Raw genomic sequence first — 51,134 nt, 5'->3', positions numbered from 1 at the left:
GCGCCCGGTGCGTCGGTCGAAGAGCCGGGCGCGCGCAAGGCCGTGCCTGCGCGCGCCAGCCGCCCCGACGGTACGCCTGATGGCGAGGTGGTCGCGGCGGCCCCTGCGCGCCAGGCCGTTCCGCGCGCGCGCGCCAGTGCATGTGCGAGCGGTGGTTCCGCCGCTGGCGCCCTGCAACGCGGCTGGTGTCTGCTCGATCTCAAGCGACCGGCCGCGGCGGCGCAGGCATTCGAGGCCGCCCGACGGAGCGGCAACGCGCAGGTCGCCGCCGACGCGGCCGCCGGCCTGGCCTACGCCAAGCTGCGGCAGGGCCTTACGGCCGAGGCCAGCGCCGCTGCCAGCAGCGCGCATCTCCCGCCAGCACAGCGCGGCGCCTTTTCGGCCCTGCTCCTGTCGGAGCGCTTCTATGCGCAATACGATGCCAAGGACTACAACGGCGCGCTGGTCACGCTTTCGGCCCGCGCGCGCTATGCTCCCGAGACGACCGATCTGATGCTGATGCGGGGATGGTCCTATTTCAACCTGGGGCGCTACGAGGATGCCAGCCAGGTTTTCGAGGCCCTCTACAAGGTCAACCGGTCGTCGGAAGCTCTGTCGGGGCTGACGGCGATCCGCGACGCCACGCAACGCAACCGCTATTAGGCAAGATTCTCGCGCAGGACGATCTCGATGTTCGGCCGCGCCGTTCCCTCGAGTGCCGGGCGGCCGGTCCGGATACTGGCGAAGATCGAGGCGCAGTCCATCAACCCGGCCTGCGGCTCCTGGTTGATCACGACATCCATCACGCCGTCGACCAGCAGGGGCCGCGTCTCCAGCGTTCGGCCGTGAACGACGAAGACGAGGTCGCCTTGGCGGCGGGCTTCCTTCAGTGCCCCCGCAGTGACCTGTGGGCCTTCGCCGATATTGTCGATCCCGGCGCGGTCAGATGCCCTCTGGTTCGCAGACCAGGATCGCGCCCCGATTATCGAGCCGGCGGCCCTTCGCCCGCGGATGCAGATGGTCGGGACGGCTGCGCGCGAGCAATCCTGCGATAGACGGGATTGGCGACAAGCATCCGCCGGCCCAGCGCGGCGAGGAAATCGACGTCATCGGCCTGCAGCGACAGGCGGTTATGCAGCGCGAGGATGCGATTGGCCGTCTCCGGGTCGTCGATATCCGCCAGGGACAGTCGGATCAGGTCGATGCCGAGTTCGTCGCAGCCGCGTTTCGGAGCGGTGGCGCAGCGCCAGCCGATCAGGCGTTGTCGCCAGGTCCTGATCTCGTATCGCAGCAGGTCGAGGCTCGCCCGGCTCGCGCCGTCGATCATGGCGTCGATCGAGGCGGTCAGCAGGGCGGGCGCTCGGGGCCCCTCGGCCGTGAGCGACATCGTGCCGCCGATCCGCATCGACGCGTCGACAACGAGCACCACGACCCGTCGGATCCGGCTTGCCGTTTCGGCGCGCAGAGGGGCCGGAGCCGGCTCGCGCATCGTTCGCATCAGATGTCGCACGGCCAGATTGTCGACGAGCCCGCCGTCGAGCAGCTTGAGATAGCGCAACTCGGGCCTGGTGTTGTAGCGCGCTCGCGAGGCCGCCTGGTGGAGTTCCGTCGCCGAAGCTGGCGTGCGAGCGCGCCGCGCCCGTGTCGCGAACGGGCAGGCGGCGGCGAAATTTTGCAGGACGACGGGTGCGAAGATCAGTGGCACGGCCGCAGAGGCTGCAACGGCGTGAGACAGGGGAAACGGCCGGTAGTCGCTGCAGATCGCGCGAAAGCCGCCGCGATCGAAGGGGAATGCCGCACGGTTGTAGAGATCCGTCGCGTGCAGCAGCAGGCGCGGGCCGCCGGCTCGCTCGACATCGCCGAGCGTGGCGTCGTGGTAGAGGTGATCGTCGAGCCAGGATGCGAGGCCGGAAAGTTCGTTGACCCCGCCGCGGTAGCCGCGCAGCAGGTTGACCGGTGTGATCGTCGAGCGCAGTGCCGCTTCCGCATCCCGGTCGAGATAATCCTGCCTGAAGGCCGCCGCGGCCGCGGGACCGTGCAGCGCGAGATAGGCAGCCAGGATGCCGCCGCCGGAAACCCCCGCCACCACCGCGATCTCGTCGGCGAGCGAGCGCCCGCCGCCGCCCGGAGCGGGCCGCTCCGCAAGCGCCGAGAGGACGCCATAGCCGAAGGCGGCCGAGCGCGCGCCACCGCCCGAAAAGGCAACGATCAAGGCGGTCGACCCCGGCTGCGCGATCGGCTGAGCCGGGCGCTCATAGGCAGCCGCAGCGCTCGTCATAGGCAGATTGGAAGGGGTATTTCCGGGGTCCAGGCAACCGGTGAGACCGCCGGTCAGCGCGATCGCGAGGGCAGCAAGCGCCCGTCTCCCGGGCATTCCGCCTGCGGTTCCGGGCGGCCCGGATGGCGGGTGATGAAACACGCGGGCGCGACCTCCGCCGCGCTGCCGCCGCCTCTGGCGACACGCGGGCGCCGCGGGATATCGTCGGCTCCGATTGTCCCAGCATTGCGCCGCGCCGCTCGATCAGATGGCGTCGCTCGCGATCGGTCGATGATCGCCGGCGTGGAATTCGCTCACCGCGGCGGCCGGCGGTCAGCTTCCGCCGTGGCGATCCGCTTCCGGAAGAAGCCATGCGTCGCCGCGGATCTCGACGCTGACAGCCGCCCCGACCGCCGGAAGACGGATGCTTTCGACCTGTGCGGTCAGAAGCAGCTCGGTTTCGCCGGCGGCGAGCCGCAGCTGGGCGAAGCATCGCGACCCGCCGAAGGAGACGGATTGGACGATGGCGTTGGGACCCTCGCTCCGGGGAGGGCCGAGGACGATCTGCTCCGGCCGCAGCAGGACCGTGCCGCATCCGCGCCGCCCGCTTGTGGGCGCGGGCAATCTGCCGAGCGGACTGGCGACGAACCCGTCGCCGATCTCGGCTTCGATCAACGTGCCTTCCCCCAGGAACAGCGCCGTTCTGGAATCGTGGGGTCGCCAGTAGAGTTCGTCGGGCCTGCCGGACTGCACCAGCCGGCCGTCGCGCATCACCGCCAGCTGATCGGCGAAGGAGAGAGCCTCGGCCTGGTCGTGGGTGACGAGGATGGAGGTGATGCCGGCGCGGGACAGCACCCGGCCCACCGCCTGCCGGACGGTCTCGCGCAGCCCGGTATCGAGGGCCGAGAAGGGCTCGTCCAGAAGCATCAGGGCCGGCTTGCGCGCCAGCGCCCGCGCCAGGGCGACGCGCTGCTGCTGGCCGCCCGAGAGCTCATCCGGGCGGCGGGTGAGCATGGCCGGGTCGAGCTCGACCATCTCCATCAGCTCGCGCAGGCGGTCGGCGCGATCCGGCGCGTTGCGGGGCAGCCCGAAGCCGAGATTGCCGGCCACGTCGAGATGAGGGAACAGCGCCCCGTCCTGCGCGACGTAGCCGACCCGCCGCCGATGCGCGGGGGCGATCGCCGGGCCATCCGCCAGGACCTGCCCGTCGAGCGTCACCCTGCCGGCATCCGGCGCCTCGAAGCCGGCGATGATGCGCAACAGCGTCGTCTTGCCCGAGCCTGAGGGGCCGACCACGGCAACGCGGCTTCCCGCCTCCACGGAGAGCGAGACGTGATCGAGCGCGACCGTTGCGCCATAGCGCTTCGAGACATCCGAGACGACGAGCTGGGTCATGCGCCGAGGGACTTGCGGGTCTGGGCGTGCAGCAGCGCGGTCATCGGCAGCGACAGGAAGATCATCAGCACCGCATAAGGCGCCGCCTTCGCATAGTCGAGTTCGCCGGTCAGGGCCCAGAATTCGGTGGCGAGCGTGCGGGTGCCGTTGGGCGCGAGCAGCAGCGTCGCGGTCAACTCCGTGGACACGCCCATCGCGACCAGCGCCATGGCAGCGGCGACGCCGGGCGCCGCCAGCGGAAGAGTGACGGCCAGAAGACTGCCGGCGGGGCTGCGTCCCAGCGCCGCTGCGGCCCGCTCGAGCTCGACCGGAACCTGCGCGATCCCGGCCCGCAGCCCGACCAGCGCACGGGGCAGGAACATCAGGACATAGGCCAGAATGACCGTGGCCGTCGTCTGGTAGAGCGGCAGGGCGATGCGGACCGTGACGGTAACGAGAGCAAGCGCCACCACCACGCCCGGAAGCGCCCCGAGATAGCTGTGGCAACCCTCCAGCACCCGGCTGGCCCTGCCGGGCGACCGCACGGAGAGCCACGCCATCGGCAGGGCGGCCGCCGCAGCGGCGAGCGCGCCGAGCGCCGCATAGCCCAGCGTTTCCGTGACGGCCTGCGCCAGGGCCGGTTGCCGCCAGGCAGCCCCTCCGGCGGCGAGCAGCCAGCGGGACAGGGTCAGCACCGGAACGCCGAGGCTCAACATGGCGAAGCCGAGCGGGAGCGCCAGGGACGGGAGCCGCCAGGCCCCGAGCCGATGGCGCGGCGCCGGACGCGGGGCGCCCGAGCCGAGCCGGGCATAGCGCGCAGTGCCGCGCAGCAGCCATTCCAGGACGATCAGTCCGAGGCAGCTCAACACCAGCACGCCCGCCAGCATGTTCGCCGCAGGGCCGTTATAGCTCGATTGGAACTGGTCGATGATCGCGGTGGTGAAGGTGTCGAAGCGGATCAGGGCAAAGAGCCCGTATTCGGCGAGCAGGTGCAGCCCGACCAGGAGGCTGCCCCCGCAGATCGCGAGCCGAAGCTGCGGCAGGACCACCTGCAGGACCACGCGCTGCGGCGAATGCCCCAGCGAGGCGGCGGCATGCTCGAGCGCGGGGTCGAGCCGGCGCATCTGGGCCGCCACCGGCAAATAGAGGAACGGCAGATAGGCGAGGACGGAGATCAGTGCGGCAGCCGGCAGCCCGTGGAAGCCGGGGAACAGGCTCACCCAGGCATAGGACTGCACGAAGGCCGGCACTGCCAGCGGCGCGACCGTGAGCCAGGCGAAGGTCTTGGCGCCGGGCAGATCGCTGCGCTCCGTCAGCCATGCCAGCGCGACCGCCAGAAGTATCGTCGGTGGTAGCGTGCACAGTTCGAGCAGCAGGGTATTGACCAGCAACTCGCCGACGCGCGGCCGCCAGATCAGTGCGAATGCGGTTTGCCAACCCGTATCGATCGCGATCCAGAGAATGAAGCCAAGCGGCAGCAGCGCGCCGAACGCCACCGCCCCGGCGAGCAGCAGCATCGCGCGGCCGGCGAGATGGCGCTGCCGCCTGAGCGGCAGGGTCGGCAGGGCCGAGGCGTCGATGGACAGCGAAACGGTCATGGAATGATGCGCGTGCGGGGTGCTCTCGCACGCGCGATGTCCTCGTGCAACGCGATTAGAGCAGGCCGGCCGCGGTCATCAGCTCGGTGACCTTCCGGCTGTCGAGCTGCGACGGCTCGACCTGCGGCGCGTCGAGCTTTGCGATCGGCTCGAGCTTTGGATTGGAAGCCTCGCCGTTGCCGATGGCGTATTCATAGGAGTCGCCCTCGCGCAGCACGGCCTGTCCATGCTTGCCGGCCATCCATTTGACGAAGGCCTCGGCTTCCTTCTTGTGCTTGCTGGAGGCGAGGACGCCGGCTCCCGAGGTGCTCAGGAACGCACCCGGGTCCTGATGGCGGAAATAGTGCAGTCCGATATTGGTGCTGTTCTCGCCGGTCTTCGCCTGGTCGCCGAAGTAGTAATAGTGGTAGATCAGCGCGCCCTCGACCTCGCCGGCATTAACCGCCTTCATCGCGGTGCTGTTGCCCCGATAGGCACTGGAATTCGTCTTCATCGCCTTGAGCCAATCCGCCGTGACCTTCTCGCCCTTGAGGACGAGCAGCGCCCCCACGATCGCCTGGAAATCGGCGCCTGACGGAGAAGCCGCCCAGCGCCCCTTCCATTTGGCGTCCGCCAGGTCGAGCATCGACTTCGGCAGGTCGGCCTCCTTCAGCTTGCGCTTGTCGTAGACGAAGACGGTGCTGCGTGCCGCGACGCCGACCCAGCGCCCGCTCTGGGGGCGGAAGCGGGCGGGAACCTGGTCGAGGACGTCCTTCTGCAGTTCGGCGAACAGCCCGGCCTTCTCGACCAGCGTCATCGCCGGCGAGTTTTCCGTGACGAAGACGTCGGCGGGGGAGGCTGCACCCTCCTGGACGATCTGGTTCGCGAGCTCGGTGTCCGATCCCTTGCGCAGCGTCACCTTGATGCCGGTTTCCTTGGTGAAGCCGTCGGCCCATGCCTGCGTCAGGCTCGCATGCTGGGCGTTGTACACCGTGATGCCGTCCTGCGCCCGGGCGAGGACAGGTAGGATGCAGGCGAGGGCCAGGCCGAGGGCAGCGGAGCGGACGTGCGAAGAAACGAATGAGGTCACGGGATAACCTTGCAGGCGGTTGAAGGGAGTTCCAGCGCCGCCGGTTCAACGCCCGAAATACATCGGCGTCAACTGTCGCAGTATTAGTTTAGATTGATTATAAACTTGCAAGACTGGAGATTCGCCGCGTCTAGACGCTGCCGGCAGCCCTTCCGGGCGCTCTTGCGCTCGCGGCGGCGACGCTATGCCGCGCGGGGTGTCAGAGGCTCGCTGCGGCGCGTGCGGCCTGGTCGTACTGGCCGGACAGGGAGCGCATCGCGGCGGCGATCTCGGACAATTGTCCGGGATCGATGCCGGTCGCGCGGACGGATCTCACCAGCAATTGCTCGCGGATCTGTGCATAGCGCCGGCAGGCCTCCTCGCCGGCGGGCGTCACCGCCACGGTCTTTTCCTTGCCCTTGCGGCCGCCCTTGAGCAGCTTCAGCCGCTCGAGCTTCTTCATCGAATAGTTCACCAGATGGGTGTCCTCGATGTTGAGGACCAGGCAGACATCGGCGAGCCGCTTCGGCTTGCCCCGATGGTTGACGTTGTGCAGCACGAGGACGTCGAGCGGTGACAGGTCGGCGACGCCGGCGGCGGCCATGCAGCGGATCATCCAGCGCTGGAAGGCGTGGACCGTCATGTTCATGGCGAACTCGAACTCGGACAGCGCGGGCAACGCGCCGGATGCGAGATGGCCGGATGAGACGATGGGGCCGAGCGTATCGGGCGGCGGTGACTGGGACATGTCCGGTGCTCGGGTCATTCCCGGGCGGCGCTTGTGCGCCCGCCCGGGAATAGCGATGGGAATCTGGTCGGCTGGCGGCCGACCGTCATGAGCGGCAATGCCGCGCGGGCTTGTCCGCCTTACATCTTCTTGTAGGCGTCGACGATCGCCTTGCCTTCGGCGCCGGCCTTCTTCAGCCAGTCCTCGGTCAGGGTCTCGCCGGCCTTCTTGAAGCCCGCTGCGAGCGCCGGCGAGGGCGCCTGGACCTTCATCCCCTTGGCCTTGAGCTGGTCGATGTACCAGCCGGCCTTCTCCTGCCACATCTTCCAGCCGCGCTCCTCGGCCGTGGCCGCAGCCTTCAGGATGGCGTCCTGCGTCGCCTTGTCGAGGGCGTTGAACGCAGCCTTGTTGACGAAGGTGGCGTCCTTCGGGATCCAGGCCTGGACGTCGTAGAAGTGGTCGAGCGACTCCCAGACCTTGGAATCGTAGCCGGTGCCGCCGGACGACATGAACGAGTTGACGACGCCGGTCGCCAGCGCCTGCGGCAGTTCAGCCGCCTGGATCGTGACCGACTGCATGCCCAGCAGTTCGCCGAGACGGGCGGTGCCGACATTGTAGGAGCGCCACTTAAGCCCCTTCATGTCCTCGATCGTGTTGAGGTCCTTCTTCGTATAGACGCCCTGCGGCGCCCAGGGGACCATGAACAGCAGCTTGATGCCTTGTGCGTCGAGCTTCTTCTCGATCGCGGGCTTGGAGGCGACGTACAGCTTCTTGGCGTCGGCGAAGCTGGTCGCCAGGAACGGCACGACGTCGATGCCGAAGATCGGGTCCTCGTTCTCATGGATCGAGAGCAGCACCTCGCCCATCTGGGCCTGGCCCGAGGCGACGGCGCGCTTGATCTCGGGCGCCTTGAACAGCGAGGCGTTGGGATGGACCGTGATGGCGAGCTTGCCGCCGGTCGCGGCCTCGACGTCCTTGGCGAAGAGGACGAGGTTCTCGCTGTGCGGGTTGTCGGCCGGGTAGGCGGCCGGCAGGTTCCACTTGGTTTGCGCCGCGGCCGGCGCGGCCATCGCGAGCGCGCTGGCGCCGAAGGCGAAGGCCGCTGCGGCCAGGGTTCTGCGGTTGATCATGATGACATTCCCTCTCTGTTTTGTGCCGCTCAGTGATCCGGGAAAGCGAGCTTGGGCAGATACAGCACGATTTCCGGGAAGGTGGTGATGATGATGACCGCGATGTTCAGCAGAATGAAGAACGGAAACGCGGCCTTCGCAACGGTCCAGGTGTCCTTCCCGCTCATGTTCTGGAGCACGAACAGGTTGAACCCGACCGGCGGCGTGATCTGGGCCATCTCGACGTGGATGACGAGGTAGACGCCGAACCAGATCAGATCGAAGCCGGCTTCCTTCACCATCGGCAGAACGATCACCGCGGTGAGCACGATCATCGAGATGCCGTCGATGAGGCAGCCCAGGATGATGTACATGCAGGTCAGCGCCAGCACGAGCATGTGCGGAGAGAGATCCTGGCCCTTGACCCACTGCGCCAGCGCCGCCGGGATGCCGGTATAGGCCATCGCCGCGGTGCAGAAGGCTGCTCCGGCGAGGATCAGCATGATCATGCAGGTGAGGCGGGTCGCGCTCATCACGCTTTCGGAGAAGGTCTGCCAGGTCAGCGTGCCGCTCCACCAGGCCAGGAAGAGCGCGCCTGTCACGCCCCATGCCGCGCATTCCGTCGCCGTCGCGAAGCCGAGGATCAGCGAGAAGAAGACCGCCGCGATCAGCAGCAGTACCGGCATCAGCTTGGCCGACTCGCGCAGCTTTTGCCGGAAGGGCAGGGAGGGATCGCGAGGCGGAGACTTGTCCGGGTTCAGCAGCGACCAGATGATGACGTAGCCCATGTAGAGCGCCATCACGAGCACGCCGGGCAGGAAGCCGCCGAGGAAGACCTGCAGCACCGACACGTTCGCCGAGACCGCATAGACGACCATCGGGATCGAGGGCGGGATCAGGAGGCCGAGCGTTCCGGAACCGGCCAGGGTGCCGAGGCTCAGGCGCTCGTCGTAGCCCCGCTTCTTTAACTCAGGCAGCGAGATCTTGCCGATCGTCGCGACGGTCGCGGCCGAGGAACCGGAGACGGCGGCGAAGATGCCGCAGCCGATGATGTTGGTGTGGATCAGGCGGCCGGGCAGCCATTGCAGCCAGGGCGAGAGGCCCTGGAACATCTGGGCCGACAGCCTGGTCCTGAACAGGATTTCGCCCATCCAGATGAAGAGCGGCAGCGCCGCCAGCGTCCACGACGCCGAAGCGCTCCAGATGCTGGTGGCCAGGACCTGGCCGATTGGAACATCGGTCACGAGGACCATGGCCAGCAGGCCGACGAGGCCGAGGCCGACGGCGATCCAGACACCGCTCGCCAGGATCACCACCAGGAAGCTCAGCAGGGCGAACGCCAGAACGGGAAGGCTCATGGTCAGACGCCTCCGCCCTGCGCGACGCGCTCGATCAGTTCTTCCGTCGTCTGCGGCGGCTCCGGCTCGTAGGTCGGCCTGCCGCCGCGCGCCACCGTGACCCATTCCTCGACGATGGCGACAAGCAGGATCACGAGGCCGACGACCATGCCCATCTGCGGGATCCACAACGGGATCGAGATAACCCCGGTGGACATGTCGAAGAACCGCCAGGAATCATAAGCGAGCTTGCCGGCCTGCCAGGCGAAATAGGCGATGAAGCCGGCCGCTATCGTCAGGGACAGCAGTTCCGCGATGCGGCGCGGGCGGCCGTGGAGACGTTCGAGCAGAAGCCCGACGCGGATCATCTCGCCCTTCCTGAAGGTGTGGGCGAGGCCGAGAAAGGCCATGGCGACCAGGGACCATGCCGTGAAATCGTCGCCGGAGGGCACGTTGAGATTGATCTCGCGGCCGACGGAGAGCAGCATCATCAGTACGAAGATGCCGATCAGAAACAGGCCTGCGACGTAGCCGGCCGCCAGGTAGAGCAGGTCGAGCGTCCGGCGCATCATCGCCTCGCCACTGCGCACGCGCCGGGGCACGCGCCCCCGATTGTCAGGACCGTTGGCATCGTCGCATCCTCCGCCTTCCGCTGGTGGGGCCCCTCAGCCTTCTTCCAGCCATAATCGCGATCGTAGCCGGCGAAACCGGCTTGTCAACACAACATCGACGATTTATCGATGAAATGTCGGCGTCGCAATCGCCGGATGAAATGGGGAAGGAGTTTTCGATGGCTGCTTGCTGGGACTTCTGGATCGACCGCGGCGGCACCTTCACCGACGTGATCGGCCGCGATCCGTCAGGCAATCTCCATGCCAGGAAGCTCCTTTCCGAGAATCCCGGCGCCTATCGCGATGCGGCGGTCCAGGGGATCCGCGACCATATCGGGCTGCGGACGGGGGAGCCGATCCCGGCGGGCGCCATCGGCGAGGTGCGCATGGGCACGACGGTCGCCACCAATGCGCTGCTCGAACGCAAGGGGGACCGCACCCTGCTGGTCACGACCAAGGGCTTCCGTGATGCGCTGCGCATCGGTTACCAGGCGCGACCGGACATCTTCGCCAAGCAGATCGTGCTACCCGAGGCGTTGTACGAAGCGGTCGAGGAGATCGAGGAGCGCGTGCTGGCCGACGGTACCGTCGAGCGCGCGCCCGACGAGGCGACGGTCCGGAACGCGCTCCAGGCGCAGTACGATGCCGGGTTCCGCGCCGTCGCGATCGTCTTCATGCACGGTTATCGCTATCCCGCCCATGAGCAGGTCACGGCCCGCATCGCTCGCGAGATCGGCTTCCCGCAGGTCTCGGTCAGCCACGAGGTTTCTCCGCTGATCAAGCTGGTCGGGCGCGGCGACACCGCCGTGGTCGATGCCTATCTCTCGCCCATCCTCAGCCGCTATGTGCAGCAGGTTTCCGAGGAGCTCGACGTCACCCGGACCGGCGCGCGGCTGATGTTCATGATGTCGTCGGGCGGTCTCACTGCCGCCGAACTGTTCCAGGGCAAGGATGCGATCCTGTCGGGTCCTGCCGGCGGCGTGGTCGGCCTTGCCGAGACCGGCCGCTCGGCCGGCTTCGACAAGGTGATCGGCTTCGACATGGGCGGCACCTCGACCGACGTTGCCCATTTCGACGGCGAGTACGAGCGCGCCTTCGAGACGGAGGTTGCGGGCGTGCGCATGCGTGCGCCGATGATGCTGATCCACACGGTCGCGGCCGGCGGCGGCTCGATCCTCCACTATGACGGCGCGCGCTTCCGGGTCGGCCCCGACTCCGCCGGCGCCAATCCCGGTCCGGCCGCCTATCGCCGCGGCGGGCCGCTCGCGGTGACCGATGCCAACGTCATGGTCGGCAAGCTGATCCCGTCCTATTTCCCCGCGATCTTCGGGCCGAAGCAGGACGAGCCGCTCGACGTCGAGATCGTCCGCAACAAATTCGCGGTGCTGGCGGCCGAAGTCGGCGACGGGCGCGCGCCCGAGGAGGTCGCCGACGGCTTCGTCCAGATCGCCGTCGCCAACATGGCCGAGGCGATCAAGAAGATCTCGGTGCAGCGCGGCTACGACATCACGCGCTATGCGCTGAACTCCTTCGGCGGGGCCGGAGGCCAGCACGCCTGCCTGGTCGCGGACGCGCTCGGCATCAAGACCGTGCTGCTGCATCCGTTCTCCGGGCTGCTCTCGGCCTATGGCATGGGGCTCGCCGAGATCCGCTCGACCCGGACCGCGGCGCTGGATGTCGCCCTCGACGGGGAGGCCAAGGCGGCGATCGAGGCGCTGGCCGGGAAGCTTGCAGCCGAGACGAAAGCCGAGGTTGCGGGCCAGGGCGTGGCCGAGGGCGATATCGCCATCCATGTGCGCGCCCATATCCGCTACGCCGGGACCGATACGGCCATCGCCGTGCCGGCCGGTGCGCGCGCGGCCATGCAGGAGGCCTTCCAGACCGCGCACAAGGCGCGCTTCGGCTTCATGGACGAGACCAAGGCTCTGGTCGTCGAGGCGGTGGAGGTCGAGGCGGTCGGCGGTGGCGCGAAGTTCGAGGAAGCCGCTGCGGCCGAGCAGGCGGGCGAGCCGGTGGCCGCGGAGCGCACGCGCTTCTTCTCGAAGGGCCAATGGCATGACGCCGCGATCGTCCGCCGCGAGGCGATGCAGCCCGGCCAGAGCGTCGCGGGACCTGCCATCATCATCGAGCCGAACCAGACCGTCGTCGTCGAGGAGGGCTGGAGCGCGAAGCTGACCGCGCGTGACCATCTCGTCCTCGTCCGCGTCAAGGCACTGGTCCAGCAGGCGGCGATCGGCACCAAGGCCGATCCCGTCATGCTCGAGATCTTCAACAACCTGTTCATGTCGATCGCCGAGCAGATGGGCGTGACGCTGCAGAACACCGCCTACTCTGTGAACATCAAGGAGCGGCTCGACTTCTCCTGCGCCGTCTTCGACCAGACCGGCGCGCTCGTCGCCAATGCCCCGCATATGCCGGTGCATCTGGGCTCGATGGATCGCTCGGTCGAGACCGTGATCGCCAACAACCCGGTGATCCGGCCGGGTGATGTCTACTGCCTCAACGCGCCCTATAACGGCGGCACGCATCTGCCGGATATCACGGTCTGCACGCCGGTCTTCGATCCCGAAGAGAAGGGCATCCTGTTCTGGGTGGCGAGCCGCGGCCATCACGCCGACGTCGGCGGCACGGCGCCGGGGTCGATGTCGCCGCTGGCGACCAATATCGAGGAAGAGGGCGTCTATATCGACAATTTCAAGATCGTCGATCAGGGCCGCTTCTGCGAGGAGGACCTCGTCAAGCTCCTGACCGGTGCACGCTATCCCGTTCGCAACGTCGTGCAGAACGTCAACGACCTGAAGGCTCAGATCGCCGCCAACGAGAAGGGCGTCGCGGAGCTGCGCAAGATGATAGGCTCCTTCGGCCTCGACGTGGTGCAGGCCTATATGGGCCATGTCCAGGACAATGCGGCGGAGAGCGTCGCGCGGCTGCTGACGAAGCTGCACGATGCCGAGTTCACCTATCCGATGGACCAGGGCTGCGCGATCAAGGTCAAGATCACGATCGACCGCGAGAAGCGCGAGGCGACGGTCGACTTCACCGGCACGTCCGAACAGCGGCCGGACAATTTCAACGCGCCGGCGCCCGTTACCCGCGCCGCCGTGCTCTATGTCTTCCGCGTGATGGTCGACGACGCGATCCCGATGAATGCGGGCTGCCTGAGGCCGATCAGAATCATCGTGCCGGAGGGTTCGATGCTGGCGCCGCGCTATCCGGCTGCGGTTGTCGCGGGCAACGTCGAGGTGTCGCAGGCGGTGACCAACACGCTGTTCGGCGCGCTCAAGGCGATGTCCTGCTCGCAGGGCACGATGAACAACCTGACCTTCGGCAACGACCAGTACCAGTATTACGAGACGATCTGCTCGGGTTCGCCAGCCGGGCCGGGATTCGACGGCACGTCGGGTGTCCATGTCCACATGACCAATTCGCGCCTGACCGATCCGGAAATCCTGGAGACGCGTTTCCCGGTCGTGCTGGAGGATTTCCACATCCGGAAAGGCTCCGGCGGCAAGGGCGAGTGGACGGCAGGTGACGGCACCAGCCGCACCATCCGCTTCCTCAAGACCATGGACTGCGCGATCCTCGCCTCGCATCGCAAGGTGCGGCCCTTCGGCGTGGATGGCGGTGAGCCGGGCGAGGTCGGCAAGACGCTGGTGCGCCGCCTCTCCGGCGCTGTCGAGGAGCTGAAGCCCTCGGATCAGACGCTGCTCCAGGCCGGAGAGGCCGTGACGGTCATCACGCCGACGGCCGGCGGCTACGGTAAGCCGAAGGGCTAAGGACAGCCCGCGTCACGGGGCGGGTCTATCCGGCCCGTGACGCCTTTGCCTGCGGAGGTCGCCGGCGCCATGCTCCTTTGCGGCCTCCGCAGCCAGGCTGCGTGTCGAGCCTCAGTTCGCCCGGGTCGAGGCCAACCAGAGACCGCCGCCGATCAGCAGGCTGCCGCTGAATTTCGAGAGCAGCCGGACCCGGCCTTCGGAGAGCAGATGGCCGGCTCGTCCGGACAGGATGGCGTAGGTGCCGTCGCTGAGCGCCGCGAATGCAAGCGCCGTTGCGCCCATGATCGCGATCTGCGTGGCGTGGTCGCGGGCGGGGTCGAGGAATTGCGGGAAGAAGGCGCCGAAGAAAAGCATCATCTTCGGATTGCTCAGCGCCACCAGCGCGCCCTGGAGGAAGAAGCCGCCGCGCGGCGGCTTCGCGGGCGCGGCTCCCTCGCCGCCGGCCCCGCTGCTGCGGAGCATCTTCCAGCCGAGCCAGATCAGATAGGCGGCGCCGGCCAGCCGCAGCCATTCGAACCAGTGGCCGAGTGCCGCGATGACGGAGCTCAATCCGATCCCCGCGACCGCGATCATGATCGCCAGGCCGGCCTGCGTGCCGGCCACGTTGAGAAGTCCGGCCCGGGTCCCGTGCTTCAGGCTGTTGGCGACGATCAGCGTCACCGTGGGACCGGGAACGATGATGATGACGATGCAGGCGACGAGATAGGCGGCATAGAGTTCGAGCGACATGGTGCAGGCCTCCGGTGGGTGCGTAGTGATCCGCCGATATCGTCCGGCTGTCCAGTCGTCTCGGCCCGCCTCGCCGAAGCCGCCTCTGCTTCGATGGCGGGTCGGGCAGGCCGCCTGCCCGCCATGTGCCGGGCACATGTGCCCCCGCGGCGAACGGGTTGGCGCGACCCCGGCTGCCGATCATAATGACGGCGCGGCGACGGACCGCGCCCTGCGATCGTGCCGGGCTGCGTCGCGATCCCGACCGAATGGAGCAGGCCGACGTGTCTCTTGACGATCATGGCGAAGGCGGGTTTCAGCCGCACACGTCGCATTGGGGCGTATTTTCGGCGCGCATGCGCGAGGGCGAGCTCGAGGTCCGCCCCCATCCCGGCGATCCCGATCCGAACGGGATCATCGAGAATTTCCCGAGTGCATTGCGGCATCGCGCGCGCATCGCGCAGCCCATGGTCCGCCGGGGCTGGCTGGAGAACGGCCCGGGCCCCGACGCGCGTCGCGGCCGCGACGAGTTCGTGCCGATGTCGTGGAGCGCGGTGCTCGATCTGCTTGGCGGGGAGCTTCGGCGCGTGCGCGACGGCTTCGGGCCGGGCGCGATCTTCGGCGGCTCCTATGGCTGGGCGAGCGCCGGGCGCTTCCATCATGCCCAGAGCCAGATCCACCGTTTCCTGAACGTCGCCTGCGGCGGCTACGTGAAGTCGGTCAACAGCTACTCCTCCGGCTCATCGCAGGTGCTGGTGCCGCACATCATCGGCGAATACGAGGACCTGACCAAGCGCAACGTGTCCTGGGAACAGATCGCCGAGCACAGCGAGATCGTGCTCGCCTTCGGCGGAATGGCGCTGAAGAACTCGATGGTTGCCGGTGGCAGCGTCAGCAAGCATGTCGAGCGCGGGGCGATGCAGCGGGCGGCCGAGCGCGGTTGCGACTTCGTGCTGGTCAGCCCCCTCAAGGCCGATCTGCCGGACGAGGCCGGGGCCGAGTGGATCTCCTGCATTCCCGCCAGCGACACCGCGCTGATGATGGCGATCGTCCACACGCTCGTCACGGAAGGGCTGCACGACAAGGCCTTCCTCGAACGCTACACGGTCGGCTGGCCGGTCTTCGAGCGCTACCTGCTGGGCGAGACCGACGCCCAGCCCAAGGACGCCGCCTGGGCTGCCCAGCTGACCGGCGTGGCGGCTGGCGAGATCGTCGCGTTGGCGCGCCGGCTCGCCGGCAAGCGCGCGGTCATCGTCGTCTCGCATTCGCTGCAGCGGGCGGAGCATGGCGAGCAGCCGGTCTGGATGGGCATGGTGCTGGCGGCGGCGCTCGGCCAGATCGGCCTGCCCGGCGGCGGCTATGCCTATGCGCTGGGCGCCATTGCCTATTACGGCCGGCGGTTCAACGCGGTGCCGGTGCCGACCTTCTCCCAGGGGCGCAATGGCGTCACCGACTTCATCCCCGTCGCGCGGATCGCCGACATGCTGCTCCATCCCGGCGAGAGCTACCGCTACAACGGCCAGACCCGCCGCTACCCTCAGATCAAGCTGGTCTACTGGGCCGGCGGCAATCCGTTCCATCACCACCAGGACCTGAATCGCCTGCGCAAGGCCTTCGCCCGGCTCGACACGCTCGTGGTTCACGAACTCGCCTGGACGGCGACGGCGCGCCACGCCGACATCGTCCTGCCCTGCACGATGACGCTGGAGCGCGAGGATATCGGCGCGAGCTCCAACGATCCGCTCCTGCTGCCGATGCGCCCGGTCGCGCCGCCCTATGGCGAGGCGCGCGACGACTACGCCATCTTCGCCGATCTCGCCGAGCGCCTCGGCGCGCGCGAAGCCTTCACGGAAGGGCGCAGCGTGCGCCAATGGCTCGAACATCTCTACGAGCCGACCCGCGCCGGCCTTGCCGCGATGGGGCTGCCCGCGCCGAGCTTCGCCGAGTTCTGGGCGAGCGAAGGCTACGAGCTGCCGCAGCAGCCGGACGACGGCGGCAATCTGCGCGCCTTCCGCGAGAATCCGGAGAAGAACCCGGTCGCCACGCCGAGCGGCAGGCTCGAGATCTTCAGCGAGACCATCGCGAGCTTTGGCGAGGCCGATTGCCCCGGCCATCCGACCTGGCTCGGTCCGGTCCATGTCCCGAGCGAGAGAGACCCCTATGTGCTCGTGGCCAATCAGCCGCGCACGCGGCTGCACAGCCAGTTCGACTTCGGCGGGCACAGCTCGGCTGCGAAGCATCGCGGCCGGGAGGTCGCGCGGATGCATCCCCAGGACGCCGCCAGATGCGGGATCGGCGATGGCGATATCATCCGGCTCTTCAACGATCGCGGTGCCTGCCTCGCCGGCGTCACGCTGACCGAGGGCATCCGCCCCGGCGTGATCCAGCTGCCGACCGGCGCCTGGTACGACCCGGCCGACCCGGAGGAGGAAAAGCCGCTCTGCGTCCACGGCAATCCCAACGTGCTCACCAGGGACGTCGGCACCTCGGCGCTGGCCCAGGGCTGCACAGGCCAGCTCACCACGGTCCGGGTCGAGCGCTTCGACGGCAATCTGCCACCGATCCAGGCCTATGAGCCGCCTTCGGGCCGGCAGGCCTGATGGCAGCGCCGGGTCTGCGGAGAATGGCGGGGCTTCGATCATGCAGGTGATCGCGGACGAACAGCACCAGGATATCCGGGATGCGATCCGTGATCTCTGCGCGCAGTTTCCCGCCGAGTATCATCGCCGGATCGACGAAGCGCGCGGCTATCCGGAGGATTTCGTCGACGCCCTGACCAGGGCCGGCTGGATGGCCGCCCTGATCCCGGAGGAATATGGCGGCTCCGGCCTCGGCCTGACCGAGGCCTCCGTCATCATGGAGGAGATCAACCGGGCAGGGGGCAATTCCGGCGCCTGCCATGGCCAGATGTACAATATGGGCACGCTGGTCCGGCACGGCTCGGAAGCGCAGCGCAGGACCTATCTGCCGAAGATCGCGAGCGGCGAACTGCGCCTGCAGTCGATGGGTGTGACCGAGCCGACCACGGGCACCGACACGACCAGGATCAAGACCACGGCAGTCAGGAAAGGCGACCGCTACGTCATCAACGGCCAGAAGGTCTGGATCAGCCGCATCCAGCATTCCGATCTGATGATCCTGCTGGCCCGCACCACGCCGCTCGACCAGGTCAGGAAGAAGTCGGAGGGGCTGTCGATCTTCATCGTGGACATCGCGGAGGCCCGGGCCAGGGGCATGGCCGTCCGGCCGATCCTCAACATGGTCAACCACGAGACCAACGAGCTGTTCTTCGACAATCTCGAGATCCCGGCCGAGAACCTGATCGGAGAAGAGGGGCAGGGCTTCAAATACATCCTCACCGGCCTCAACGCCGAGCGCACGCTGATCGCGGCCGAATGCATCGGCGACGGCTACTGGTTCATCGACAAGGTGACCCGGTACGCAGGGGAACGCGTCGTCTTCGGCCGTCCGATCGGCCAGAACCAGGGCGTGCAGTTTCCGATCGCAGAGAGCTTCATCGAGGTCGAGGCGGCGAACCTGATGCGCTACGAGGCCTGCCGGCGCTACGATGCCGGCCTGCCCTGCGGTGCCCAGGCCAACATGGCGAAATACCTCGCCGCCAAGGCGAGCTGGGAGGCGGCGAACGCCTGCATCCAGTTCCATGGCGGCTTCGGCTTCGCCTGCGAATACGACGTCGAGCGCAAGTTCCGCGAGACCCGGCTCTACCAGGTGGCGCCGATCTCGACGAACCTGATCCTTTCCTATGTCGCCGAGCATGTGCTTGGCTTGCCGAGGTCCTTCTGATGGCCAGCGCCCGGCGGCCGCTGGAGGGCCTCACCGTCGTCGCCGTCGAGCAGGCGGTCGCCGCGCCCTTCTGTACCTCGCGCCTCGCCGATGCCGGGGCGCGGGTCATCAAAATCGAACGGCCCGAAGGCGATTTCGCCCGTGGCTACGACGATGTCGCCAAGGGGCAGTCGAGCTATTTCGTCTGGCTGAACCGCGGCAAGGAATCGCTCGTGCTCGATCTCGCTTCGGCACAGGGCAAGGCGACCCTGCGCGATCTGATCGATGGCGCCGACGTGCTCGTCCAGAATCTCAAGCCCGGAGCGCTCGGGCGCCTCGGCTTCGCGCCGGAGACCCTGCGCCAGAGCCATCCGCGCCTGATCTGCTGCTCGATCAGCGGTTATGGCGACACCGGCCCACTCGCCGAGCGCAAGGCCTACGACCTCCTGATCCAGGCCGAATCCGGCCTTGCCTCGATCACCGGCGGCCCGGAGGCGCCGGCGCGCGTCGGGCTTTCGATTGTCGACATCGCGACCGGCGCGACCGCGCACGCCGCGATCCTCGAGGCGCTGATCGCACGCGGCATCACCGGCAGCGGCGCCGATATCCGCGTCTCTATGTTCGACGTGATGGCCGATTGGCTGACCGTGCCGCTGCTGCATGAGGAGGGCGGCAAGCCGCCCCGGCGCATCGGTCTGGCTCACCCCTCGATCGCTCCTTATGGCGTCTTCGCCACCCGTGACGGCAGGCAGATCCTGATCTCGATCCAGAGCGATCGCGAATGGGTAATGTTCTGCCGCGAGTTCCTGGGGCGCGCCGAGCTTGCCGCGGACGAGGGTCTGTCCCGCAACGTCGCGCGCGTGCGCAATCGCGAACGGACCGACGCCATTGTCGCCGCTGCCTTCCTGGTGGTCGATGAAGTCGAGGCGAAGGAGGCCTTGTTGCGTGCCGAGGTCGCCTTCGCGTCGGTGAACGACATGGCCGCTCTGGCCGTCCACCCGCATCTGCGCCGCATCACGGTCGAGACCGAGGCAGGCCCCGTCTCCCTGCCGGCTCCGGCGCCCGTCGTGGTCGGTGCGGCGCGTGACTATGGCCGCGTGCCGGCGATCGGCGAGCACGATGCGCCCGATGCGCCGGCGGCAGGGAGGCGGGCATCGTGACCGGCGAGACGCAGGCGAAGCTCGACATCGCGCATCTGCGCGGCTGGATCGGCCGTGAGGAGATCGGCGCCGACCTTGTCAGCGAGGATCTGGCCCGGAAATACCACGCGACATTCGACACTCCCGGGCCGGCGCCGAAGGCCGGCGAGGTCGTACCGCGGCTGATCCATTTCTGCCTGGCGCAACCGGCGGCGCCGATGGCGGCGCTCGGCCCGGACGGCCATCCGGCCCGCGGCGGTTTCCTGCCGCCGGTGCCGTTGCAGCGGCGGATGTGGGCCGGCGGCACCTTCGCTTTCCATGGCGACCTGCGCGTCGGCGATGCGGTCAGGCGCATCTCGCGGATCAGGGATGTCGTGCACAAGGAGGGGCGCACCGGCACGCTCTGCTTCGTCACCGTCGAGCATCGTATCGAGGCGAACGGGAGCCTCGTGCTGGAGGAGCGGCAGGACATTGTCTATCGCGGCGTCGAGACCGCCGCGAGCGCCGCTAAGGCGCCGCCAGCGGCGGAACCGGGCCCGCATCGGCGCCCGATGACGGCGCAGGCGCCGCTGCTCTTCCGCTATTCCGCCTTGACCTTCAACGGTCACCGCATCCACTACGACCGGCGCTACGTCACGGAGGTCGAGGGCTACCCCGGGCTGATCGTTCACGGTCCGCTTCAGGCAGCCCTGCTCTATTATTTTGCGAGTGAGCTGCGCGGCGTGCCGCCGGATCGCTTCGGCTTTCGCGGTGTCTCACCTCTTTTCGACGACGATGATTTTGCGCTGGAAGCGGCCGAAGATGGCGGTGGACTGAAGCTCTGGACAGCCAAGCGCGATCGGCAATTATGCATGACGGCAGAGGCGCAGTGGGCATGACGCAGCGCCTCTGACCGGGCTCGGGCCGTCTGCAATGTTGCGAGTGTGCGCAAGTTTGCGGCGGCACGCCCTCCGTGAAGGCGTGGATCCCGATACCGACCGGACGGATGGCGAGATGGCGATCAGGCAGTCTCCGCAGCAGGAAGGCAGGGCCGGCACGGCAGGCCGGGAGTCGGCGCCGCGTGAGAGGGGGCGCATATGACGCTCGCCTTGCTCAGACGCATGCTCGAACCCGCCAGGGTGGCGGTGGTCGCGGGGTGCCCGGAAACCGATGTGCTGGCCGAACAGATCAAGGCGGGTTCCTATCGCGGGGAGCTCGTCCTGCTGGCGGATGGCGCCGCGCTGTCCTCGACCTCGCCGGTCGATCTCCTCATCGCTCCCGTCGCACGAGCGGGCGACGTCATGGCCGTGGCGGCGGGGCGGGGCCATGCGGGGCTGCTCGTTCCCGACGGAGGCGCAGCCGATGGCGAGCGCCTGCGCATTGCGGCGCGGGCTGCCGGCCTCAGGCTGATCGGGCCGTCATCGCTCGGTCTCGCCGCCCCGCGTCTCGGTCTCAACGCGACGGCGGTCCCTGTACAGCTGCGGGCGGGCTCGCTTGCGTTGATCGCACAGTCAAATTCGGTCGCGGCAGGCATTCTCGCCTGGGCGGCCAGGCGCGGCATCGGCCTCTCCGGCGCGGTCATTCTCGGCGACGGCGCCGATGTCGACATCGCCGACAGCCTCGATCATTTCGGGGCGGACCCTTCGACGCGGACCATTCTGCTGGCGATCGACGACGTCAGCGATGCGGCGCGCTTTCTCTCTTCCGCTCGCGCAGCCGCACGGCTCAAGCCGGTTCTGGTGCTCAAGCCCCCGCGCCGCGAGGCGCCGTGGCCGGCCTTGACCCATTCCGCCCTGATCGTCACCAGCGATGCCGCGCATGATGCGGCGTTCCACCGGGCCGGCCTGCTGCGGGTCGACGATCTCGACGAGCTCTTCGCCGCCGCCGAGACGCTCGGCCGTGCCCGCGCCACTGATGCGGGCCGGCTGGCGATCGTCAGCAATGGCGAGGGGCTGGCGGCGTTGGCGGCGGCGCGGTTGCGGCGGGTCGGTGGCATCGGCCAGGCGTTGCGCGAGCCCGAAATCGTCCGCACGGCGCGGGATTACGCCGGAGCGATAACCCGCCTGCTGGCCGAGGACGATGTCGACGCGGTGCTGGCGCTGAACGCGCCGGTCGCCCCGGCCGATTCCGCCGACTGCGCCCGTGCTGCAGCCGAGGCGCGGTCGGCGGCCGGCGGGGGCAAACCCGTGCTGGCGGTCTGGGTCGGCGCCGGCGACGAGATCGGGGCCGTCTTCGCATCGGCCGGCATTCCCTCCTTCGCGACCGAGCAGGAGGCCGTCGTCGGCTTCCAGCATCTGACGCGTCACGCCCGGCTCCTCAAGGAGCTGATGGCGACTCCGGCCGCCCTCGACGACGAAGGGGGCCGGCCCGACATCGCCGCGGCGACCGAACTCGTCGACCGGGCTCTCACGGAGGGACGCAGCTGGCTGGAGCCGGACGAAGTCGCTCGGTTGCTCTCCCTGTTCGGGATTCCCGCGCTCGACCTCGTCATCGCGGCCGATGCCGATGCTGCTGCCCTCGCAGCGCGCGGACAGTTCGAGGCCGGCCGGACGGTCGCGCTCAAGATCGTTTCGCCCGATGTCGCGCACAAATCGGATGTCGGGGGCGTCGAGCTCGATCTGGCCAAGGAAAACGCTGTCCGGGAGGGCGCCCTTCGCATGGCCGAGCGCCTGCGCAAGCTGCGCCCGGAGGCGCGGCTGACCGGCTTCATGGTGCAGCCCATGGCGCATCGGACCAGGGCGCGGGAACTCATCGCCGGGTTCTCTGTCGACCCGTGCTTCGGACCGGTGATCGTCTTCGGGCGCGGCGGTACCGCTGCCGAGCTTATCGCCGATACGCATGTCGCGCTGCCGCCGCTCGACCTGGCATCGGCTGAGAATCTGATCGCGGCGACGCGCGTGTCCCGGATATTGGGGGCCTATCGCGACGTTCCCGCCGCGGATCGACGGGCGATTGCCGCGGTGCTGGTCGCGCTCGGCACGATCGCCTCCGAGCTTCCGCAGATCCGCGCCATGGATCTCAACCCCGTCCTGGCCGATGCGGACGGGGTGGTCGCGGTGGACGCGCGCGTCGTGCTGGAACCCGACCCTGCCCGCCGCCGTCGCCCGGCTATCCGCCCATATCCCGCGGCCTGGACGTCGGAGCTCGTGCTCGGCGAACGACGATTCCTGATACGCCCGATGAGGCCGGAGGACGAATTCCTCGTCGGCGCGATGCTTGCGCGGGTGACGCCGGAGGATCTGCGGCTTCGCTTCTTCGCGCCGTTGAAGTCCTTCAGCCACACCTTTCTCGCGCGATTGACCCAGCTCGATTACGCGCGGGAAATGGCCTTCATCGCCATCGACGAGGAGGGAGCGGCCGCGGGCGCGGTGCGGCTGCATGCCGATCCGGCGCATGTCGAAGCCGAATATGCGATCCTGCTGCGCTCCGACTTGAAAGGCCTCGGCCTCGGCCGCGCGTTGATGGAGTTGATCATCGACTGGGCCAGGGCCGAGAAGGTGCATCGCGTCCACAGCCAAGTCCTCGCCGAGAACGGGCCGATGCTCGCGCTCTGCCGCACTCTGGGGTTCGAGATCACGCTCGACCCGGACGACATCTCCGTCCGGCACGTGGCGCTGTCGCTGGACGCGTCGGGGGGCTCTGGGAACCGCCCGGACTGAAGCGGCGGCAAGAGCTGATGCCGCCAGGGCGCCAGGCGTCGGGCCTGGCGGCGTGTTCAGCGGCTCATGGATTGGCGCTCGTCAGGCCTCGTATCCGAACGGGTCGTCGACGCTATGGGCGGGCTGTGTGAACCAGCGCGCGCCGTCCTCGGCCATATACGCGATGTCTTCCAGCCGGACGCCGAATTCCCCGTAGATGCACATCATCGGCTCGATCGAGAAGCACATGCCCACCGCCAGCGGCGTGCGGTTGCCCTTGACCATGAAGGATTCCTCATGGACGTCGAGGCCAAGGCCGTGCCCGGTGCGATGGGGCAGGCCGGGCACCTTGTAGCCGGGACCGAAGCCGGCCGCCTCGATCACCCCGCGCGCACCCCGGTCGACGTTTTCGCAGGGCGCGCCGAGCACGGCTGCCTCGAATCCGGCAAGCTGCGCACGCTTCTCCAGGTTCCAGATCTCGCGCTGGCGCTGCGTCGGCTCGCCGAAGACATAGGTGCGGGTGATGTCCGAGCGGTAGCCGCCGACCTTGGTACCCATGTCGATCAGGACCATGTCGCCCTCAACCAGCGTTTGCGGATAGGGGACGCCGTGCGGATAGGCCGTCGCCTCGCCGAACTGGGCGGCACCGCTGGTCCAGCTCACGCCGAGCTTGCGGTGGGCGCGGTCGAGGAACTCGACGAGCTGGGGCGTCGTGATGCCGGGCTGCAGCGCCCGCGCCGCGGCGCGGTGAACCTCCATGGTGATGTCCATGGCGCGCTGGATCAGCGCGATCTCGGCCGCCGATTTGAGCTGGCGGCAGGCCGCGGTGACGGAGCTGCCGCTGACGAAGCTGTAGCGGTTGCCGGCCTTGCGCAGCCCGTCGACGATGAAGAACGGGGTATGCGGGTCGAGCGCGACCGAACCGCTCTCGTAGCCGAGGCTGCGGATCGTCTCGACGACCAGTTCGGTCGGGTCTTCATGCTCCTCCCAACAGCGTACATCGTCGCCGAACTTCATGTATTCGCGCGTCTTGGGCTCCTCGAAGGCGGGGCTGAGATAGACGATGTCGCCTTCGGCCGGGATGATCGCGCCATGCAGCCGCTCGGTCAGGTTGAGCTGGATGCCGGTGAAATAGTGCAGGCTGGTCGAGGTATCGAGATAGAGCGCCTCCAGTCCCTGCTCGCGCAGCAGGCGCTGGGCTTTCTCGATGCGCGCCTTGAACTCGCTCACCGCGACCGGCTCGATGCCGTCGGTCATCGGCTTCAGCCTGGCGAGTTCCGCCTCGAAGCTCGAGCCTCCCACCCCTATGGTCATCGTACGTCATCCTTGCTGGTTCGGTTCGCGGAACGCTGCCGGGCCGGCGGCGGCTGGCTATCGGGCCCCGACGGCCGGCTGTGATCTCACGTCACGACGAAGCCGTGGGCGAAGGGGTCGCGGTCGTCGATGAAAATGGTGTTGTAGCCCGTCATCCGGGCCCAGCCGGCGACGGATGGGATGATCGCCGGGCGGTTCGCCACGGTCGTGGCGGCTTCGACACGGCCCTTGAACAGCGAGCCGATGATCGATTCGTGCACGAACTCGTCACCGACGGCGAGCTTTCCCTTGGCCGCCAACTGCGCCATGCGGGCCGAGGTGCCGGTGCCGCAGGGCGAGCGGTCGATCGCCTTGTCCCCGTAGAACACCGCGTTGCGGGCGTGTGCTTCGGGCTTCGTCGGCCCGCCGGTCCACTGGATGTGGCTAAGCCCCGTGATCTCCGGATGCTCGGGGTGGGCGAATTCGTATTTCGCGTTGAGTGCGGCGCGCAGTTTCGGCGACCAGCCGATCAGTTCGCCGGCGCTGTGGTCGGCCATGTCGCGGAAGTTCTTCTGCGGCTCGACGATGGCGTAGAAATTGCCGCCATAGGCGACGTCGACCACGATTTCGCCCAAGCCCTCGACCTCCGCCGTCAGGCCCTCCGCGTAGAGGAAGCCCGGCACATTGGTCAGGCGGACCTCCTCGACGAAGCGTCCCTCCTGGCGGTAGCTGATGTCGACCTTGCCGGCGGGCGCGTCGATCGACAGCTTGCCAGGCTCGCGTGGCGTGATCAGCCCGTTCTCGATGCCCATGGTGATGGTGCCGATGGTGCCGTGGCCGCACATCGGCAGGCAGCCGGAGGTCTCGATGAAGAGCACGGCGACGTCGCAATCGGGCCGCGTCGGCGGATAGAGGATCGAGCCCGACATCATGTCGTGGCCCCGCGGCTCGAACATCAGGCCGGTGCGGATCCAGTCGAATTCGCGCAGGAAATGCGCGCGCTTCTCCAGCATGTTGGTGCCTTCGAGCCGCGGGCCGCCGCCGGAGACGAGCCGCACCGGATTGCCGCAGGTGTGGCCGTCGATGCAGGAGAAGGTATGGCTGGCCATGCTTGCGTCCCTCAGAAGCGCTGCGGGGAAAAGGGAGTGAGATCGATGGCGGGCCGGCGGTCCGTGAGCAGATCGGCCACCAGCCGGGCGGTGCCTGCCGATTGCGTCAGGCCGAGATGGCCGTGGCCGAAGGCGCAGACCACGCGCTGCGTGGCGCGGGCGTGGCCGAGCGCCGGCAGGCTGTCGGGAAGAGAGGGGCGAAAGCCCATCCACTGCACGCCGCCTTCGGGATTCAGCCCGGGCAGGAAGGTGCGGGCCTTGGCCAGCATCGCCGCGGAGCGGCGGAAGTTGGGTGGCAGCTCCAGCCCGCCGAGTTCGACGGCGCCGCCGATGCGGATGCCGGTGGAAAGCCGCGAGATGACGAAGCCGTGGCCGCCGAAGGTGAGCTGCGTGCGCAGGTCGAAGGCGCCCCGCGGCAAGGTCGTGTTGTAGCCGCGCTCGGTTTCGAGGGGGATGCGCTCGCCGATGCTGCGCGCGATGCGGTGAGAGAAGGCGCCCGCAGCGAGAACGACCTGCGCTGCGCGGCGCGAGCTGCCGTCGCGCCCGCGAACGGCGATGCCGTCATCCTGCGGCGACAGGCTCTCGACATCGAACTGGTCGAGCGTGCCGCCGCGGCTGCGGAAATGCGCCGCCAGCGCCAGCGTGTAGAGCTTGGGGTCGGCGATCGAATACCAACCGGGCGTGAAGGTGCCATGGGTGAAGCGCGGCGCGAGGCCGGGCTGGATCGCGGCCATGCCTGCAGCGTCGAGATGCTCGAAGGCGATTCCATGCTTTTCGCGGGCGCGCCAGCCGGGCAGGGACGCTTCCAGCTCGGCCTTGCCCTCATAGACCTGGAGATTGCCGTCCTTGCGCAGCATGGCGAAGGTGCCGGTGGCCTGCAGGAAGGGCTCGAGCTCGGCCTTGGACAGGTCCATCAGCGCGGTCTGCGCGGCCGTGGAGCGGGCGACGTTGGCGGGCGAGCAGGCCCGCCAGAAGCGCAGCATCCAGGGTGCGATCCGCAGCGCGTAGGCTGGTGGGACCGCAAGCGGTCCGAGCGGGTCGAGGAGCCATTTCGGCGCCTTGCGCAGGATGCCGGGCGAGGCTAGCGGCAGGATGTCGGTGAAGGCGAAGGCGCCGGCGTTTCCGGCCGAAGCGCCTGCCGCCGGCCCCTCGCGATCCAGAACTGTGACCGACAGGCCGCGTCCCTGCGCCGCGATCGCGACAGAAAGTCCGATCACGCCGGCGCCGATCACGATGACATCCGGATAGGGCGCCATTCAGCTCCGTCCGATCCCCGGCTTCCGGCGATGCCTGAAGCTGCGTCAGCTGCGATAGATCTGGATGGCGCCGGGAAGCTGGCTCCAGGCGGCATACCAGACCTTGAACTGCTCGAGCTGCTGCTTCGCATAGACCCGTTGGCTGGCCGACAAGGCGTCGGTCGCGTTGAAATGCAGCTCGTATTCCGGATTGCCCTCCAGAACCATCAGGTACTTGTAATACAGAACGAGGTCGGCGCCCTCGTCATAGGTGGAGAGCACTTCGAGGGCTTCGCTCAGTTCGAGGGCGCGGAGCCGGGCCTCCGCGTCGCCCGCCGCAGCGGCCTTGGTCAGGGCGACGAAGTGGAGAACCTCCTGCGGCAGGACGTTGCCGATGCCCGTGATGGCGCCGACGGCGCCACATTTGACGTAGCCGTGGAACACGCAGGTGTCGACGCCCACCATCAGGATGACGTTGTCGTCATGGCCGGTGATGTGCTCGGCCGCATAGCTCATCGCGGCCGCCCCGCCGAATTCCTTGAAGCCGATCAGATTCGGATGGGCAGAGCGCAGCTCGAAGAACAGGTCGGCGCGGGTCTCGAAGCCGTAATGGGGGCTGTTGTATATGACGGCGGGCAGCTTCGGGGCCGCCGCCAGGATAGCCTTGAAGTGGTTGCGCTGCGCCGTGACGGACGAGCCGCGCGACAGAACGCGCGGGATCACCATCAGCCCCGCCGCACCGACCTTGGCGGCATGGCTGGCAAGCGCCACCGCCGAAGCCGTGTTGACGGCCCCGGTGCCGACGATGACCGGAATGCCGGCCGCGGTCAGCCGCTCGACCCCTTCCATGCGCTGGGCATCGGTGAGGAGAGGCCAGTCGCCCATCGAACCGCAATAGACAACCGCGGTCATCCCCGCCGCCATCAGCTCCTTGCCCTTCCTGACGAGAGCCTCGAAATCGGGGCTGCGGTCGGCCTTGCAAGGGGTCATCAGCGCGGGAATCACGCCTGTGAAGATCGCGGAGGTCATGGGGGCATCTCTGAACGGGTCTGGAGCCGAACCGGCCTGATGTCCGGATGCCGATAATCGTATGCATGATGTCGACATAAATCCAGCGCGTTCTCGATCTCTCTGGAGACGTGCCGCCGCGCCGGTCTAGAGCGGGATGTCCTGGCGGTTGTCGGCCGCCACGAGGCGTTGGATCTGTCGGACGATCTGATCCGCATGGGCGCGTGCGAGCGCATCTGCACGTGCGACGTCGCCACTGGCGATGGCGTCGATCATCTCCTCGTGCTCGTGGACATATTCTTCCGGCAGGCGGTCGTCGAAGGACTGGTAGTACAGCCGCAGAAGCCGCCGCCCATCGTCGAGCAGGCGCACGAACAGGCCGCAATAATACGGGTTGCGGCCGGCTTCGGCGATGGCCGCATGGAACTGCCGGTTGGTCGCGATCATCGCCAGCGCGTCCTGGGCCCGGACCGCCGCGGCGAATTCGGCCTGCCGCGCGCGAATCACCTCCAGGTCCTCCGGTCGATGATGCTGGGCCGCAAGCCGCGTGGTGACGCGATACATCAGGGTGATCGCGTCGAAGAACGGATTGAGGTTCAGCACGTCGATATTGGCGACCAGCGTCGATCGGTTGGGCAGCGTCTCGACCAGCCCCTCGCTGGCGAGCCGCACCAGCGCCTCGCGGATCGGCGTGCGCGACATGCCGAAGCGCTCGGCGAGCTGGACCTCGTCGATCGGGCTGCCCGGCGAGAGCGCCAGCGACAGGATCTCGGCCCGCAACATCTCGTAGACGAGCTTGACGCCCGAGCCGCGCTTGCGGTCCGTCGGCAGACGGCTGGCTGTGTCGTCCATCGGCGTTGCCTCCCGGCGAGACGGGCCGGCGCGCGATGACGCTGCGCCGGCCGGAAGCGGATTGCCTAGAGCAGGTGCCGATCGGATGGCAATGCACCCTCGCTTCGGGCGTTTTCACGGGGCGGGTCCGCCGCGCCCCGCCTTGCGGTCAGCCGTTGGCGCCCGCCTGCAGCGCGGAGGCGGTCGCGGCCTGGCTTTCGGCCGCGCGATCAAGACATTCCGCCATCTGCGAGGTGCCCCATTTGAACTTCGAGCAATGGGCTATTCCCACGGTCAGATCCGCGCCGGCATGATGAGATTGCGGTGCGCTGCTGCATCCGAGAAGCAAAAGGGCTACAGCGACGGACATCCATTTCATCAGAGCACTCCAGTCGGGTCGGTTGGGCTTCGCGACGGGCGGAAGGCCGCCTCGCAGGGGGTCTCCCGCTCGCTTCGGAAGCCGGAAGTCTAGACGCGCCCGTGGCGAAGCGGCAAATGCGCCGCCGCGCGGATCGTCTGTCGCAACGCCCCTCAAAATTTACCATCCTCATGAATAGTCACGGAAATTCGGCGATTGTTCGCTTCCTGCTGGCTATAGTCCGCGCGACGTTGATGGAGTCGGAAACACCTCGGCATGTGCGGTTTTGGCGGCTATTTCGGCACAGTCCGGGATGGGAAGGGTCTTCTCGACAGGATGACCGCCGCCATTGCGCATCGCGGTCCTGACGAGCAGGGCATCTTCACGACCGATAAGGCCGGCCTCGGCCATGCGCGGCTCGCGATCGTCGGCCTCGGGGACGGGCAGCAGCCGATGTCGGACGCGACGGGCGATCTGACGGTCGCGTTCAACGGCGAGATCTTCAACTATGTCGAGCTGCGCGAGCGGCTTCGCGCGAAGGGGCGCCGTTTCCGGACCGGCAGCGACACCGAGGTGATCCTGCATCTCTATGAAGAGATGGGCGAGGACTGCGTCTCCGCGCTGAACGGCGATTTTGCCTTCGCGCTCTGGGATGGCCGGCGTCGCCGCATGGTTCTGGCGCGGGACCGCATGGGCGTCCGGCCCCTCTTCTACCTGCGGCAGGGCGAGCAGCTTTATTTCGCCTCCGAGGTCAAGGCGCTGCTGCAGGTTCCGGGCGTGGTGGCCGAGCTCGATCCGATCGCGCTCGACCAGATCTTCACGCTCTGGGCCCCGATCGCACCGCGCACGGCCTTCCGCGGCATCTGCGAACTCGAGCCGGCGAGCCTAATGATCGTCGAGGAAGGCCGCGTTTCGACCCGGCCCTACTGGAGCCTCGATTACCCCGATGCCGATGCACCGCCCCGGCATCGCGATGAGCGCGCCGTCGCCGAGGAACTGCGCGCCCTGCTGGGGGATGCGACCCGCATCCGCATGCGTGCGGACGTGCCAGTCGGCGCCTATCTTTCGGGGGGGCTCGATTCCTCGATCGCTTCGGCATTGGCGGCAGGCATGGCGCCGGGCAGGCTGAAGACCTTTTCGGTGACCTTCGACAGCGCCGAGCATGACGAGAGCGGCTACCAGCGCGAGATGGCCCAGGCGCTTGGCACGGAGCATCACGCTGTCGCCTGTGGCGAGGGCGACATCGCCGCCGTCTTTCCCGACGTTGTCCGCTTCACGGAGCAGCCGGTCCTGCGCACAGCTCCGGCGCCGCTCTACAAGCTCTCGGCCCTCGTGCGCGACGCGGGGCTGAAGGTCGTCCTGACCGGCGAAGGGGCCGACGAAGTCTTTGCCGGCTACGACATCTTCAAGGAGGCGAAGGTTCGCCGCTTCTGCGCCAGGCAGGCCGGCTCCCGCATCCGGCCGCATCTGTTCCGCCGGCTCTATCCCTATCTGCCGGGCCTGCGGCAGCAATCCGCCGAATATCTCGCTTCCTTCTTCGGGGCCGGCGGTTCCCAACTGGACGATCCGCTGTTCTCGCATCGCTCCCGCCTTGATGGCACCGCGGCGGCAAAGCTGTTCTTCTCCGGCGATTTGCGCACGACACTGTCGGGCTATGACGCGGCCGAGGAACTGATCGCGCGGCTGCCTCCAGCCTTCCGCCGCTGGCACCCCCTGCACCAGGCACAATATCTCGAGGCGCGCTTCCTGCTGCCCGGCTATATCCTGTCGAGCCAGGGCGATCGCATGGCCATGGCCCATGGCATCGAGGGGCGCTTCCCCTTCCTGGACCATCGCCTGGTCGAGTTCGCGGCCGGCATCCCTCCGGGCATGAAGCTCAAGGGCCTCGTGGAAAAGCACATTCTCCGCGAGGCTAGTAAGGACTTGCTGCCCCCCGTCATCGGCCGGCGGCCCAAGCAGCCCTATCGCGCACCGGACAGCCGGTGCTTCGTAGGGGCGGGGCGAGCGGGCTATGTCGCGGACATGCTGGACGAGGGCGAGATCGCGGCCGGAGGCCTGTTCAATCCCAAGGCGGTGGCGAAGCTGCACGAGAAGTGCCGGCGCCAGCCCGCCTCCGGCTTCCGGGACAATGCAGCCTTCGTCGGCATCCTGTCGACGCAGCTCTGGCTGGCGACCTTCACCGGTGCGGGTGCCAGTCGCGCCAGGGCGGCCTGACATCATTCGAGAGGGAGTAAGTCACATGACCGACGCGATCCAGGAGGCCGTAGAGGCCTTCATCATCGAGAATTTCCTGTTCGGCGACACCACCCAGGCGATTGCCGGGATGGATTCGCTCATCGAGAACGGCATCGTCGATTCGACCGGCGTCCTGGAACTCGTGGCCTTCATCGAGGATCGCTACGGGATCGCCGTCGCGGATGCCGACATCGTGCCGGCCAATCTCGACTCGGTCGCGCGTATCACGGCTTTCATTGCGTCGAGGTCCGCCGCTCTCGCGGCAGCCTGACGTCAGCCAGGCAGGTCACGAGAGATGCGGGTCGAGGAATTCCTGATCGCGAACGGAGCCGCGCGGCCCACGAAAACCGCGCTGGTGACCGAGCGGGTGCGGCTGCGCTACGACGAGCTGGATGATCTGGCGAGCCGGCTGGCCGCCGCTCTCGCGGCGAACGGCGTAGGGCGCGGCGACCGCGTCCTCGTCTTCATGGACAACTGCTGGGAAGCGGCGGTCTCGATCTTCGCCGTGCTCAAGGCCGGCGCCGTCTTCAGCCCGATCAATGCCTCGACCAAGGCCGACAAGCTCGCCTATCTCATCGGGGATTGCGAGCCGGCGGCGATCCTGACCCAGGCGAAGCTGATGCCCGTCGTCAGCCGGGCCAGGTCGCTGTCGAGCCGGCCTCTCTTCATCGCCTCGACACCTGCGCCATCGGGCCTCGTGCCGCAGGACGCCGCCTCCTTCGAGGATTGCCTGGCCACGGCGCCAGTGCCCGTCGGCCACGGCGGGGCTGACACCGATCTCGCCATGCTGATCTACACCTCGGGATCGACCGGGCGTCCCAAGGGCGTGATGATGACGCATCGCAATGTCGATGCCGCCGCCGAGTCCATCACAAGCTATCTGCGCAACTCCGCCGACGACGTCATCCTCAATGTCCTGCCGCTGGCCTTCGACTACGGCTTGTATCAGCTGCTCATGGCGGTCAGGCTCGGGGCGACCCTCGTCCTCGAAAAATCCTTCGCCTTTCCGCAGGCGATCTTCGAGCGCATCCGCGCCGAGCAGGTCACCGGCTTTCCGCTGGTGCCGACGATGGCGGCGCTGATCCTCCAGATGCGCGATCTCGCGCCGGGTTTCCTACCGAGCCTGCGCTATGTCTCGAACACCGCTGCGGCCCTGCCACCGGTCCACATCGCCCGCCTGCGCGAGCTCTTTCCGGGCGTCCGGCTCTATTCCATGTACGGTCTGACCGAATGCAAGCGCTGCACCTACCTGCCGCCGGAAGAGCTCGACCGCCGGCCTGGCTCCGTCGGCATCGCGATCCCGGCGACCGAGGCCCTGGTCCTCGACGACGCGGGCAACCGCGTGCCGCCCGGCGTGGCGGGAGAGCTGGTGATCCGCGGCCCTCACGTCATGCAGGGCTACTGGCGCAATGAGGCGGCGACCCGGCAGATGCTGCGCCCGGGCCCCCCTCCCTGGGGGAGGCAGCTGCACACGGGCGATCTCTTCCGCACCGATGAGGAGGGCTTTCTCTATTTCGTCGGCCGTAAGGACGACATCATCAAGACGCGCGGCGAGAAGGTCGCGCCCAAGGAGGTGGAGGCGGTGCTGCACGCCCATCCCGGCATCGCCGAGGCCGTGGTGACCGGCATGCCGGATCCGATCCTCGGCCACGCCATCGCTGCGCTGGTTGTCCGTTCGGACGAAGCCCTGAGCGAGCGGGATATCGTCCGCCACTGCGCCATGCATCTCGAGGATTTCATGGTGCCGAAGCTGATCGCCTTTCACAACGAGCTGCCGAAGACGGAGACCGGCAAGGTCAGCCGGCGTCTGGCGGCCGAGGTGCTGGGAGCGGCGCGATGACCGCCGCCTGCGCCCCGGCACGTCTCCCCTTCTCGGCCGCCGCGCTGATGCTCGACGATGCCGCGGAAGCCGGCCGCATCGTGGCCGGGCTGCGCGAGCAGCTCCGCGGCATGCGCAAGCGCGGCCTTGTGCTCGGTCTGTCCGGCGGCATCGATTCCAGCGTCTGCGCCGCGCTCGCCGTTCGCGCGGTCGGCGCGAAGAACGTCTTCTGCCTGCTCATGCCCGAAAGCGATTCCGATCCGGAGAGCCTGAGGCTCGGCCGGCTGGTGGCGGAGACCTTCAGCGTCGAGGCGATCGTCGAGGATATTGCGCCCACGCTGCATGCCATGGGCTGCTACGAGCGGCGCGACGCCTTCATCCGCGAGCTTGTGCCCGACTATGGGCCGGGCTGGGCCTCGAAGATCGTCATCGCCAATGCGCTCGTCGGGGACGGCTACAGCATCTCGTCGCTGGTGGTGCGGGACCCGCAGGGCCGGCAGACCAGGCTGCGCATGCCGCCGGCCGTCTATCTCGGCATCGTCGCGGCCACCAGCATGAAGCAGCGCACGCGCAAGCAGATCGAATACTACCACGCCGATCGGCTGAACTTCGCCGTGCTCGGCACACCGAACCGGCTCGAATACGATCAAGGCTTCTTCGTGAAGAACGGCGACGGCGCTGCCGACGTCAAGCCGATCGCGCATCTCTACAAGAGCCAGGTCTATGCGCTGGCCGCCCATCTCGGCATCCCCGAGGAGATCCGTCGCAGGCCACCCACGACCGACACCTATTCGCTCGAACAGACCCAGGAAGAGTTCTACTTCTCCCTGCCCTATCACCGCATGGATCTGTGCCTGTTCGGCCTCAACAACGGTGTCCCGGCCGCCGAGGTCGCTGCCGCCGCCGGGCTGACGGCGGTCGAGGTGGAACGGGTCTGGGCCGATATCGCCGCCAAGCGCCGCGCGACGCGCTACCTGCACCTCGGGCCGCAACTGGTCGATCCGGTCCCGGAACTCGCCTGAGCTGCGGGGAGGGGATGCGATGGGCGCCTAGTCGAACGGCCATCCGGCCAGGCGATTCCAGTGCTCGCCGGCCAATCCGTTGAAGAAGCCGGCTCCGTTCAGAAGCGCATTCATCAATGCCTCGTCGCGGGAATGCACCACCGTCGCGGCGGGTTGCGTGAAGGCGATGCGCCGGCCGAGCATCGCCGCCAGCAGGGCAGGCTGTGTCCGTCCGCGCAGGCCGGCCGCCCCGCGCTGCGTCGCGTGGCCGATAAGGGCATCGAGCACGGGTCCCGCCTGGCCGGGCAGCGCAAGGACCTGCAGGACGCGCGCGATACGGCCGGGGCGCACGTGGTAGAGGAAGGCGCCCACCGGTGCCCCGCTGGCGGCACAGGCCGAAGCGAATACGGTCTCGCCGTAATCGGGCTTCCGCGAGGCTTCTGCCAGCAGATAGGCGAGCTGCTGCCCGCTCCATTCCGGCTGCAGGGCGAACTGTCGCGTCAGCGGAGCGATGAGGGTCGCGAAAGCCGCCTGGTCGATTTCGGTGACCATGAGCCCGCCCTTGCCGGTGCTGGCCTCCGGAACACCGGTCCAGTACAGCACGTCGCTGCGCATGCGTCGGCGCAGGATGCCGTCGAGCCCGCGCGCCAGCGGGGCGAGCAGCTCGGCTGCGCCCAGGCGGCGGGAGGCCAGGTCGAGCATGAAGGCGCTGGGCCGAATCACGCGCAGCCAGTCCAGGCTGTATTGCGGGAGGGCCGCGCCGCGCAGTTTCGTCCACATCTGCGTGGAGAGCGCGTTCGCCGTTTCGCTGAACGAGATGTCCTGCGGGCCGGAGAGGAAGGTCCTGAGCAGCCGCGCTCCCGCCATCGGGTCGTTCGCGCGCGGGTCGACCATGAGCGAGCCGCAGATGGCGGCGCGCAGCTTGCGCGAGCCGTGGCTCATCGGCAGCACGTTGACGCCGACGAAGCCGGAGATGTCGCCCTCGCTCACGACATGGACGAGGGAGGCGATCTCGGGGTCGCAGACAGGCGCGTCGAGATAGAGTTCGCGCAGATAGGCTTCGAGTGTCGGCGGCGCGGGTGCGTCGCCTTTCCTGAACGTGCGTTGAAACAGTTCGGCGACGGCTGGAATATCCGCGGACCGGAGCGGGCGGACCTGGCTCATGTCCCGTTCGCTGCCGGGGGTGCCGGTGCGACCGCGCTTCCGAGCCTGCGTGCGCAGGCGACGCGCGGGATGCCGGCCCCGTCCGTGGCGAAGCTGACCGGCTCATAGGCTTTGGCACGGGCGACGAGCGCCGCCACCTGACGGTCCTGTCCCTGCCCGAACTCGAACAGCAGCCAGCCGCCGGGCCTGAGAAAATCCGCCGCGTCCCGGACGAGGCGCTGATGGATCGAGATGCCGTACGGGCCCCCGTCAAACGCCGCGCGTGGCTCCGCCGCGAGGAGATGCGCGCTCTCGCCTTCGAGGCGGGCTGAGGAGATGTAGGGTGGATTGCAGACGATCATGTCCGTCGCGCCGGCCAACCCGTCGTGCTCCAGCGCGTCGAACAGGTCTCCCTGCCGCACGCTGACGCGGTCCTGCAGGCCAAGGCGCTCGGCATTGCGGCGAGCCAGGGCCACCGTGCTGTCTGTCATGTCCGCGGCCCAGATCCGGCTCGACGGAACGGCCATCGCGATCGCCAGGGCAAGGTTGCCGCAACCGCAGCACATGTCGATCACCGTCGCGCCCGGCGGGCCGTCCCGCAGCCGGGCGATCGCGCTCAGTCCGAGCAGTTCGGTTTCCTGCCGCGGCACGAGAACATCGGGTGCGAGCTCAAGCGTTACCTGCAGGAAGCGCCGCAGGCGTGGGGCACCCGCGCCGTCGGTGGCTGCTGCTCTGGGTGCCAAGGCGCTCTCTCCAACGCGATCATGCGTGACAGATGACATATCGCGCTCGGGTAAACGCCTGCTGAAAGGCCGTCGCGACTTATGCGGCGCCGGTCCGGCGGAGCCGCTCCACTGCTCGCATCGGTTGGGCCGCGCCGGCGAGCGGGGCCCCGGGGCAGGGAAGCGGGACGGCGGCCGCGGCCGCCTGCAAACAAAAATCCCGCACAGGACTGGCCGGTGCGGGACTTGCGGCGAAAGCCTTTCGGCTCTCGACATCTTAGAAATGTTGGTGCCCAGGAGAGGACTCGAACCTCCACGCCCTTGCAGGCGCCAGCACCTGAAGCTGGTGCGTCTACCAATTCCGCCACCTGGGCAACGGCGGTTCGTTTACGGGGGGCGAGTCGTCCTGTCAACGGCCCTGTCGCGGCGAAATGAATTTGTTTCGCAGCCCTGTGGACAGCGTTTTCATGGGCCGGTGGATTTCGGGTCGTTTCGGCCCGGAGGCGGCTGATTGACGCCGAGCGGGCCGAGCGCCGCTTCGGCGATAGGGCGGAACGCCGCAGCGTCCGGATATCGGGGCGATCGGCCGCAAAAGGGATTTCCACTTTTGCCGAACATGATCTAGGAGGTCGGAAGCATTCTAAACGGAGCTTTCCCGATGGCCGTCCAAGCCCCGGCTCAGCAACTCGTCACGGTCTTCGGCGGCTCCGGCTTCCTCGGGCGCCACGTCGTGCGCGCGCTCGTCAAGCGCGGCTACAGGGTGCGTGTCGCCGTGCGGCGGCCGGACCTTGCGGGCTTCCTGCAGCCTCTCGGGACGGTCGGCCAGATTCACGCGGTGCAGGCGAATCTGCGCTATCCCGCTTCGGTCACGGCTGCAGTGATGGGCGCCGATGCGGTCGTCAACCTCGTCGGCATCATGCAGGAGAACGGCCGCCAGAGCTTCACGGCCGTCCAGGCCAATGGCGCCCGCGCCGTAGCGCAGGCCTGCGCTACGGTCGGGATCAGCCGGCTGGTCCAGATCTCGGCTCTGGGAGCCGATGCCGAATCGCGCTCGGTCTATGCGCGCACGAAGGCGGAGGGTGAGGCCGCCGTCCGCCAGATCATTCCGCAGGCGGTGATTCTGCGACCGTCGGTGCTGTTCGGTCCGGAGGATACGTTCTTCAACCGCTTCGCCTCTATGGCGCGGATGATGCCGATCCTGCCGCTGGTGGGCGACGGGCAGGCCAGGCTGCAGCCGGCCTTCGCCGGGGACGTGGCCGAGGTCGTGGCCCGTGCCGTGGACGGCAGCATCGCCGCCGGCCGGACCTATGAGCTGGGCGGTCCCGAGGTGCTGACCCTGCGCCAGCTCGTCGAGGATGTCTGCAAGGTGACCGGTCGCAAGCGGCTGATCGCCCCGCTTCCGCTGCCGGTTGCGGGTGTCCTGGCCCGCGTTCTGGAGCTCGTCGACACCTTGACGCTCGGGCTCTTGCCGAACGAACTCAAGCTGACGCGCGACCAGGTGCTGCTGCTGGGGCAGGACAATGTCGTCTCGGCGGAAGCCGTGAAGGACGGGCGGGACTTCGCCGGTCTCGGCATCGCGCCGGTCTCGGTCGAGGTCGAGGTGCCGTCCTATCTCTGGCGCTTCCGCAGGACCGGGCAGTTCGAAACCGCGCGCCCGGCCTGAGGCTCGGGTGACGGCCGGCGCCATGGCGTTCGACCTCGTCATCTACGATTGCGACGGCACGCTTCTCGACACCGAGACGCTCTATGGCTAGGTCAGCCTTGCGCTGTGCCATGAGGTCGGCCTCGCGGGCTGGACGCTGGGCGACTATCGCGACAACCTCGCCGGGATACCGCTCGCCGACGGATTCAAGATCATCGAGGCGGCGCTGGGCCGCCCGCTTCCCGCCGATTTCGAGAGCCGGATCGAGGCCGGCGTCGCCGCGCGCCTCGCGCGCGAACTGCGGGCCCTGCCGGGGGTGCGGGAAGCACTTGTGCAACTCGCCGGGCGCCGCTGCGTCGCCTCCTCGACGAGCCTGGAGCCGCTGCGGCACAATCTCGGGCTCGCCGGCCTCCTCGACCTGTTCGATCCGCATGTCTTTTCGGCTTCGCAGGTGGCGCGCGGCAAGCCGTCGCCGGATGTCTTCCTGTTCGCAGCCGACGAGATGCAGGCGCAGCCCCGGCGCTGCCTGGTGCTGGAGGATTCGGTGCCGGGCGTTCAGGCGGCCCGGGCAGCCGGCATGACGGTGGCTGGCTTCACCGGCGCGGCCCACGACAAGGCGCAGATGCGCGAGCGTCTGCTTGCCGCGGGCGCCGTGGCGGTGGTCGATCGCTATCAGGACTGGCCCGGAGAGGTGGCGCGGCTCGGCGCCGCCTGATCCCGGCGCGTCAGAGCATGCTCGGCAGCACGCGGTCCGGCGGCTTATGGCCGTCCATGAAGGTCTTGATGTTGACGATGACCTTCTCGCCCATGTCGGCGCGGCCCTCATGGGTGGCTGAGCCGAGATGGGGCAACACCACCACCTTGTGCTGGCGCGCAAGCTTGAGCAGCCGCGGGTTGATCGCCGGCTGCTGCTCGAAGACGTCGAGGCCGGCTCCGGCGAGCTCACCGGCTTCCAGCATCCGCGCCAGCGCCGTCTCGTCGACGATCTCGCCGCGCGCGGTGTTCACCAGGATCGCCTCGGGCTTCATCAGCTTCAGGCGCCGGGCGGAGAGCAGGTGGTAGGTCGCCGGCGTATGCGGGCAGTTGACCGAGACGATGTCCATCCGCGCCAGCATCTGGTCGAGCGAATCCCAGTAGGTCGCCTCGAGCTTCTCCTCGATGCGGGGATCGACCCTGCGGCGGTTGTGGTAGTGGATCGACAGGCCGAAGGCGGCGGCGCGCTTCGCCAGAGCCTGGCCGATGCGGCCCATGCCGACGATGCCGAGCCGCTTGCCGGTGATCCGGCGCCCGAGCATCCAGGTCGGCGACCAGCCGGCCCAGTCGTCGTCGGGGATGACGCGGGCGCCCTCGGCGATGCGCCGGGCCACGGCGAGGATCAGCGCGATCGTCATGTCGGCGGTGTCGTCGGTCAGCACGCCCGGCGTGTTGGTGACGGTGATGCCGCGCTGCACGGCGCTTGCGACGTCGATATTGTCGACGCCGTTGCCGAAATTCGCGATGAGGCGGAGCTGCTCGCCGGCCTGGGCGATGAGGGCGGCGTCGATCTTGTCGGTGATCGTCGGCACCAGCACGTCGGCGGTCTTCATCGCCTCGACCAGGGCTGCGTGCGACAGCGGCTTGTCGTCGATGTTCAGCTGTGCGTCGAACAGTTCGCGCATCCGGGTTTCCACCACGGCCGGCAGCTTGCGCGTCACGACGACGAGCGGCTTCTTCTTCGACATGGCGGCTCCCTTCCTCTCTCGCCGGATCGGCCGCCCGTCTCAACCCACCGTTAACCGTGGTGGCTCAGGAATGGAGCGGCGTGCTGTCCGGCTCCCTGTTGTCTAGGCGGCGCGGTGACGGATGACAACTTGACCCTTCGCCTGAGAGAGCGGTGGGGAAGCTTCCCGGAGAGCTGCCGATGCCGAACCTGCGCGTAGGATGCCTTGTCGCCGCCGGCGCCTTCCTCGCTGCGATGGCGACCGAGGCACAGGCGCAGGACATGCACGCCGGCTCGGTCACGGGCCTGCCGGTTCCCCGTTACGTCAGCCTCAAGTCGGACCGGGTCAATCTGCGCGAAGGACCGTCGAAGGAGCATCGCACGCGCTGGGTCTATCAAAAGGCGGGCTTGCCCGTCGAGGTGACGGCGGAATTCGAGACCTGGCGACGCATTCGTGATTCCGACGGAGCCGAAGGCTGGGTCCTGCACAGCCTGCTCTCCGGGCGTCGCACGGCCCTGGTCGCGCCCTGGTCGAAGAACCGGAAGGAGCTGTTCCCGCTGCGCAGCGCCGCCGACGCCAAGGCCGCGGTGGTCGCGGAACTGCAGCCCGGTGTGGTGACGAGCGTCGCGTCCTGCGCTCATGAGTGGTGCCACGTCAGCGTGCACAGCATCAGCGGCTATATGCCTCAGGAGAGGCTGTGGGGCGTGTATCCGAACGAAAACGTCGACTGAGCCGCCGGTTACTTCCTGGCGAAGGTCATTATCGTCCGGCCTCGGCCGTCGAGCAACGCGAGCAGGCCGGAATCGGGCTGCAGCTCCCAGCGGCGGACGGTTCCGAGGCCATCGAGCAGGCGGCGCTCCTGGCTCATCACCTCCGGCGTGCAGGCCATCATGGTCGATACCAGTCGCGAGAACCGGATGGCCTGGCCCCTGACGGTGATGCTCCCGCCGAAGCCGTTGCAGCCGCCGCGGCCGGACACCTTGCCGTCCGCAGAAACATCGAGAGTGGACTCCGTTCCGGCCTGGGCCGCCGTGCCGCCGAGCTGCGCAAGCCGCCAGTTCCCGAATGGCGCGGCAGGCGGCGCCTGCTCTGGCCGCCCGACCCGCTCCATTCTGAGCGTGGTGGCGTCCCTGCCTCCGGCGAGGACGCTGTGGCGCTCCGTCGTGACGAAGAGCAGCCGGTCGCCGTCGAGAATGCGGGCCTGAAGGGCATAGCTGTGCCGTGGCTCGATCTGCCGGGTGTCGTAACGCAGGACCCAGTGCGCCGGCAGCCGCCGCCCGTAAACGCGTGTCTCGGCGATGGTTCGTGCCGGCGCGTCGGCCAGCGAGACGTCGAGCAGCCTGACCTCGACCACGGCTCCCGGTGGCAGGACGACGCGCTCCCGATAGACGACGCTGCCGCGCAGGCTGCGCGCAGCGGCGAGCGCCGGCCCGGCCGGCATCGCCGAGGCTAGCAGGAGGCCTGCCAACGCACGGCGCGAGATCGGCGAATCGGTCAGCCGCATCTGTTCTCCTCGGAACGCTGCGTCCGCGTCTCAGCCGTCGATCTTGCGCAGCCGCACCACGACGTCGACGTGAGAGATTTCGTAGCCCTTCGGAGGCGTCGGCAGGGTCGCCACGTCGATTTCCGCCGCGGGGATGTCGATCACGCGGCTCTCGCCCTCGACCACGAAATGGTGGTGGTCGTGGCTGGCCGTGTCGAAATAGGTCTTGTTGCCGTCGATGGCGAGTTCGCGCAGAAGCCCGGCCTCGGTGAACTGGCGCAGGGTGTTGTAGATCGTCGCCAGCGAAACCGGGATGCGTTCCTTCACCGCCTCCTCGTGCAACATCTCGGCGCTGATGTGCCGGTCGCCCTTGGCGAACAGCACCCAGCCCAACGAGACGCGCTGCCGCGTCGGTCGCAGGCCTACGCGGCGCAGCTTCTGGCGAATATCGTGGAACGGGCAGCCCTGCCGCACGGTCGATCCATAGCCCTCGTCTTGGGAAACCAGATCGGTCATGCTTCCTGCCTTGCCCTTCTGCCGGTACGGGCGGCCTGCGCTCCGCGTGATGTCCATCTCTTTCAAAATGTAGGACTTCGAAGGAGCGGTCGCAAGCCGGCGCCTCATGTCACCCTGCTGACAGGCTCTCCGCCGGCAGTGCCATGTGATCATCGTGGCCTGTGCCCTTTCGTTTCCGGGGTTCGGCGTGTTAGGCACGCCAGATATCCGTCGGTCGCATCCGGCCGGCGCCAAGCAACGGAGCGGGAATGCAGCGTCAATCGTCTTTCAGCTACGAGGAGATCCTCGCCTGTGGTCGCGGGGAACTGTTCGGGCCGGGCAATGCGCAGTTGCCTTTGCCGCCGATGCTGATGTTCGACCGCATTACCGAGATTGCCGAAGAGGGTGGCGAGCATGGCAAGGGGCTCGTTCGCGCCGAGTTCGACATCAAGCCCGACCTCTGGTTCTTCGATTGTCATTTCAAGGGCGATCCGGTGATGCCGGGCTGTCTCGGCCTCGATGCGCTTTGGCAGCTCACCGGCTTCTTCCTCGGCTGGCTCGGCCTGCCGGGTCGCGGCCGCGCGCTCGGTGTCGGGGAGGTCAAGTTCGCGGACCAGGTGCTGCCGACAGTCAAGCGCGTCGTCTACGGCGTCGACTTCAAGCGCATCTTCAAGTCGAAGCTGGTGCTGGGCATCGCCGATGGCTGGCTGGAAGCCGACGGCAAGCGCATCTACACTGTCGCCGACATGCGCGTGGGGCTGTTCAAGCCCGAAGCAGCCTGAGGAAAAGCGCGCCGCGGCCTTGCGTGCGGCGCCCCGACGGTCCATTTGCGCCATTGAGAATCCAGAGCGGTGCGGCTTGTCCCGCCGCGGGCGGTGAGCTGGAGAAGAGCGAGCATGAGACGCGTCGTCGTCACCGGGATGGGCATCGTCTCGTCCATCGGCAACAACACGCAGGAGGTGTTGTCGTCGCTGCATGAGGCGAAATCGGGGATTTCCTTCGCGCAGGATTTTGCGGAGCACGGCTTCCGCAGCCGCGTCCACGGCGCGCCGACGCTGGACGCCGCGAGCGTGCTGGATCGCCGCGCCATGCGGTTCCACGGCGGTGGCTCGGCCTGGAACCAGGTTGCCATGGAGCAGGCGATCGTCGATGCCGGGCTGGAGCCGGGCGAGATCAGCCATGAGCGCACTGGCATCATCATGGGTTCGGGTGGCCCTTCGACCCGCGCCCTGATCGACGCCTACGACAAGGCGCGCGAGAGCGGCTCTTCCAAGAAGGTCGGGCCCTTCGCCGTTCCCAAGGGCATGTCCTCGACCGCTTCGGCTACGCTGGCGACCTGGTTCAAGATCAAGGGCGTCAACTATTCGATCTCGTCGGCCTGCGCGACCTCCAACCACTGCATCGGCAACGCCTACGAGCTGATCCAGTGGGGCAAGCAGGACATCATCTTCGCCGGCGGCTGCGAGGAACTGGACTGGACGCTGTCGGTCCTCTTCGACGCCATGGGCGCGATGTCGTCCGATTTCAACGAGACCCCGTCGCGGGCATCCCGCGCCTATGACGTCCGGCGTGACGGCTTCGTCATCGCCGGCGGCGCCGGCGTCGTGGTGCTCGAGGAGCTCGAGCACGCCAAGGCTCGCGGTGCCAAGATCTATGGCGAGGTCGTCGGCTACGGGGCGACCTCGGACGGCTATGACATGGTCGCGCCTTCGGGCGAGGGCGCGGTGCGCTGCATGCGCATGGCGCTCGAGGGCGTGAAGGCGAAGGTCGACTACATCAACCCGCACGGCACCTCGACCCCGGTCGGCGACGGCAAGGAGATCGAGGCGATCCGCGAGGTCTTCGGCTCGGGCGAGAAGAGCCCGCCGATCTCGGCGACCAAGTCGCTGACCGGCCACTCGCTGGGCGCCACCGGCGTGCAGGAGGCGATCTACTCGCTGCTGATGCTCAACAACGACTTCATCTGCGAGAGCGCCCATATCGAGGAGCTCGACCCGGCTTTCGCCGACATGCCGATCGTGCGCAAGCGCATCGACAATGCCGGTCTCGGCTGCGTCCTCTCGAATTCCTTCGGCTTCGGCGGCACCAACGCCACCATCGTCATGAAGCGCCTCGAGGCGTGATGGCGCCATGCTCTTCATGGTGATCGAGCACTTCGATCAAGCCCGCGTGAAGGATGTCTATGCCCGCTTTCGCGAACGCGGGCGCATGGCTCCTGCAGGCGTCCGCTATGTCGATAGCTGGGTTTCCGCCGATCTCGGCCGCTGCTTCCAGGTCATGGAATGCGGTGATGTCGCGCTGCTGCAGGAATGGGTCCTGCAGTGGAGCGATCTCGCCCGTTTCGAAATTGTTCCGGTCGCCTCGTCCAAGGCGACGGCCGAGGCGGTCGCGAAACAGTTCTGACATGCTCTCGGTTTCGATCGCCTCGTTCTTCCGTTCCTGCCTTAATAGACCCTGAAACGCCTTTTCAGAGTTTGCCATGCTCCCCCTGATGCACAACAAGCGCGGCCTCGTCATGGGCGTCGCCAATCAGAATTCCATCGCCTGGGGCATCGCCCGCACGCTGCAGGCCCATGGCGCCGAACTCGCCTTCACCTATCAGGGCGAGGCGCTCGGCAAGCGGGTCAAGCCGCTGGCCCAGAGCATCGGCTCCGATCTGGTCATTCCCTGCGATGTCGAGGATATCGCTTCGGTCGACGCCACCTTCGCAAAGCTGGACGAGGTCTGGGGCGGCGACCCGGAACGCAACACGCTCGATTTTCTGGTCCACGCCATCGGCTTTTCCGACAAGAACGAGTTGAAAGGGCTCTATGCTGACACCTCCCGCGAGAATTTCTCGCGGACCATGGTGATCTCCTGCTTCTCCTTCACCGAGGCGACGAAGCGGGCGGCGGCGCGCATGCCCCATGGCGGCAGCATCATCACCCTGACCTATGGCGGCTCGATGCGGCTGATGCCGAACTACAACGTCATGGGCGTCGCCAAGGCGGCGCTGGAGGCGAGCGTGCGCTATCTCGCCGGCGATTACGGCCCGCGTGGCATCCGCGTCAACGCGCTCTCGCCCGGCCCGGTCAGGACGCTGGCCGGGGCCGGCATCTCCGACGCGCGCGCGATGCTGTCCTGGCAGCGCGCCAATGCGCCGCTGCGCAAATCGGTGACGCTGGAGGAGATCGGCGGTGCGGCGCTCTATTACCTCTCCGATCTGTCGGGCGGGGTGACCGGCGATGTCCACCATGTCGATGCCGGCTATCACATCACCTCGATGCCGGTGCTCGAGAGTTTGAGGGCGGCCGACAGCGGCAACGGCGAGCCCTGACCGGCTCGCGCACGTTCGGGGGAACCTGCTAGCGTCGCGGTGGTTTTCCTCCGAACGAAAGGAGACGTCCCATGTCCATCGTCAGGTATCAGATCGTCGAGCATGATGGCGGCTGGGCCTACAAGGTGGGAGACGTGGTCTCGGAGACCTTCCCCTCGCATGCGGCGGCACTGAAGGCGGCGTCGGCCGCAGCCGCGCGGCAGACCCTGGCCGGAAGCACCGACGGCATCGTCTACCAGGACGGCGAAGGCCGCTGGCACGAGGAACTGGCCGATGGTCGCGATCGGCCGTCGACCGAAGTCGTCGACGAACCCTGAAAACCTGGCGTCCCGTCGTCAGCGCACCGTGAAGAAGGTCAGGAGCACCTTCTCCTTCTCGCCGAGGAGGCAGAGGAAGCGGCGCGGTTTGTCCGAGCGGTCGGTCCGCAGATAGGCCTCGGCCATGACGATGCGCGTGATCGGAATCGACTCGATCGTCGCCTGCGATACCGCCACGGTTGCGCCGTCCTCGTCGATATAGATGTCCTTGATCTCAGGCTCTTTCGCCGAGAGCGCCTGCAGGGCGGCCGTCTTGCACGTGGCGATTTCGGGCGTGGCCGGCTTGCTGCTCGGCGAGGGCGGCATCTGTTGCGCATCCGCCGGGAAGGCGGAAAACAGGATGACAGGCAAGGCGAGACAGACAAGGCGTTTCATGCAGCGGCACTCACGATGACGGGTGAGTGCTCAACGCATGAAGAGGCGGGTGGTTCGAGCAGCGCTGCCGGGCCGCCTTCGGGAGACCGGCAGCGCAAAGCCCCGACGGCGCCTAAAGCCCCAGCTTCTTCTTGCGCTGGCCGAGCGTACGCAGGCGCAGCGCGTTGAGCTTGATGAAGCCGGCGGCGTCGCGGTGGTCATAAGCGACAGCGCCTTCCTCGAAGGTCACGAGGTCCTGGTCGTAGAGCGAATAGGGGCTGGAGCGGCCGATGACATGGACGCCGCCCTTGTACAGCTTGAGGCGAACCTCGCCGCTGACGAATTCCTGGCTCTTGTCGATCAGCGCCTGCAGCATCTCGCGCTCGGGCGAGTACCAGAAGCCGTTATAGATCAGCTCGGCATATTTCGGCATGATCTCGTCCTTGAGATGCGCCGCGCCGCGATCCAGGGTGATCGACTCAATCGCGCGATGCGCGACATGCAGGATCGTGCCGCCGGGGGTCTCGTACATGCCGCGGCTCTTCATGCCGACGAAGCGGTTCTCGACAAGGTCGAGCCGGCCGATGCCGTTGTCGCGGCCGAGGTCGTTGAGCTTCGCCAGCAGCGTCGCCGGCGACATCTTCACGCCGTCGATCGAGGCCGCATCGCCCTTCTCGAAGCCGATGGTGATGACGGTGGGCTTGTCCGGCGCAGCCTCCGGCGAGATCGTCCGCGAATAGACGTAATCGGGCACCTCGACCGCGGGATCTTCCAGCACGAGGCCTTCCGAAGAGGAGTGCAGCAGGTTGGCGTCGACCGAGAACGGCGCCTCGCCGCGCTTGTTCTTGGCGATCGGAATCTGGTGCTGCTCGGCGAAGGCGATGAGTTGCTCGCGCGACCGCAGATCCCATTCGCGCCAGGGCGCGATCACCGCGATGTCCGGTTTCAGGGCATAGGCGGTCAGTTCGAAGCGGACCTGGTCGTTGCCCTTGCCGGTGGCGCCGTGGGAGACGGCGTCGGCGCCGGTCCGCTCCGCGATCTCGATCAGCCGCTTGGCGATCAGCGGCCGAGCGATCGAGGTACCCAGCAGATAGACGCCTTCATAGAGCGCGTTCGCCCGGAACATCGGGAAGACGAAGTCGCGCACGAACTCCTCGCGCAAATCCTCGATGAAGATGTTCTCGGGCTTGATGCCAAGCAGCAGCGCCTTGTCGCGAGCCGGGCCGAGCTCCTCGCCCTGGCCGAGATCGGCGGTGAAGGTCACGACCTCGCATCGATAGGTGGTCTGCAGCCATTTGAGGATGATCGAGGTGTCGAGACCGCCGGAATAGGCGAGAACGACCTTCTTCACGCTGCTGTCAGCCATCTGTGTCAAATTCCTGTTAGAGCATTTTCGCGCGAGATGGGTACCGGTTCGCGTGAAGAAAATGCGACAAGACAACGGCCTAGAGCATTTTCGCATTTTCGAGAAACGCGGAAACGCTCCAGCGGCCGGAGAGGCCGCGTTTCGGACGCAATGGCGCACTATCGCAGCCATGGGGACGACGCAATCGGAACCTTCTGATCGATTGCGCGTCATCCGCTGATGGGTCGGGGCCGAAGGTCCCGGCTTGCCTGCCATGCGCCCGTTCGCGGTGCTTGCGGTCGCACTCCGAAGGGCGCAGGCTCGACCGGGCGCGACACGACTGACGACCTGTTCGGAGGCTGAATGCCGAATCGTCCCGTTTTGGACTTCTGGTATGAGTTCGCGTCGCCCTATTCCTGCCTGAGCGCCCTGAGAATCGAGGAACTGGCGGATCGCGCCGGGGTCGACCTGCGCTGGCGCCCGTTCCTGCTGGGTCCGATATTTGCCGCGCAGGGCTGGAACACCTCGCCCTTTGCGCTTTTTCCGAGCAAGGGCCGCTACATGTGGCGCGACACCGCGCGCCGCGCCCGCCGGCAGGGCATCGAGATGGTCAAGCCGGAGAATTTTCCGCAGAATTCGCTCACGGCCGCCCGCCTGGCTCTGGCCGGCCGCGACGGCGGCTGGACGCCGGCATTTTCGAAGGCTTTGTTCCGTGCCCAGTTCTGCGAAGGCCGCAACATCGCGGAGGAGGCGGTGCTCGGCGCGGCATTGAAGCAAGCCGGCGGCGAGCCCGGCAGCGCGATGGCGCTCTCGCGCAGCGAGGAGGTCAAGGGCCGCCTGCGCGCCGAGATCGAATACGCCAAGTCGATCGGCATCTTCGGCGCGCCCTTCTTCGTTACCGGGGACAGCGAGCTGTTCTGGGGCGATGATCGGCTGGAGGAGGCGCTCGACTGGGCGCGTGACGGTCGCTGAGCCCATGCGCCTGACGCGCCGTGGCGCGCTGCTTTCGGCGGCGGAGCTGGCGCTCTCGCCGGCTGCCGGGTTTGCGCGGCCGCGCCTGCCCGGCGACGAGCCGCGCCATGACGGGCGAGAACTGAGCGAGGTTCCGAATGCGGCGGCGATCGGCCGCCGCTACTGGGTGCCCGGCCTCGATGATGGCTTCGTTCCGCAGGGACTGGCGATCATCCGCGACGAAATCCTCGTCGCGGCCTATCGCAGCGAGACGCATGAACAGGACAGCGGCCCGGCCCGCATCTTCCGGCTGGCCCGCTCGGATGGCCGGCTGCTCGGCAGCTTTGCGCTGCCGGCTACCTACGGTCATCCCGGCGGCCTCGCCGTGGTGGGCGACATCGTTGTCGCGGCCAATTCCGGTCGGCTCCTCGCCTTGGACTTCCCGCGCTCCTGCTCGGCCGGGGAAACTGTGCCGCTTGGCGAACGCCTGGTCGACAAGGCGATGGGGCCGTCCTTCCTCGCGGCTTCCGCGGACAAGCTGCTCTGGTTCGGATCCTATCGCCGCAAGGGCGAGCCGAGCCTTTACGGCGTGCCGCTGAAGCGCCTCCTTTCCGGCAGCGAAAGGCCGATCGGGACGGCCGATGCGGTGGCGACCCTGCCTCTGCCGCAGTTCGCGCAGGGTGCAACCTTCGACCAGCGCGGCGATCTCTGGATATCGCAGAGCGCCGGCAACAGGCCGGCATTCATCTCCCGTCTCGATCCAAAGACCGGCGCCGTGCTGGCACGCTATCCGGCTCCGGGCGGCATCGAGGATCTCGGCTGCGCGCCGGATGGCAGGCTCTGGGCGGCGAGCGAGGCGGGTTCCCGGCGCTGGAGCCGCTGGGATACCTTCTACCCGCTGGTGTTCGAGATCGATCCCGCCAAGCTCGTTGCCTGATCAGGCCGGTCCCGGTCCCTGTGGAGCGCGCGACCAGGGCCCGCGCGCGGCGCTTTCCTCGACCATCGTCGGCAGGTCCTGACGCTCGCCGATCTTCGGCGGATGCGGCGGCATCGCCGGCATCCGCCCTCCCGCGGTCTCGATCAGGGCCTGAACACGCTTCGTCACGGAAGGGTGGGTCGAGAACAGATCGGCGAAATCGTCGGGGTCGTTCTCGAAGCACATGTCCATCACGCCGGACGGCACGCCGTCGATATCGGCCCGGCCCGAGATCTTGAGCAGAGCGGAGATCATCGCGTCGGGGTTCTTGGTCAGTTCCACCGCCCCGGCATCGGCGAGATATTCGCGCGAGCGCGACAGCGACAGCCGGATCAGCACCGCGAGGAACCACGAGATCGCGATCACCGCGATGCCGACGACGATGGCCAGCGCATTGCCCTTCTTGGTATCGTCCGACGACATCCTGATCCGGCTGCGGCCGACGCCGCGGAAGACGAGCTCGCCGGCAAAGGAGATCACGCCCGCGACGACGACGGCGATGACCATCAGGCGGACGTCGCCGTTGCGGATATGCGTCAGCTCATGCGCCAGCACGGCCTCGACCTCCTGGTCGTTGAGCTGGTCGAGCAGGCCGGTGGTCACGGTCACCGTGAACTGGCTGTCGTTGACGCCGCTGGCGAAGGCGTTGAGCGCGTCGCTCTGCATGATCGCGAGCTTCGGCATCGGCAGCCCGCGCGAGATGCAGAGGTTCTCCAGCATCCGGTAGAGCTTGGGATTCTCCGCCTGCGTGATGCCCCGGGCTCCCGTCACCGCCCCAATCATCGCGACGTTCAGGCGAAAGCCGATGAACACCCACAGGATCGTCGCCAAGGTGATGAACGGAAACCACGACCGGAAGATGCGGTTCGCCTCGCCGAAGGCCGAATGCCCGCGCGGCACGCCGCCATAGCCATAGGCGATCAGCAGGAGTCCCCACGTCGTGAGATAGACCAGCAGGAAGAGACCGGCGATCAGCAGGTTGGATCTGATCCGGTTGTTCCGCTGGTGGGTGTAGAGCCCGAAGGCCTGAGCCATCGCAGCCGCTCCCCTGTGCCTCTTGGGCCTGCCTGCGATCAGAACTTCACGCTGGGCGCGGCCTCGATCTGCGTCCGGGTTTCCGGGCCGACATCGAAGAATTCGCGCTGGGCGAAGCCCATCTGCGGCGCGAACAGCACGGCCGGGAAGGCCTGGATCGCGGCGTTGAACTCGCTGACCGCGTTGTTGAAGAACCGGCGCGCCGCCGCGAGCTTGTCCTCGACATTGCCGAGGTCGACCTGAAGCTGCTGGAAGTTCGCGCTGGCCTTGAGGTCGGGATAGGCCTCGCCCAGCGCCAGTAGTCTTCCGACCGCGCCGGAGAGCTGTTGTTCCGCCGCCGCCTTGTCGTGCACGCTGCCTGCCCCCTGCGCCGCGTTGCGCGCCGCGATCACGGCGTCGAGCGTCGACTTCTCGTGGGTGGCGTAGCCTTTGACCGTCTCGACCAGGTTCGGGATCAGATCGTGCCGCTGCTTGAGCTGCACGTCGATGTCGGCGAAGGCCTGGTTGACGCGCTGCCGCATCGCGACCAGCCCGTTATAGGTCATGACCAGATAGACCGCGAGGACGACGATCAGCCCCAGAATGATCCAGCCCATGAAACGCTCTCCCCCAAGCCCGCCCAATCGCGCGCGGCAGAGTGGCATGAAACCCGGGCTGCAAGGAAGTCGCACCCTTCAGGTGGATCTTGACGCCTCGCGGCGGCCGTGAATAGCGCACCGTTGCAAAGAAAAGGCCCTCCCGGCGGTGTATCCGGCCGCCAGCCCTTGCTCTGATGCAGCGCTTGCACTAAATCCCGCCTGTCCGAATGGCCGTGATCCATCATGCGCCGGGGGCGGCTCTCGCGGCTGGCTCCCGTTTCGTGCTGGAAAACGTCTTCGGATGCGGATTTCTCCGGCGGCTCTGGTGCCTGCGGCTCTTCGATGGGCCGGAATCCTCCCGAGCGGAGGCGCCGACGGCAGCGATCCGGCCTGCAACACCAACCGAAGGCGCCATGCCGGACATCCGCGGGATACGCGGCCGGCTTCCAGGAGATTACATGTCTGCAGTTGAAAGCTACAATGCGGGCCGCGAAGATTTCGCCGCTCTGCTCGAAGAGTCCTTCACCAAGAACGAAGCCCTCGAAGGTTCGGTCATCAAGGGCAAGGTCGTTGCCATTGAGAAGGACATGGCGATCATCGACGTCGGTCTGAAGACCGAAGGTCGCGTCGCGCTCAAGGAATTCACCGGCCCCGGCCGCGAGCAGGAGCTGAACGTCGGCGATGAGGTCGAGGTCTATCTCGACCGGATCGAGAACGCCCTCGGCGAAGCCGTCATCAGCCGTGACAAGGCCCGCCGCGAAGAGAGCTGGGTCAAGCTCGAGAAGGCCTTCGAAGCCCGCGAGAAGGTCACCGGCATGATCTTCAACACCGTCAAGGGCGGCTACACCGTCGATCTCGACGGCGCCGTGGCCTTCCTGCCGCGTTCGCAGGTCGACATCCGCCCGATCCGCGACGTCGGCCCGCTGATGGGCCAGCCGCAGCCCTTCGAGATCCTCAAGATGGATCGCCGCCGCGGCAACATCGTCGTGTCGCGCCGCACCGTCCTCGAAGAGACCCGCGCCGAGGCTCGTTCCGAGCTCGTCGCCTCGCTCGAAGAGGGCCAGGTTATTGACGGCGTCGTCAAGAACATCACCGAATACGGTGCGTTCGTCGACCTCGGCGGCA

At 67.7% G+C, this 51,134-nt stretch carries 47 protein-coding genes and 1 tRNA gene (1 of these 48 cut by a window edge); 22 read left to right on the top strand and 26 right to left on the bottom strand.

Annotated elements, in window-relative coordinates:
* Nucleotides 1-42 precede the first annotated feature (42 nt).
* Nucleotides 43-642, top strand: coding sequence for an outer membrane protein assembly factor BamD (locus BGO20_RS14210; RefSeq protein WP_299858165.1), 600 nt, complete (start codon nt 43-45; stop codon nt 640-642).
* Here BGO20_RS14210 and BGO20_RS14205 read toward each other — a convergent pair.
* The 9 genes from BGO20_RS14205 to BGO20_RS14165 form a co-directional block, all read right to left on the bottom strand.
* Nucleotides 639-782, bottom strand: a complete 144-nt coding sequence (locus BGO20_RS14205; protein ID WP_291664536.1) for a hypothetical protein — start codon at nt 780-782, stop codon at nt 639-641. The genes BGO20_RS14210 and BGO20_RS14205 overlap by 4 nt on opposite strands.
* Nucleotides 783-961: 179 nt before the next feature.
* On the bottom strand, nt 962-2,257 hold the full coding sequence (locus BGO20_RS14200; protein ID WP_291664537.1) for a patatin-like phospholipase family protein: 1,296 nt from the start codon (nt 2,255-2,257) through the stop codon (nt 962-964).
* 312 nt (nt 2,258-2,569) lie between these two features.
* Complete coding sequence (locus BGO20_RS14195; RefSeq protein ID WP_291664538.1) at nt 2,570-3,631, bottom strand: ABC transporter ATP-binding protein; 1,062 nt, start codon at nt 3,629-3,631, stop codon at nt 2,570-2,572.
* Nucleotides 3,628-5,208: an ABC transporter permease gene (locus BGO20_RS14190; protein WP_465246038.1), complete on the bottom strand. Its 1,581-nt coding sequence runs from the start codon at nt 5,206-5,208 to the stop codon at nt 3,628-3,630. The genes BGO20_RS14195 and BGO20_RS14190 overlap by 4 nt, the downstream gene beginning before the upstream one ends.
* 55 nt (nt 5,209-5,263) lie before the next feature.
* A complete protein-coding gene (locus tag BGO20_RS14185; protein WP_291664632.1) occupies nt 5,264-6,232 on the bottom strand; it encodes an iron ABC transporter substrate-binding protein in 969 nt (322 codons plus the stop codon).
* 244 nt (nt 6,233-6,476) lie between these two features.
* Nucleotides 6,477-7,004: a winged helix DNA-binding protein gene (locus tag BGO20_RS14180; RefSeq protein WP_291664539.1), complete on the bottom strand. Its 528-nt coding sequence runs from the start codon at nt 7,002-7,004 to the stop codon at nt 6,477-6,479.
* A 119-nt stretch (nt 7,005-7,123) separates the two neighbouring features.
* On the bottom strand, nt 7,124-8,113 hold the full coding sequence (locus tag BGO20_RS14175; protein ID WP_291664540.1) for a TRAP transporter substrate-binding protein: 990 nt from the start codon (nt 8,111-8,113) through the stop codon (nt 7,124-7,126).
* Nucleotides 8,114-8,142: 29 nt separating this feature from the next.
* Nucleotides 8,143-9,450, bottom strand: a complete 1,308-nt coding sequence (locus BGO20_RS14170; RefSeq protein ID WP_291664541.1) for a TRAP transporter large permease — start codon at nt 9,448-9,450, stop codon at nt 8,143-8,145.
* 2 nt (nt 9,451-9,452) lie between these two features.
* The gene (locus BGO20_RS14165) at nt 9,453-10,001 is read right to left on the bottom strand and encodes a TRAP transporter small permease (RefSeq protein WP_291664542.1); all 549 of its coding nucleotides are present in this window, start codon (nt 9,999-10,001) and stop codon (nt 9,453-9,455) included.
* 218 nt (nt 10,002-10,219) lie between these two features.
* Between BGO20_RS14165 and BGO20_RS14160 the strand changes: the two genes are divergently transcribed.
* Complete coding sequence (locus BGO20_RS14160; protein WP_291664543.1) at nt 10,220-13,816, top strand: hydantoinase B/oxoprolinase family protein; 3,597 nt, start codon at nt 10,220-10,222, stop codon at nt 13,814-13,816.
* A 111-nt stretch (nt 13,817-13,927) separates the two neighbouring features.
* Here BGO20_RS14160 and BGO20_RS14155 read toward each other — a convergent pair whose 3' ends face one another.
* A complete protein-coding gene (locus BGO20_RS14155; protein ID WP_291664544.1) occupies nt 13,928-14,545 on the bottom strand; it encodes a LysE family translocator in 618 nt (205 codons plus the stop codon).
* Between the two features lie 263 nt (nt 14,546-14,808).
* Between BGO20_RS14155 and BGO20_RS14150 the strand changes: the two genes are divergently transcribed.
* The 5 genes from BGO20_RS14150 to BGO20_RS14130 all read left to right on the top strand — a co-directional run bounded on the left by BGO20_RS14150 (nt 14,809) and on the right by BGO20_RS14130 (nt 23,084).
* A complete protein-coding gene (locus BGO20_RS14150; protein ID WP_291664545.1) occupies nt 14,809-17,124 on the top strand; it encodes a molybdopterin guanine dinucleotide-containing S/N-oxide reductase in 2,316 nt (771 codons plus the stop codon).
* 40 nt (nt 17,125-17,164) lie between these two features.
* Complete coding sequence (locus BGO20_RS14145) at nt 17,165-18,328, top strand: acyl-CoA dehydrogenase family protein (RefSeq protein WP_291664546.1); 1,164 nt, start codon at nt 17,165-17,167, stop codon at nt 18,326-18,328.
* The gene (locus tag BGO20_RS14140; protein ID WP_291664547.1) at nt 18,328-19,467 is read left to right on the top strand and encodes a CaiB/BaiF CoA transferase family protein; all 1,140 of its coding nucleotides are present in this window, start codon (nt 18,328-18,330) and stop codon (nt 19,465-19,467) included. The genes BGO20_RS14145 and BGO20_RS14140 overlap by 1 nt, the downstream gene beginning before the upstream one ends.
* Nucleotides 19,464-20,324, top strand: a complete 861-nt coding sequence (locus BGO20_RS14135) for an HTD2 family dehydratase (protein WP_291664548.1) — start codon at nt 19,464-19,466, stop codon at nt 20,322-20,324. The genes BGO20_RS14140 and BGO20_RS14135 overlap by 4 nt, the downstream gene beginning before the upstream one ends.
* Before the next feature lie 198 nt (nt 20,325-20,522).
* A complete protein-coding gene (locus BGO20_RS14130; protein WP_291664549.1) occupies nt 20,523-23,084 on the top strand; it encodes a bifunctional acetate--CoA ligase family protein/GNAT family N-acetyltransferase in 2,562 nt (853 codons plus the stop codon).
* An 81-nt stretch (nt 23,085-23,165) separates the two neighbouring features.
* Here the strand turns inward: BGO20_RS14130 and BGO20_RS14125 are convergent, their stop codons facing one another.
* The 6 genes from BGO20_RS14125 to BGO20_RS14100 all read right to left on the bottom strand — a co-directional run bounded on the left by BGO20_RS14125 (nt 23,166) and on the right by BGO20_RS14100 (nt 28,918).
* Nucleotides 23,166-24,377 (bottom strand): M24 family metallopeptidase, encoded by a 1,212-nt coding sequence (locus BGO20_RS14125; protein ID WP_291664550.1) that lies wholly within the window; start codon nt 24,375-24,377, stop codon nt 23,166-23,168.
* An 86-nt stretch (nt 24,378-24,463) separates the two neighbouring features.
* Nucleotides 24,464-25,465, bottom strand: a complete 1,002-nt coding sequence (locus BGO20_RS14120) for a 4-hydroxyproline epimerase (RefSeq protein WP_291664551.1) — start codon at nt 25,463-25,465, stop codon at nt 24,464-24,466.
* 11 nt (nt 25,466-25,476) lie between these two features.
* Nucleotides 25,477-26,721, bottom strand: coding sequence for an NAD(P)/FAD-dependent oxidoreductase (locus BGO20_RS14115; protein ID WP_291664552.1), 1,245 nt, complete (start codon nt 26,719-26,721; stop codon nt 25,477-25,479).
* 45 nt (nt 26,722-26,766) lie between these two features.
* On the bottom strand, nt 26,767-27,729 hold the full coding sequence (locus BGO20_RS14110) for a dihydrodipicolinate synthase family protein (protein WP_291664553.1): 963 nt from the start codon (nt 27,727-27,729) through the stop codon (nt 26,767-26,769).
* Between the two features lie 126 nt (nt 27,730-27,855).
* Nucleotides 27,856-28,560, bottom strand: a complete 705-nt coding sequence (locus tag BGO20_RS14105) for a GntR family transcriptional regulator (protein WP_291664554.1) — start codon at nt 28,558-28,560, stop codon at nt 27,856-27,858.
* Nucleotides 28,561-28,708: 148 nt separating this feature from the next.
* Nucleotides 28,709-28,918 carry a hypothetical protein gene (locus BGO20_RS14100; protein WP_291664555.1) on the bottom strand — a complete coding sequence of 70 codons (210 nt, stop codon included), beginning with the start codon at nt 28,916-28,918 and terminating at the stop codon, nt 28,709-28,711.
* 255 nt (nt 28,919-29,173) lie between these two features.
* On the opposite strand from BGO20_RS14100, the gene asnB reads away from it, so the two are divergent.
* From asnB to nadE, 4 genes are read left to right on the top strand one after another with little or no spacing between them, the layout of a single operon-like run.
* Nucleotides 29,174-31,111 (top strand): asparagine synthase (glutamine-hydrolyzing), encoded by a 1,938-nt coding sequence (gene asnB, locus BGO20_RS14095; protein ID WP_291664556.1) that lies wholly within the window; start codon nt 29,174-29,176, stop codon nt 31,109-31,111.
* 25 nt (nt 31,112-31,136) lie between these two features.
* The gene (locus tag BGO20_RS14090; protein WP_291664557.1) at nt 31,137-31,403 is read left to right on the top strand and encodes an acyl carrier protein; all 267 of its coding nucleotides are present in this window, start codon (nt 31,137-31,139) and stop codon (nt 31,401-31,403) included.
* Nucleotides 31,404-31,427: 24 nt separating this feature from the next.
* Nucleotides 31,428-32,972 (top strand): class I adenylate-forming enzyme family protein, encoded by a 1,545-nt coding sequence (locus BGO20_RS14085; protein ID WP_291664558.1) that lies wholly within the window; start codon nt 31,428-31,430, stop codon nt 32,970-32,972.
* Complete coding sequence (nadE, locus tag BGO20_RS14080; RefSeq protein WP_291664559.1) at nt 32,969-33,973, top strand: NAD(+) synthase; 1,005 nt, start codon at nt 32,969-32,971, stop codon at nt 33,971-33,973. Before BGO20_RS14085 ends, nadE begins: the two co-directional genes overlap by 4 nt.
* 27 nt (nt 33,974-34,000) lie before the next feature.
* Here the strand turns inward: nadE and BGO20_RS14075 are convergent, their stop codons facing one another.
* The 3 genes from BGO20_RS14075 to BGO20_RS14065 all read right to left on the bottom strand — a co-directional run bounded on the left by BGO20_RS14075 (nt 34,001) and on the right by BGO20_RS14065 (nt 36,191).
* Nucleotides 34,001-35,116, bottom strand: coding sequence for a hypothetical protein (locus BGO20_RS14075; protein ID WP_291664560.1), 1,116 nt, complete (start codon nt 35,114-35,116; stop codon nt 34,001-34,003).
* Nucleotides 35,113-35,838: a N5-glutamine methyltransferase family protein gene (locus tag BGO20_RS14070; RefSeq protein ID WP_291664561.1), complete on the bottom strand. Its 726-nt coding sequence runs from the start codon at nt 35,836-35,838 to the stop codon at nt 35,113-35,115. Before BGO20_RS14070 ends, BGO20_RS14075 begins: the two co-directional genes overlap by 4 nt.
* Before the next feature lie 266 nt (nt 35,839-36,104).
* Nucleotides 36,105-36,191 (bottom strand) — tRNA-Leu (locus BGO20_RS14065).
* A gap of 284 nt (nt 36,192-36,475) precedes the next feature.
* Between BGO20_RS14065 and BGO20_RS14060 the strand changes: the two genes are divergently transcribed.
* On the top strand, nt 36,476-37,480 hold the full coding sequence (locus tag BGO20_RS14060; protein ID WP_291664562.1) for a complex I NDUFA9 subunit family protein: 1,005 nt from the start codon (nt 36,476-36,478) through the stop codon (nt 37,478-37,480).
* 103 nt (nt 37,481-37,583) lie between these two features.
* Nucleotides 37,584-38,174, top strand: coding sequence for an HAD family hydrolase (locus BGO20_RS14055; RefSeq protein ID WP_362889985.1), 591 nt, complete (start codon nt 37,584-37,586; stop codon nt 38,172-38,174).
* A gap of 10 nt (nt 38,175-38,184) precedes the next feature.
* Here the strand turns inward: BGO20_RS14055 and BGO20_RS14050 are convergent, their stop codons facing one another.
* Nucleotides 38,185-39,180 (bottom strand): 2-hydroxyacid dehydrogenase, encoded by a 996-nt coding sequence (locus BGO20_RS14050; protein ID WP_291664563.1) that lies wholly within the window; start codon nt 39,178-39,180, stop codon nt 38,185-38,187.
* 179 nt (nt 39,181-39,359) lie between these two features.
* On the opposite strand from BGO20_RS14050, the gene BGO20_RS14045 reads away from it, so the two are divergent.
* On the top strand, nt 39,360-39,890 hold the full coding sequence (locus tag BGO20_RS14045) for an SH3 domain-containing protein (protein WP_465246037.1): 531 nt from the start codon (nt 39,360-39,362) through the stop codon (nt 39,888-39,890).
* Nucleotides 39,891-39,898: 8 nt separating this feature from the next.
* On the opposite strand, the gene BGO20_RS14040 is transcribed toward BGO20_RS14045, so the two are convergent.
* Both BGO20_RS14040 and irrA read right to left on the bottom strand, forming a co-directional pair.
* Nucleotides 39,899-40,663 carry a YbaY family lipoprotein gene (locus BGO20_RS14040; RefSeq protein ID WP_291664564.1) on the bottom strand — a complete coding sequence of 255 codons (765 nt, stop codon included), beginning with the start codon at nt 40,661-40,663 and terminating at the stop codon, nt 39,899-39,901.
* A gap of 30 nt (nt 40,664-40,693) precedes the next feature.
* A complete protein-coding gene (gene irrA, locus BGO20_RS14035; protein WP_291664565.1) occupies nt 40,694-41,158 on the bottom strand; it encodes an iron response transcriptional regulator IrrA in 465 nt (154 codons plus the stop codon).
* A gap of 248 nt (nt 41,159-41,406) precedes the next feature.
* Here irrA and fabA point away from each other — a divergent pair, with 248 nt between their 5' ends.
* From fabA to BGO20_RS14010, 5 genes are all read left to right on the top strand, one after another.
* On the top strand, nt 41,407-41,919 hold the full coding sequence (fabA, locus tag BGO20_RS14030) for a 3-hydroxyacyl-[acyl-carrier-protein] dehydratase FabA (RefSeq protein WP_291664566.1): 513 nt from the start codon (nt 41,407-41,409) through the stop codon (nt 41,917-41,919).
* 114 nt (nt 41,920-42,033) lie between these two features.
* Nucleotides 42,034-43,260, top strand: coding sequence for a beta-ketoacyl-ACP synthase I (gene fabB / locus BGO20_RS14025; RefSeq protein WP_291664567.1), 1,227 nt, complete (start codon nt 42,034-42,036; stop codon nt 43,258-43,260).
* 7 nt (nt 43,261-43,267) lie between these two features.
* Complete coding sequence (locus tag BGO20_RS14020; RefSeq protein ID WP_291664568.1) at nt 43,268-43,540, top strand: DUF3303 domain-containing protein; 273 nt, start codon at nt 43,268-43,270, stop codon at nt 43,538-43,540.
* A 76-nt stretch (nt 43,541-43,616) separates the two neighbouring features.
* Nucleotides 43,617-44,453: an enoyl-ACP reductase FabI gene (gene fabI / locus BGO20_RS14015; protein ID WP_291664569.1), complete on the top strand. Its 837-nt coding sequence runs from the start codon at nt 43,617-43,619 to the stop codon at nt 44,451-44,453.
* A 71-nt stretch (nt 44,454-44,524) separates the two neighbouring features.
* Nucleotides 44,525-44,770 (top strand): DUF2188 domain-containing protein, encoded by a 246-nt coding sequence (locus BGO20_RS14010; protein ID WP_291664570.1) that lies wholly within the window; start codon nt 44,525-44,527, stop codon nt 44,768-44,770.
* 18 nt (nt 44,771-44,788) lie between these two features.
* On the opposite strand, the gene BGO20_RS14005 is transcribed toward BGO20_RS14010, so the two are convergent.
* The gene (locus BGO20_RS14005; RefSeq protein WP_291664571.1) at nt 44,789-45,145 is read right to left on the bottom strand and encodes a hypothetical protein; all 357 of its coding nucleotides are present in this window, start codon (nt 45,143-45,145) and stop codon (nt 44,789-44,791) included.
* A 112-nt stretch (nt 45,146-45,257) separates the two neighbouring features.
* Nucleotides 45,258-46,490: an argininosuccinate synthase gene (locus BGO20_RS14000; RefSeq protein ID WP_291664572.1), complete on the bottom strand. Its 1,233-nt coding sequence runs from the start codon at nt 46,488-46,490 to the stop codon at nt 45,258-45,260.
* Between the two features lie 342 nt (nt 46,491-46,832).
* Here BGO20_RS14000 and BGO20_RS13995 point away from each other — a divergent pair, with 342 nt between their 5' ends.
* Nucleotides 46,833-47,441, top strand: coding sequence for a 2-hydroxychromene-2-carboxylate isomerase (locus BGO20_RS13995; RefSeq protein WP_291664573.1), 609 nt, complete (start codon nt 46,833-46,835; stop codon nt 47,439-47,441).
* A 4-nt stretch (nt 47,442-47,445) separates the two neighbouring features.
* Nucleotides 47,446-48,357 carry an NHL repeat-containing protein gene (locus BGO20_RS13990; RefSeq protein ID WP_291664574.1) on the top strand — a complete coding sequence of 304 codons (912 nt, stop codon included), beginning with the start codon at nt 47,446-47,448 and terminating at the stop codon, nt 48,355-48,357.
* On the opposite strand, the gene BGO20_RS13985 is transcribed toward BGO20_RS13990, so the two are convergent.
* Nucleotides 48,358-49,431, bottom strand: a complete 1,074-nt coding sequence (locus tag BGO20_RS13985) for a M48 family metallopeptidase (RefSeq protein ID WP_291664575.1) — start codon at nt 49,429-49,431, stop codon at nt 48,358-48,360. It lies immediately after the preceding gene.
* Between the two features lie 38 nt (nt 49,432-49,469).
* Nucleotides 49,470-50,027 (bottom strand): LemA family protein, encoded by a 558-nt coding sequence (locus BGO20_RS13980; RefSeq protein ID WP_291664576.1) that lies wholly within the window; start codon nt 50,025-50,027, stop codon nt 49,470-49,472.
* Between the two features lie 440 nt (nt 50,028-50,467).
* On the opposite strand from BGO20_RS13980, the gene rpsA reads away from it, so the two are divergent.
* A protein-coding gene (gene rpsA, locus BGO20_RS13975) for a 30S ribosomal protein S1 (protein ID WP_291664577.1) crosses the window boundary here: on the top strand, nt 50,468-51,134 show its 5' portion. It continues 1,037 nt past the right edge of the window; 667 of the gene's 1,704 nt are visible here — the first part of the coding sequence; its start codon is at nt 50,468-50,470; its stop codon lies off the right edge, out of view.

Source organism: Allobosea sp. 67-29 (assembly GCF_001898115.1).
In the GTDB taxonomy this organism is placed as follows: domain Bacteria; phylum Pseudomonadota; class Alphaproteobacteria; order Rhizobiales; family Beijerinckiaceae; genus Allobosea.
The sequence above is the reverse complement of the archived record's forward strand: the minus strand, read 5'-3'. Positions and strand labels throughout refer to the sequence as shown.

Coding starts and splice junctions, on each gene's coding strand:
- BGO20_RS14205 (WP_291664536.1), bottom strand. CDS start 782: ATGGATGTCGTGATCAACCAGGAGCCGCAGGCCGGGTTGATGGACTGC.
- BGO20_RS14200 (WP_291664537.1), bottom strand. CDS start 2,257: ATGACGAGCGCTGCGGCTGCCTATGAGCGCCCGGCTCAGCCGATCGCG.
- BGO20_RS14195 (WP_291664538.1), bottom strand. CDS start 3,631: ATGACCCAGCTCGTCGTCTCGGATGTCTCGAAGCGCTATGGCGCAACG.
- BGO20_RS14190 (WP_465246038.1), bottom strand. CDS start 5,208: ATGACCGTTTCGCTGTCCATCGACGCCTCGGCCCTGCCGACCCTGCCG.
- BGO20_RS14180 (WP_291664539.1), bottom strand. CDS start 7,004: ATGTCCCAGTCACCGCCGCCCGATACGCTCGGCCCCATCGTCTCATCC.
- BGO20_RS14175 (WP_291664540.1), bottom strand. CDS start 8,113: ATGATCAACCGCAGAACCCTGGCCGCAGCGGCCTTCGCCTTCGGCGCC.
- BGO20_RS14170 (WP_291664541.1), bottom strand. CDS start 9,450: ATGAGCCTTCCCGTTCTGGCGTTCGCCCTGCTGAGCTTCCTGGTGGTG.
- BGO20_RS14165 (WP_291664542.1), bottom strand. CDS start 10,001: ATGATGCGCCGGACGCTCGACCTGCTCTACCTGGCGGCCGGCTACGTC.
- BGO20_RS14160 (WP_291664543.1), top strand. CDS start 10,220: ATGGCTGCTTGCTGGGACTTCTGGATCGACCGCGGCGGCACCTTCACC.
- BGO20_RS14155 (WP_291664544.1), bottom strand. CDS start 14,545: ATGTCGCTCGAACTCTATGCCGCCTATCTCGTCGCCTGCATCGTCATC.
- BGO20_RS14145 (WP_291664546.1), top strand. CDS start 17,165: ATGCAGGTGATCGCGGACGAACAGCACCAGGATATCCGGGATGCGATC.
- BGO20_RS14140 (WP_291664547.1), top strand. CDS start 18,328: ATGGCCAGCGCCCGGCGGCCGCTGGAGGGCCTCACCGTCGTCGCCGTC.
- BGO20_RS14130 (WP_291664549.1), top strand. CDS start 20,523: ATGACGCTCGCCTTGCTCAGACGCATGCTCGAACCCGCCAGGGTGGCG.
- BGO20_RS14125 (WP_291664550.1), bottom strand. CDS start 24,377: ATGACCATAGGGGTGGGAGGCTCGAGCTTCGAGGCGGAACTCGCCAGG.
- BGO20_RS14120 (WP_291664551.1), bottom strand. CDS start 25,465: ATGGCCAGCCATACCTTCTCCTGCATCGACGGCCACACCTGCGGCAAT.
- BGO20_RS14115 (WP_291664552.1), bottom strand. CDS start 26,721: ATGGCGCCCTATCCGGATGTCATCGTGATCGGCGCCGGCGTGATCGGA.
- BGO20_RS14110 (WP_291664553.1), bottom strand. CDS start 27,729: ATGACCTCCGCGATCTTCACAGGCGTGATTCCCGCGCTGATGACCCCT.
- BGO20_RS14105 (WP_291664554.1), bottom strand. CDS start 28,560: ATGGACGACACAGCCAGCCGTCTGCCGACGGACCGCAAGCGCGGCTCG.
- BGO20_RS14100 (WP_291664555.1), bottom strand. CDS start 28,918: ATGAAATGGATGTCCGTCGCTGTAGCCCTTTTGCTTCTCGGATGCAGC.
- asnB (WP_291664556.1), top strand. CDS start 29,174: ATGTGCGGTTTTGGCGGCTATTTCGGCACAGTCCGGGATGGGAAGGGT.
- BGO20_RS14090 (WP_291664557.1), top strand. CDS start 31,137: ATGACCGACGCGATCCAGGAGGCCGTAGAGGCCTTCATCATCGAGAAT.
- BGO20_RS14085 (WP_291664558.1), top strand. CDS start 31,428: ATGCGGGTCGAGGAATTCCTGATCGCGAACGGAGCCGCGCGGCCCACG.
- nadE (WP_291664559.1), top strand. CDS start 32,969: ATGACCGCCGCCTGCGCCCCGGCACGTCTCCCCTTCTCGGCCGCCGCG.
- BGO20_RS14075 (WP_291664560.1), bottom strand. CDS start 35,116: ATGAGCCAGGTCCGCCCGCTCCGGTCCGCGGATATTCCAGCCGTCGCC.
- BGO20_RS14060 (WP_291664562.1), top strand. CDS start 36,476: ATGGCCGTCCAAGCCCCGGCTCAGCAACTCGTCACGGTCTTCGGCGGC.
- BGO20_RS14050 (WP_291664563.1), bottom strand. CDS start 39,180: ATGTCGAAGAAGAAGCCGCTCGTCGTCGTGACGCGCAAGCTGCCGGCC.
- BGO20_RS14045 (WP_465246037.1), top strand. CDS start 39,360: ATGCCGAACCTGCGCGTAGGATGCCTTGTCGCCGCCGGCGCCTTCCTC.
- BGO20_RS14040 (WP_291664564.1), bottom strand. CDS start 40,663: ATGCGGCTGACCGATTCGCCGATCTCGCGCCGTGCGTTGGCAGGCCTC.
- irrA (WP_291664565.1), bottom strand. CDS start 41,158: ATGACCGATCTGGTTTCCCAAGACGAGGGCTATGGATCGACCGTGCGG.
- fabA (WP_291664566.1), top strand. CDS start 41,407: ATGCAGCGTCAATCGTCTTTCAGCTACGAGGAGATCCTCGCCTGTGGT.
- fabB (WP_291664567.1), top strand. CDS start 42,034: ATGAGACGCGTCGTCGTCACCGGGATGGGCATCGTCTCGTCCATCGGC.
- BGO20_RS14020 (WP_291664568.1), top strand. CDS start 43,268: ATGCTCTTCATGGTGATCGAGCACTTCGATCAAGCCCGCGTGAAGGAT.
- fabI (WP_291664569.1), top strand. CDS start 43,617: ATGCTCCCCCTGATGCACAACAAGCGCGGCCTCGTCATGGGCGTCGCC.
- BGO20_RS14010 (WP_291664570.1), top strand. CDS start 44,525: ATGTCCATCGTCAGGTATCAGATCGTCGAGCATGATGGCGGCTGGGCC.
- BGO20_RS14005 (WP_291664571.1), bottom strand. CDS start 45,145: ATGAAACGCCTTGTCTGTCTCGCCTTGCCTGTCATCCTGTTTTCCGCC.
- BGO20_RS14000 (WP_291664572.1), bottom strand. CDS start 46,490: ATGGCTGACAGCAGCGTGAAGAAGGTCGTTCTCGCCTATTCCGGCGGT.
- BGO20_RS13995 (WP_291664573.1), top strand. CDS start 46,833: ATGCCGAATCGTCCCGTTTTGGACTTCTGGTATGAGTTCGCGTCGCCC.
- BGO20_RS13990 (WP_291664574.1), top strand. CDS start 47,446: ATGCGCCTGACGCGCCGTGGCGCGCTGCTTTCGGCGGCGGAGCTGGCG.
- BGO20_RS13985 (WP_291664575.1), bottom strand. CDS start 49,431: ATGGCTCAGGCCTTCGGGCTCTACACCCACCAGCGGAACAACCGGATC.
- BGO20_RS13980 (WP_291664576.1), bottom strand. CDS start 50,027: ATGGGCTGGATCATTCTGGGGCTGATCGTCGTCCTCGCGGTCTATCTG.